Genomic DNA, 56,500 nt, shown 5'->3' with positions numbered 1-56,500 from the left:
CCGGTACGCCGCAGTATTTATCCAGGTTCTGCAGATTAAGGTCGTGGCCGGCGTTGATGCCAAGCCCGACTTCCAGTGCGGTTTCAGCGGCGCGGCAGTGAGCTTGAAAAATGTCTTCCAAATCGGCGCTTTGCTGTTTAAAGGCCCAGGCATAGGGGCCGGTGTAGAGTTCAATGCGATCGGCACCGACTTGCTTGGCGAGTTTAATTTGCTCGACATCCGGGTCCATAAACAAACTGACACGAATGTCTCGGCTTTTCAGTTTAGCGATTAACGGAGCGAGTTTGTCGCCACTCTGACGAAGGTCGAAACCGTGATCCGAGGTGAGCTGCTCATTACTGTCCGGCACCAGGGTGCACTGATCCGGTTTGTGCTGTTCCACCAGAGGAATAAAACCGGGGTAATCGCCCAGGTCTTCAGCGAAGGGATTGCCTTCGATATTAAATTCAATGTCATCAATATCGCGAACAAGGTCACCTAAACGGGCCACGTCATCGGGGCGAATATGGCGCTGATCCGGGCGTGGGTGAACGGTGAGGCCATCGGCGCCGTTTGCCAGGCAGATTTTTCCAAATTCTACCGGGTCTGGATAATTCCCTTCGCGGGAATTTCGAAGCAGGGCGATTTTGTTCAGGTTTACGCTAAGGGCAACGGCCATAATGTTTGTCTCATTGTTCGAGTGCAGGCAGATCATCAATCGCCCAGCTAAAAAATAATGGGAAAATTATGCGCCCAAGTGATTGTGCTCGCAAGTTATGAAAATAATTGTCTCTGTTAAGCCGAGGTTGAGAATTCTTCGTTAGACTCTTAATCTTTGGGGTAACTCATTCGGGTTATACGGCGATTCAGAATCCTATCCGCACAAGGTATGTATGCCAGAAAGAAGCAGCAGAACAAACGGTAGCCGAATTGATGCCAATCAGTTGCCGGAGATGATGCAACAGGAAGTGGAGTTATATCTCGATACCCTATGGATGGAAAAGGGGCTCAGCGAAAACAGTTTAAGTTCCTATCGACGGGACCTGTTAAGCTTTTCTCTGTGGCTGCATAGCGAAAAATCATCCGATAGCTTGTTGAGCGCGACACCGGAATGGGTACAGGGGCATTTGGCCTGGCGCCTGGAGCAGGGTTTGAGTGCCCGCTCGACAGCGCGGTTCATGTCTTGTCTGCGAGGTTTTTACAATCTCCAACAGCGGGAAAATCGGGTTTCCGAAAACCCCATTGCCCTGATTGAGAACCCCAAACTTCCCAAGGGGTTGCCGAAATCCCTGAGCGAAGAAGACGTTGATCATCTGCTGGCTGCTCCCGACGTAGAAGACGCCGTAGGCTTGCGCGATCGGGCCATGCTGGAATTGTTGTATGCCTGTGGTTTGCGGGTCAGCGAGCTGGTGGGCTTAAGCGAAAGCCAGGTCAATCTGCGCCAGGGCGTGATCCGGGTTTTTGGTAAGGGCAGCAAGGAGCGCCTGGTGCCCATGGGCGATGCCGCGATTCACTGGTTGCAGCGTTACATTGATGAAGGGCGTGGCCTGTTGCTGAAAGGCCCTTGCGATGTGCTGTTTCCGAGCAACCGGGGCCAGCAAATGACTCGCCAGACCTTTTGGCATCGAATTAAACATTGGGCCAAAGTGGCCTGTATCGACAAACCTTTGTCACCGCATACTTTACGTCATGCATTCGCCACCCACTTGCTGAATAACGGCGCTGACCTTCGAGTGGTGCAGCTGCTGCTTGGGCACAGCGATCTATCCACCACGCAAATCTACACCCATATTGCCAAGGAGCGTATGAAAGCGCTGCATGAGCAACATCACCCCCGCGCCTGATTTGCTCCCTGGTATCCATCGGGAAATTTGCATCGCCCGGCAATCAAGGGGAACCTTTTGGCGTTAACAGGGTAGAAGCAAATAGGTGTGACGGTTCGCAAGCCGCATAACTTTAGTCTTATGTGAGGGATTTGTGAGACTAGCATGGGTATAATGCCAGCCGTTTAAGGAATTCAGTCAGATGCCGCTGTGTGATTATTGATCACGTTAACGGCGCGGCATTTCAGGAAAAACAGTTAAAAGTGAGTGACACAGTGAGCTTGATGAAATCTTCGATCAAAAAAGTCGGTCAATACGCCTTATTGGCCGCCATGGGTTTTGGATTGGCTATGGGCGCCCAGGGTCAGTCGGCGGAATTGATGGCTGTCGACGAGAAGGTAAAAGCCAAAATTACCGAGAACATGGGTAAGTCGGTTCCAGGTTTTGCCATTCAGCACATCAGTCGCACACCCGCTGAAGGGCTGTATAGCGTGCAGGTTGAGCAGGGCCCGAAAGTGTTTATCAACGCGGACGGTACCTTCATCATTAATGAGCAGGGCCAGGCCATTGTTCCTGAGAATGGCAGTTTTGTTGCCTGGATGGACCCGGTTGAGCGTCGTCTTGAAGAAGAAATTCAGCGCATGGCCAAAACCACCTTGAACAAAATCCCGGAAGACGAAATGATCGTCTACCCGGCAAAGGGTGAGAAAAAAGGCCAGATCTTTGTATTTACCGATGTGGATTGTGGTTTCTGCGTGAAGCTTCATCGCCAGGTACCTCAGATGAATGAGATGGGCATTGAAGTTCGCTATCTGGCCTTCCCGCGTTCTGGCCCTGTTGGTGCCTCTGCCGATAAGCTGGCACGAGCTTTCTGTGCAGAAGACCGAGGTAAAGCCCTCACCGAATTGAAAAATGGTGGTGGCCTGGAGCGTGAAGTCTGCGCCGAGCATCCTATTCAGGAGCATCTGAAACTGGTACGTGCTTTTGGTTTGCGTGGTACCCCGGGTATTTTCCTGCAGGACGGCACCAAGATTTCTGGCTATCGCAGCGCAGAAGAGTTGGCGACACTGCTGAAAATCTAATTGTCTGAAGGCTCCCCGGTTGCCTCCGGGGAGCTTTTCCCTTCTTCCCAGCTGGTTTTTCGCCAGTCTTCAATCGAATTTTTCCTGTCTTTTTCAAGTCGATTGCGAGCCGCACAGTCTGTGGTTTGACAGCCTCCGGTAGGGCAAGTATTGTTCTCATCTTTTGCCCCAAACGCCACTCAAGAGCGTTGTGCAAAGCGCCTTCGGGCAAACCGTAAGCAATCAGCGAGGAAACCATTTTGAAACCGGTAAAAGTTGGACTCTGTGGTCTGGGCACTGTTGGCAGTGGCACTTTTAATGTTTTACAGCGCAATCTGAATGAAATTAGCGCACGCGCCAGCACCCCGATTGAGTTAAGCCATATTGGCGCACGCCGGGATAATCCTGCCTGTGACACCACAAACTATCAGCTCAGTCGCGATATTTTCGCTGTGGTTGATGATCCTGAAGTGGACATTGTTGTTGAATTAATTGGCGGCACTACCGTTGCAAAAGAGCTGGTCGAAAAGGCCATTGCCAATAAAAAGCATGTGGTTACTGCCAACAAAGCTCTGATCGCCGAGTTTGGTAATGAACTGTTTGCCAAAGCTCAGGAGCAGGGCGTATGCATTGCCTATGAAGCGGCCGTTGCTGGCGGTATTCCTATTATTAAAGCCATGCGTGAAGGCTTGGCGGCCAACCATATCGAATGGCTGGCCGGCATTATTAACGGAACCGGTAACTTTATTCTTACCGAAATGCGAGACAAAGGTCGCGACTTTGCGGATGTTCTGAAAGAAGCTCAAGAGCTGGGTTACGCCGAAGCCGATCCGACGTTTGATGTGGAAGGCATCGACGCGGCTCACAAGCTGGTGATTCTGGCTTCCTTGGCGTTTGCTATGCCTTTGCAATACGACAAGGTTTTCTGTGAGGGCATTAGCACTGTTCAGCCCGTTGATGTGAAATACGCAGAAGAGTTGGGTTACCGCATCAAGCATTTGGGAATTGCTCGCCGTCGCGATGAAGGCATTGAGCTGCGCGTACATCCTACTTTGATTCCTCACAAGCGCTTGATTGCCAATGTTGATGGTGTGATGAACTCGGTACTGGTTCAGGGTGAGGCCGTTGGCCCAACCCTCTATTACGGTGCCGGTGCTGGTGCTGAACCAACGGCTTCAGCGGTGATAGCCGACATCGTTGATGTGGCCCGTGCGATCTCCAGCAATGCGGCTACTGTTCCTGCTTTGGGTTTCGCACCTGAGTATTTGCAGGATCATGTGATTCTGCCGATCGATGCTGTTGAAACCGCTTACTACCTGCGCATGTCTGCCCTGGATAAGCCCGGTGTGATGAATCAGATTACTCAGATCCTGAGCAATGCCGGCGCCAGTATCGAGGCTCTGATTCAGAAAGAGCGTGAGTCGGAATCCCAGGATCATGTCGATGTGGCTCTGCTGACCAACAGCGTTCTGGAAGCAGATATGAAATCCGCTATCGAGCAGATTGAAGCACTGGACAGCATCTCCGGCCAGGTCAGCCGCATTCGTATGGAAGCTCTTGGCTGATTGGTCGAGAGCTGGTTTCGTCGATAAGGTCACAGGCAAAGCTGGAGCGCACGAACTCTGGCTTTGTCCAGCCCTTCAAATCCGTTAAACTTGCGGATCTAATTATTACACTAAGGCCTCTTCAAGGGGCTCCAATAGCAATATAAGAGTGGCATGGCCGCTCGCATCACGATAGGAAACATCCCGTGAAATACATCAGTACGCGTGGGCAGGCACCTGCGCTAAGCTTTGAAGAAGCGATCCTGACTGGTTTGGCCAGTGATGGTGGCTTATACGTTCCTGAATCTCTCCCGAGTTTTTCAAAAGAAGAAATTGCCAGCTGGGCCGGCTTAAGCTATCAGGAGCTGGCCTTTAAGATCATCGAACCCTTTGTGGCCGGTGACATTCCTTCCGAAGATCTAAAAGGCATCATTGAGCGTGCCTACAGCAGTTTCCGTCATGAAGCGATTGCTCCGATGGTTCAAACCGCCCATAACGAATGGGTGCTGGAGTTGTTCCAGGGGCCGACCTTGGCCTTTAAAGATTTCGCCCTGCAGTTTCTTGGGCAGTTGCTGGATTACGTTCTGAACAAGCGTCAGCAAAAAGTTGTCGTAATGGGCGCAACCTCCGGCGATACCGGTTCGGCGGCGATCGAAGGTTGCCGTCGCTGCCAGCATATCGATATTTTTATTCTGCATCCGCATCAACGAGTGTCCGACGTTCAGCGCCGTCAGATGACCACTGTGTTATCGGATAATGTGCACAATATTGCACTGAAAGGTAACTTCGATGATTGCCAGAACATGGTGAAAGCCAGTTTTGCGGATCAGAGCTTTCTGCCGGAAGGCCGTCAGTTGGTTGCCGTAAACAGCATCAACTGGGCGCGCATCATGGCCCAGATTGTGTACTATTTTTATGCCGGTCTGGCCTTGGGCGCACCTCATAAAGATGTGGCTTTTTCCGTGCCCACAGGTAACTTCGGCGATATTTTTGCCGGTTACCTGGCCAGTAAAATGGGCTTGCCGGTCGATCAGCTGATTGTTGCGACAAACAGCAACGACATCTTGCATCGCTGTTTGTCAAGCAATGATCACAGTAAAAAAGAGCTGGAGCACACGCTGTCCCCAAGTATGGACATTATGGTGTCCAGTAACTTCGAACGCTTGCTGTTTGATTTGTATGGTCGCGATGGGGCAGCAATTCAGCAGTTAATGGACGATTTTAAATCCGGTTCCATGACCTTAAGCGATGAGGCCTTATCCAAGGCATCCGAATTGTTCAGCAGTTATCGTCTGGATGATGATGGTATGATCGAAACCATCGCCAAGGTATATGACAGCACGGAATATTTGTTGGACCCCCATACCGCCATCGGTTTGGCCGCTGCTCGCTGTGAGCGTCGCCGCCAGGATATTCCTATGGTGTGTTTGGCTACTGCTCATCCGGCGAAATTCCCGGAAGCGGTAGAAAAGGCCATTGCCGGTATGCAGCCACCTTTGCCGCATCATATGAACGATCTCTTCGAGCGCGAAGAACGTTATGAGGTTCTGAGTAACGATATGGGGCTGGTGCAGAGTTTTGTGCAAAAGCACAGCCGTTAACGGGCGCTGCAAACCCATTCTCTTGATACCCATGGTTTTGGTATAAATTATTGTGGTATCCAAAAGGCTCCTTCGGGAGCCTTTTTTGTATTTAAAAAACGATCAAAATTTTCAGGTGTGTGTCTGCGAATTTCGGTAATGAATCGCGTTTCCATAGATACCGTATATGAATCGGATAACGAGTATTGCGGCAAAGAAATCAAACAGGAATCCTCTTCCTGCGGCGAAATCACCCATTGGAATGCCCAGAGAAATTGGGGGTGGCAGCTGTAGCCAGGCCCATTCACCTATTGGGCGAAACACAATGCTTAAGCAGGGTGGTAACCCAAATATATAGGCGGCGGCTTTAGCTCGCCAAAAATGGTAAGCGGCCAGTGAACAGCAGATGGGGAATAGCAGAGTATATATGGCAATGTCGGCTATGGGGCTGCCGGAGCTTTCATTGGTCAAAATAACCACGCTGATAAGCGCACAAGCCAGAAAGTAAAAGGACATTCCGCGATGAAACATAATTTCTCAACTGATCTAGGAATTCAAAATAGTGGTGGCAATTTCCGAACCGGGCAAGCCCGAGCCGGCAATGCTCAAAATGATAAAAATAAACGCGCCCACCGTGAGCAGGTACCAAACCAGTGAAAACAAGACACCGTAGCGGTCCATGGGTGTCACGGTTTGATGTTTAAATTCCTTCCAGCTGAAAACCAGATCCACTGCGCCGATTATCACAAAAAAGCCCAGAAGGGCGAGGCCCAGCTGCAAGCTGAGTGCAAACATCCCGGCCGATATAATCATCAAGCCTAAATAAGGTAAATAAGATCGCCCGGAAAACACCATCGCTTTTACGACTTGTCCGCCATCCAGCGGCAGCACCGGTAATAAATTAAAAATATTGATCAGTGCGCTGATGGACGCGACCAGTCCAATGAAATGATTTTCAGTGATCAGATAAGCAAGGTAAAACACCACGCTCATAAGTAAACCAAAGCAGGGCCCCATCATGGCAATAAATACCTGTTGCCAATGGCTGCTGGCTTTATCACCTACCGCGACACCGCCGACAAATGGAATCAAATACATGCCTTTGGTTTTCATTCCGGTACGCTTCATGGCCCAGAGATGGCCGTACTCATGGAAACAGATAACTGCAATCAGGACGAGAGCGAATTGCCAACTGAACATAATGCTCCAGCCTGCCAGGGCAGAGCCCGCGAGTAGCACTTTGACGGCCTTGGCGCTCTTGAACAACTTAAACGCCAGGCCGATTAAACCGATGGTATGGCCCCGGCTTTGCTCGGGTTGTTCCTCTACGGAATCGACAATATCTTCTGGCAATTTTTGCTCGCCGTCATGAAGTAAGTCGTCGTCACGGAGCAAAAAATATTTGCAGATATTCTGACCGGGAAATATCTGGTAGCGAACCACCAGATTTCCCAATTCCGGATGACCCAGTTGGTATTCTGCGCGGCTTTGGAGAAGGCGCTCACTTTCCAGCGGCTCCCCATTGACGGATAACACTTCCCGGCCGTCTTGCGAGCGTAGCAGCTTGAAACTCAGGGCGTCGTAATCCAATTCAAAGATCAAGTGGGCGTTTAAGGGGTGTTCTTCATTCATCAGGCAGGCTCGGCTTTACTCATTTGTGTCTTTGCTTTTGTGTTGCAGGCTGGCGGCGTTGTCTTCCCAGTTTTGACCATCGAAGGCAACAACTCGCATGTGTGCGGGTGGTTTGTCCAAACAGCGGACATTCACATCAACACCGTCCGGGTTGGAGCGTGGGATATAGAACGGTTTGATCCCACAGTGCTTGCAGAAATAATGTTTGGCGACAGCGGTGTTGAAAGTGTAACAACTTAAATCCTCTTCGCCTTTCAGCAAGCGAAAGCGGCTTTCAGGAACGATCAAATGTAAAAATCCGGTTTTAGTACAGATAGAGCAGTTGCAATCTTCAACTTCCGGAGCATCAATGCTGTCCACTTCGAAGTGAATACGGCCGCAATGACAGCTTCCGGAGTAGGAAAAAAGTTCCATATTATCAGTCGCTTAAGGTTAATTGTTGTTGCCGTGTTCCGAATGGCTTGGATAAGGCAAATATTGATGTTAGTCTGAATATGCTCTCACGTGAGAGTATCTGCTTGAGTGAAAATATACTGAAACCAACAATAATATCCACCTGCGGAACAATCCAGATCCAGTCCGCAGCAGCGGAGGTAAATTATGGCCCATTTGCGCCCTCTAGATCGAGAAGAAATGGATGATGAGCTACAAGCTCTTTATCAACACTATGAAAACACCCGTGGTTTTATGCCCAATAGCATTCGCACGATGGCGCGACGCCCGAATATCGCTAAACGATTTGGTGCTCTCAACCAGGCGGTTCTGTATGAGGGAACCGTCAGCGAAGAATTGAAAATGCTGGTCTCTTTAATTTCGAGTCAGGCTTCCGGTTGCCGCTATTGTCAAAGTCATATGGCCAATCTATCGTCAATTTACAAAGCTTCTGATAAGAAAATTGCGGCCGTGTGGGAATTTGAAAGCAGTGAGTTATTTGACGAGGGTGAACGGGCGGCTTTGCGTTTGGCTTACAAGGCTTCACTTCTGCCCAATGAAGCGTCAAATGAAGATTTCGCCGAGTTGGCAAAACACTTTGATGAAGGGCAGGTGGTAGAAATTGTTGCCTCGGTGGCTTTGTTTGGATTTTTAAATCGCTGGAATGATACTATGTCCACCGAGCTGGAAACCCTGCCCAAGCAAGTGGCTGAGCGCGCATTGCAAGATACCGATTGGGAAGTGGGCAAGCACCAGTAAGCGAATGACGGCTATGCCCGGTGCAACGATTTGTGACCGGATTTGTGAACCATTGCGGTCGCCGTTTTTGTTAAAAACAATAGGACGTTCAATGAGTACCCCGGAAACAAACGAGCAAGAGGCATCGGCAACGATGGAGCAGGAATCCCGGCTGAGTAAAGATCCCAGCCTGATTCTGAATCAGTTCCTGCCTTTTCGTCTGGCGAACCTCGCGAAGCGAGTGAGTGACACCTACTCCTGGGTATACAGCCGTGATTTTGGCCTGACCATTCCTGAATGGCGAATTCTGGCTCGCTTGGGCGAACAGCCTGGCTTGAGTTCAAAGTTTATCGGCGAAATTACCATGATGGATAAATCCAAAGTATCCCGTGGTGTAAAGCAATTGGAAGATAAAGGCCTGTTGCTGAAAAACAAGGATCAGCAAGACAACCGGGTTTATTATTTGTCCCTGACCGAGGAAGGTCAAAAGCTCTATCACGCGATCGTACCTTCCGCTTTGAGTTGGGAGGCCGAGTTGTTGCAATCTCTAGACGTTGCAGAGTACCGGGATCTGTTTCGTATTATGGAAAAATTGGATCAACGCCTGGAAGATATGGCCCGGAATAAATAATCATTCCGGGCTGCTTTTCGAAGGGTTATTTCAAGCTAAAGCGTAAAGCGCTCATTAATAGGACTGGTGCCGTCGCCGCTGGGTCCAGTGGCACCGCCGATGACATAGATATCTTTTCCAAATCGACCTGCGCCCAAGCCGTGTCGAGGCGTCAACATATCGGGCAAGCTTGTCCATCTATCCTGGCTGAGAGAGTAACGCCAAACTTCCTTGAATACCTTGGCTTGCGGAATGAAAATTTCACCACCAAAAACAATCAGGCCATCGTCGACAACCACACTGGCGGTGCCAGCCTGGGGCAGGGGCAATGGTGCGGCTTCACGCCATTGAGCGCTTTTTGAATCGTAAATCTCTGTGTGCGACAAATTACCTTTCGCGGTTCGACCTCCAGTGACGATCAGTTGATCACCCAACCAGGCTCCGGTGGCACTGTTACGCGGGGTTGGAATCGGCGCGAGGGTTTGCCACTCTTGGGAATCCGGCAGCCAGCGGTAATGATCTGTTATCTCCTGGTGATCGCTGCGAGCGCTGTTTGCTTCACTTCTGGGGCTCTGACCGGTCACCCAATGAATGGTGCCATCGGGCGCGCAGCTCAGAACGCCTTCAGCCAGGGGCTTGGGTAAGGTGTCAATCTGTGTCCAACCGTCAGCAAGTAATTCATACACGGCGTCCTGCATGCGCCAGATGTGGCTGTAACCACCATGAAAGCCACCGAACAAAAACAGTCGTTCACCGTTGCTGACCAGGGTGGCGTGATGCATCGCTTTAGGCAGCTTGGCTTCCTCGCGCCATTGATTGCTGGCGGGGTCGAAGCTATAGCAAGCATTACTGAAATAGGGCACGCCAAATTTCGACGCGATCCCGCCAGCGACGTACAAACGGTTTTTGTGAACCGTCGGGTATATTTCCTGGATATTGATGGGAATCGGTGCGGGGCCTGAGGACCATTGTGGGGCGGATTTGGCTGCTGAGCTGATCAATGGGTGAATGCTTAACAGGCTTGCACCTGAGGCGATCAGAAAATTGCGTCGATCCATTCGTGGCTCCAGAGTGTTTGGTGATCATTATTGTTTTGACGGAGACTATCGAGAGAGATTATCCAATAATCACTGACATTGGTCGAGAGATTGCGGTGAGCTGAGGTGGAGGGCACTTAAACGGTGTACAGACAGGCGAAACAAGTGAAGCAACGCAGACAAAGAATGAAAAGGCGAGATCGATAATGTGTGAAAGCTAAATGAATAGAGGCGATCCGGAACGCTCGGAGAAAGTAGCGTTCCGAACCGAAGGGCGAATTAAAAGTTGTAATTGACGCCCAGAGTGCCGTAGTAGATGTTTTTATCTTCGACAATCGGACTGTCGGTGATACCACTGCCCAAGCGTCCGTAACCGGTATTAAAGGTAAAATCCCAGTGCTTGGTAAAGCTATAGCGGCCGCGTACACCAGCGCCGAAGTTCACGCTGTCGTCGCCTTTGTAAAGCGCACGAGTAGCGGTGACTTCATTGCTGCGCACACCAAAGTGGTGGTCAACTTTTTCATCGCTCATCCACTCGACACCCGCGTAAGGATTAATATTCCAGGCGCCAAACTCCATGTCGGCAATGTATTCCAAGCCCACGGTGTGGCCTTTATGTTCGTTGGATACATCGCTTACCGCACTGAAGCGCAGACGACCCATGTCAGTAGTGTGGTTGATGTAAAAGCCACCTTCCAGAGCGTGATCACGTTCGCGCAGACCGGCCAGTTTTGCGTTGCCTCGATAGTCTTTATCGTCGCTCAGGAATGAACCGTCGCCTTTCAAAATGAGACCGCCACTTAAGCTGCCCGTGGTAAACAGATTCAGGCCAAGGCCTTTTTCATTAAAGAACAGGCGATCGCCGTTGTAGCGGATGCGCGGGATAATAATGCCTTCATTATCTTCACCGGCATAAGGGTTGTTAACAGCGCCGCCGGCAATACCAACAACCCAGGTGTTATCTGCCTGACCTGGATCGACGGCATCTTTTGCCTCCAGGTTTCCTGCCAATAAAGCGCAAGTGGCAATGGTTCCAAATTTAGCTAAGTTTTTCATACAGTCCTCACTGTTGGGCTTGTGTTTGTTTATGTGAGGTACTTTACGAGGGCTAGCTAAACCCAAAATTAATTTTTTCTGAATGAAACATTAACCAGAAAAATTATACGTCTTTATCGTTGCTGTTTTCGATTGGCACTTGATAACACTGAATTCGATTGGTTCTCGGCGAATACAAAACCAAATAAGGAATCGCCGGGTTAAGCAGGCTGACTGCCCAGTTACCGAAGCTGGTCTCAGTGGTCACATGGTTCCAGGCTTTGCCACGACAGACCTCCGAAAGATTCAGTGGAGGACTTAACTCCACCAAACCATTCAGGGTAGTGTGATGCCAGCGTTTCTCTTCCTGTTCATTATTTTCCTGTTCGTATTGCACGAAGTGGATACGGCTGCAAGCCGAAAGTGCAACAAGACTGGTCAGGGTGATGACGAGAAAATTAAGCTTCTTCATAGCGGCACCATACCTTGGCTGTTCTCGGGGAGTAGATAAACAGTGTAAGCAAGCTCAAGACATAATCGTTTCCGGAAATCACGGTTTGCATTTGTTCAATTTCCGCGCCGTCGCAGACTTCATTGATATCAACGGTGTGTTCGCCAATCAGACCTGCGAGGTAAAAAGGTTTGCTGTCGATGTAGCTCGGCTCGGTGTGCAACTTTTCGCCGCCATTGGGGCGAATGGTGACACTGGTGCAGGCACACAGGGCAAGTAGACAGAACACGGTCAGTGTCCTTTGCCAGGTTTTGCTATCCATACTTACTCTCCATTATTACGAGGTACTACTATTATGTTTTGGGAAGCGCAGTTGCAGCTTGGCGCCTTGCCATTGGCTGCTCGACAAACTGAGTTCAGCTTGATATGAAGCTAGAATTTCTCTCACCAGAGCCAAACCAAAACCTTGGCCTTCGGCTTGACTGTCGAGACGAACACCGCGTTCAAAAATGCTGTCTTGTTCATTTTCCGGGATGCCGGGGCCATCATCGCTGACGCTGAAATACCAGGCTTTTTTATCCTGCCAGGCATCAACGGCGACCTGGCTTTTGCCATACTTGAAGGCGTTGTCGCAGAGGTTGCCAAATACCTCGGCCATATCTTGCTCATCCGCATAAACTGACAAGCCTTTCTCGATATTGATTTGGCATTGAATGTTCTTGTCGAGATAGACTTTTTGCAGCGCTTTGATGATGGCGCCCACTTCCTGCTCAAGTGACACTGCAACAAAGCTGGCTTGCTGATTACCGGTGACCGCTCTTTGCAATTGATAGTCGACAATATCCCGCATGCGACGCAGCTGTTTGTTCATACTTTGGCTGAGCTGTTTTTTATCGATCAGGTCTTCCTCGGCTTCGTGACTCAAACCGCGTAACACGGACAGTGGTGTTTTCAAACTGTGGGATAAATCCGCCATGCGATCGTGATAACGCTGGCGCTGGCGGCGTTCATTATCGATCATGAGGTTCAGATCCAAAGCCATGGGGTTCAGATCTTTGGAATAGCTCGAAGACAGCTTTTCCTGATCGCCGCTGTTCAGGTTTTGAATATCTCGGCTGAGTTTTTGCAGAGGCTTTAAACTGAGCCGAACAATCAACCATTGCAGCAATAACAGAGCAAGCAAAACCAGGCCGGTGGAGATGGCGATGATCCAGTACACATTGCGTTGACGTTCCTGATAGCCATCGGCCTTTTCCAACACACTGAACACAAAGCGGCTGTGTCGACCAAATTCATCCGGCCAGCTGGTGTTGTAGCTCAGACTGTAGTAGTTCTGACCTTGTTCATCAACCGCAAGGCCAAACAGCCACTGGCCAGCTTCCGGTTGGGGCAGGCTGAGTTGGTGGGTCGTGGCAGATATGCTGCGCCAGGCCAGCCGCCCCTGGTCATCGTAAACTTGAGCGAGCAGGGGTGAATCTTCTTCATTAAAACGCTCATCGTTTACAGTATGGGGCAGATAAATTTCACCACTGAAATTGTCCGCCTGACTCAACAGGCTGTAATTAATCAGCTTGAGTCGTTCACGTATCAAAGTTTCGACGTTCAAACTGTGTGCTTTGCCCAGGCCGACAGCGACCGCCAGGGCGATAAACCCCAGAATAAGGAAGCTGATTAAAAACAGGCGTTGGGCAATGGACATGGTCAGTCGGCCATTTGTTTAAAGCGGTATCCGCGACCACGGAGCGTTTCGATGGGTTTCAGCTCCCCTGCAGGATCAAGCTTTTTACGCAGGCGAGCGATGATCACTTCCAGAACATTGCTGGTGTTTTCGTCCACCGGGTCATCGTAGAGTCGTTCCAGTAGCAGTGGTTTGGTCGCTACCTTGCCCGGGTTCAACATGAAGTGTTCCATCAGGCGATATTCAAAACTGGTCAGCTCCACTTCGTCGTCATTGATAAAAAAGGCATTGGCGGTGATGTCCAGCTGGAAAGGGCCATTGCTCAAACGTTTGCGATTGACACCCGTGGAGCGGCGCAGCAGGGCATTAATACGTGCCTGCAGTTCTTCAGGCTCGAAAGGTTTGGTCAGGTAATCGTCAGCACCGGCATCGAGCCCCTGAACCTTGGTTTTCCAATTGGAGCGCGCTGTCAGAATTAAAATTGGGAAACTTAATTCTTCTTCTCGCAAGCGTTCAATCAGGCTCATGCCGTCCATGCGAGGTAAGCCCAAATCGATAATCGCCAGATCAATGGGGAATTCTTTCGCGAAATACAGGCCCTGGGCGCCATCGTTGGCGACCTGAACCTGAAAGCCGCTGTTGCTGAGTTGTCTGGCCAGTTGGCCTTGTAACTCTTGGTCATCTTCAACAATTAAAATCTGCATAATAGGTACGTTCTCCCTAGCGGGAAATCTCCTGGCCGTTCATGGCACTCAGATAAAGAATTTGAATCACCCCTTGCTGGTTAATGAGCTTGACCCGGTAACGCCGTTGCTGGCCTTGTCCCAGCGCTTTGATATGCAAAACATTGGCCGAGTAGCGTTGTTTTAGCAGACGGCGTATATCCGCTTCGCTCAACGGTTTACCCGAGCTGTTGGGTGCAAAGTTGTTTGCAGGGCGGCGTTGATGGTTTTCCTGGGGGCGAGGTTTTTTTACGGCTTGCTTGTTTCTCTGCTCTTTGGGCTCCAGCTGTACTTGGTCTTCAATCCAGCGGGTCAGGGGTTTGACGGTCTTTTCCAGCCATTGGGTGCTGGGGTTGAGTTTTTCTTCCAGCCAGATGGTGTTGTCGGATTCTTTGCCTTTTTTGTTGCTCTTTTTATCGTTCCTTTTATTGGCACTTTTCTCAGGCTTATTGCGTTTCTCTTTTGCTTCCTGTTTCTTGTCAGCCTGGGCGTTGCCAAGCGCTGGCGCAACCGTAAAGGCCGCCAGTAAACAAAGAGATAAGAAAGAGGTGAGAAGCTTGTTGCTGGTGCGCTTGAGCATGCCGTTTCGTTCAAGGGTTGAGATCATCGTGTCCATCTTGCCGTTTAAAAGCCCGTTTTACCCGAATAGCTGTTGTATCCGGGCGGCAGAGAGATTGCACGACTGTAAGCCAGAGTGACTATAAAAGCGATACATTAATGGTAGATTAATTGGCTGCAGGCGGTATTAAGCCTCATTATTGGTCCAAATCATGGCGTCATCCATTGGTGATAAAAGGGGGCCTCTTTATGATAAATATTTACATATAAATATATTCCATTTCATATTTAATTGGGTTAAGGTGTCTTTAAATAGAAGGCCGTATGCCATAAATCGATGGTTGAGCCGCTCCGCTCGCATCGAGGGCGATAAAGGCCTTAAAAAGAACAATAATGTTGTCTCCGCCTGGCCAGTAGGATCAGGCAAGATTAGATTGATAAGAAAATCAGTAGGAATGCACATGACAAGCGTATATAAGCAGTGGCAGGCCAGTGTAGAGCAGTATTCAAACTGCGAGTTCTTGCATATTCCCGCCAGTGCCGCCAAGGCTTATCACCCGGAAGCCATCACCCTGAGCTATGGGGAGATGGATGCAAAGATTGTTCCCTGGCAGCAGGCTTATGCTGAAGCCGGTTATGGAGTTGGCCATCGAGTGGCCTTACTTTTGGAGAATCGCCCGGATTTCTTTATTCATTGGTTTGCACTCAATGCGCTCGGGGTTTCTGTGGTGCCAATCAATGGCGATATGCAAGATGCGGAAATTGCCTATCTGTTGGACAACAGCGAATCCTGTTTGGCCGTGGCTCTGCCTGAGCGAATCGAACAAATTAAAACCGCTGCTGCCCTGAACGCCCATTCTCTGGCCATTGCCAACGCGCACGATGTGGTCAGCCTGCCGGCTGCACCGGAAAGGGCGCGTGAGCAAGACGGCGATGAGCAAAGCGAATGCGCCTTATTGTATACCTCGGGCAGCACTGGTAAGCCCAAGGGCTGTATTTTAAGTAATGAGTATTTTCTGGAATTCGGGCGCTGGTATCAGACCGTTGGTGGCCATATTCAGCTCGAGCCCGGGAAAGAGCGTTTGCTTACGCCGTTGCCGCTGGTACATATGAATGCCATGGCGGTGTCCACTATGGGTATGGTCATGAGCGGCGGTTGCCTGATTCAACTGGATCGTTTTCATCCGCGCAGCTGGTGGCAATCCGTTGCGGAAAGCCGTGCGAGTGTTGTGCACTACCTGGGGGTATTGCCGGCGATTCTACTCAATATTGAGCCGGGCGAATGGGAATCCCAAATCACAGTGAAGTTCGGCTTTGGTGCCGGAGTGAACCCGGCTCACCACAAAACCTTTGAAGATCGTTTTGGTTTCCCGCTGATTGAAAGTTGGGCGATGAGTGAATCGGGCTCAGGAGGTTGCATTACCGCTGCTGAGGAACCCCGACATGTGGGAACCTGCTGTTTCGGTAAACTGCCCGATGATGTTGAGGTAAAACTGATTGATGAAGAGGGCCAGGAAGTGGCCTTCGGTGAGCCCGGTGAGCTTCTGGTTCGCGCCAAGGGTGATAATCCGCGTAAGGGCTTTTTCTCGGGCTACTACAAAAACCCCGAAGCTACCGCAGAGGCCTGGGAAGGCGGTTATTTGCACACTGGTGATGTGGTGCGACAAAGTGAAGATGGCAGCTTTCATTTTGTGGACCGCCGGAAAAATGTGATTCGCCGCAGCGGTGAAAACATTTCCGCCTTGGAAGTTGAAGCCGCGTTGAGTCAAGACCCGGGTATTGATCAGCTGGCCGTTTGCGCCGTGCCCGACGAGATTCGTGGCGATGAGGTTATGGCTTTGATTATTCTCGAAAATGATGTCGAGAACAGTGAGTCAACGGCAGAGCAAATTGTCGAGCGCGCACGCGAGCGTTTGGTGTATTACAAGCTGCCCGGTTACATCGCTTTTGTGGATGAGTTACCGACAACCGCGTCCAATAAACCCCAGCGCGGTGAAATTAAAAAACTGGGCGCCCGAATTCTTGAAGAAAAGCGCTGTTTTAATTTGTGCCACCTCAAAAAGGGCAGCAAACGATGAGTAGACCTGCAAGCTATCAAGGTGTGGCTTTGGTTTGCCCGGTGAGTGTGGGCTATGCCAAACAAAGTGAAAAAGGTGCGGCCTACTTTATTGGTCGAAGTCTGGGTGAAATGATCCAGCGGGCCGGTATTGCAAAAGACGATGTGGATGGCTTGGCTATTTCCAGTTTTTCATTGGGCCCCGATTCTGTGATCAGTCTGTGTCAGCATTTTGATATCAGTCCCCGTTATCTGGAGCAGTTACCCTTTGGTGGAGCTTCGGGTGTGATCGCTATGCGCCGGGCGGCACGTGCGGTGCAGATGGGTGATGCAGACATTGTGGCCTGCATTGGCGGTGATACCAATCAGGCGGGCAGTTTTGCCGACTTAATTGCGGATTTTTCCACCTTTACCCGTGATGCATCGTATCCCTATGGTGCCGGGGGGCCGAACGCGGCTTTTGCGCTGATTACCCAGCACTATATGGAACAGTATGGCGCAAGCCGTGAAGACTTCGGGCGCATTGCCCTGGCGCAGCGCTATAACGCCAATCACTACCCCGGTGCGCTTCTTGGCCACAAAACATTGAGCATGGAAGATTATCTGAATGCTCGCCCAATCGCAGGCCCGGTGCATATGTTTGATTGTGTTATGCCATGCGCGGGTGGCGAAGGTTTGTTGATGATGAGTATCGAGCGAGCCCAAACTCTGGGTTTGCCCTATGTCACCATTCTTGCCGCTGATGAATTGCACTATGCCCACCGTGATGATCCGGTGCAGTATCGTGCCGGTTGGACGGAATACGCTGCAGATTTGTACGAACAGGCCAATCTTGGGCCTGGCGATATCGATATGCTTCAAACCTACGACGACTACCCGGTCATTTCCATGTTGCAAATGGAAGATCTGGGTTTTTGCAAAAAAGGTGAAGCAAAAGAGTTTGTACGCAAAACCGCATTGACTTTTGATGGCCACAGTTTTGGCGACAAAACCGAATCATGTCTGCCGCACAACACCTCAGGTGGCCAGCTATCGGTAGGGCAGGCAGGTTCTGCTGCAGGCTTCCTGGGGTTGGTGGAAAGCGTTCGCCAGTTGATTGGTCAGGCCGGAAGCAATCAAATTGCCAATGCCCGTCATGCCATGGTCAGTGGTTACGGCATGATTAACTATGATCGAGGCCTCTGTTCCGCCGCGACTATTTTGGCCAAAGGAGAAGCCTGATGAGCACATCTTCTTCCCAATCTCTGCCTCCGCGCAAACGCACAGCTCTGGGTGAGCAGCTTCAGGCCTTTGCTGAAAAAGGTGAGTTGCACCTGCAGCAATGTGCCGCCTGCAATCTTTGGTCGTATCCACCGCGTGAAGTGTGTGGCCATTGCCTGGCCGATGAGCTGAGTTGGCAGCCTTGCCCCGGTGAGGGGCAGGTTCTGAGTCGAGTGGATTTGCACAACAGCTTCGAGGCGTATTTCAGTGAACAACTGCCGTGGCCTTTGCTGTCCGTAAAACTCGATGTTGGCCCCGTATTGTATGTCCACGGCGATGGTCAAAGCGGTCAGCGTGTGAATGTGAAGCTGCAGTTGGATGCCGCATCGGCTCCGGTATTTCGGGCAGAATAAACGGCTGCGGAAAAATTTAAGAAACACATCCTCTAAAGAATAATGGGTGGCTTATGAGTAAAAAAGAATGCGTATTGGTGACCGGTGGCAGTACCGGCATTGGTGCCAGTATTTGTGTGGAATTCCTGGAGCAGGGGATGCAGGTAATCAATCTGGCTCGTCGTCCTCTGGAATTGGAGAACGCCGAGTGGCAATCGCGTCTGCACAATGTTTCGGTGGATCTTACTGATCGCGACGCTACCCGGGCTGTGGCTGAACAAGTCGCCAATGATTTTCACGTGACCCGATTTGTGCACAATGCCGGAGTGATCAAAGCCAATTTGATCGAAGACGTGGCGTTGGATGAATTGGACTATGTGAGCAATATTCATTTGGCGGCAACCATTATTCTGACTCAGGCCGTGTTACCTGCGATGAAAGAATCGGCGTTTGGTCGCATTGTGTTAATTACTTCTCGAGCCGCCTTGGGATTGCAGACGCGCAGTGTGTATTCCGCTACCAAATCCGGAATGATGGGGATGGCCCGCACCTGGGCGCTGGAGCTGGGGCAGTACGGTATTACGGTCAATACGGTGGCGCCGGGACCGATCGCCGCTACCGAAATGTTCCATGACGTAATTCCCGAGGACAGCGAGAAAATGAAGCAGCTGGCCGCCAGCATTCCTGTTCAAAGAACCGGCTTTCCAGGGGATGTGTCTCGAGCCGTGAGTTTCTTTGCGGATGAGAAAAACAGTTTTGTAACCGGGCAAACGTTGTTTGTTTGCGGCGGTTCAAGCCTTGGCTCTTTAAGTTTGTAAGTTAAGCCAAAAAAATAACGATTGTAATTGTGAAGCGAGATAGGGAGTTGCCCCATGAGCTATTCCGTAGAAGACATTGAAAAATTAGTGGAACCCGCGCGAGTTCATCGCAAGGTGTACACCGACGAAGAAATCTTTGACCTTGAGATGGAGCGAGTTTGGGGACGAACCTGGATTTTTGCTGGTCATGCCAGTGAAGTGCCCAATGGCGGTGACTATAAAACCTTTAACATTGGCTCCCAATCGATGTTGATGGTGCGCAATCGTACCAACGACGATATCTCGGTATTCTATAATCGCTGTACACATAAAGGTGCCAAGCTGGTCGGGGATGGTAAAGGCTGCGCGAAAGCATTCCGCTGTCCATATCACGCCTGGACCTTTGCAACCGATGGCCAGCTTCTGGCGACCCCGCCGACCAAAACACTGGAAACGAGCGGTTTCGCGCCCGATGATCCGGAATACAATTTGCGCCCGGCGGCCCAGATTGATATCTATCATGGTTTCGTGTTTGTTAATCTGGATGCAAATGCACCTGGCCTGAAAGAGTATTTTGGCGATTCACTGACGTCCATCGACAATATGGTCGAGCGTTCTCCGGAAGGTGAACTGGAAATAGCGGGCGGTGTTTTACGTTACCGTCACGACTGTAACTGGAAAAGTTTTGTTGAAAACTTGAATGACAACATGCATCCAATGGCAACTCACCAGTCGGCCATTGAGGCTTGTCAAGGTTACGCCAAGGATTTACCCGAGGGCAGTGAAGTGCCGGAAACGGTTCATATTCTCGGACCTTTCGGCAGCTCCTACGACTTCTTTGAAGACATGTCCCATGTGGTCTTCCCTAACGGACACAGCTATTCGGGCAATAAAGTCAGTATTCACAGTGCGTACCCGCCGGTACCGGATTACGTCGACGCCATGGAAAGCGCCTATGGCAAAGAAAAAACCAAGGAGATCTTTTCCTGTGCCCGTCACAATACGGTGTACTACCCATCGTTGACCATCAAAGGTGCGATTCAAGCCATTCGTGTCGTGCGCCCAATCTCTGTAAATTGTACCGACATTGAGACCTATACCTTTCGCCTGAAGGGTGCGCCGGATGAGATGTTGAAGCGTACTTTATTGTATTCGCGCCTGATCAATTCCCCTTCTTCGATTGTTGGTGCTGATGACCTTGAAGTGTACGAACGTGTTCAGGCTGGCCTGCATAGCCAGGGCCATGACTGGGTGAGCATGGAACGCCAGAAGGATCATGATCAACCACAGGCAGATGGTTCCATCGAAGCGACAGGCTCCAGTGAGTTGCCATTCCGAAATCAGTACAAGTATTGGCTGCAACTGATGACCAATACTGAAACCGTTAAAATCAAGGCCTAGGGGAAATTATCATGAGTCAGTATCAACGCCCAGGGCTTAAAAAGATTGAAGAATTTCTGTATCACGAAACCGGCTTGCTGGATCGCATGCAGTTGCGTGAGTGGATTGATTTGTTTACTCAGACGGGCGATTACTGGATGCCCGTTACCCCGGATCAAGAAGACCCTGTAAACCACATCTCCATCTTTTACGATGATCGTGATTTGATGGAGATTCGTTTACGTCACTTTGATAATCCACGTTCTCATTCCAAAGACTTCACCATTCGCAGTTCCCATGTGCTGGGCAATGTGCAAATCAGAGAATTTGATGAGAGCAACGGCGATTGTCATGTGAGCTGTAACTTTCAATGTGTGATGTATTACCGAGACCAACAGCAGTTATACGCGGGCACCTGCGATTATCATCTTGTGCTGTTGGATGGCCGCTACCATATTCAGCGCAAACGTGTAGATTTGATTAATTGCGATGCGCCGCATGGGTCTATCCAAACCTACGTTTAAGGTCTCAGGTAATTAGGGGAATTGGCATGAGTGAGTGTCAACAATGTTATGAATGCGGCTGGGTGTATTACCCGGAGTTCGGCTGGGCGGCGGATGGTATCGCCGCAAATACGCCGTTCAGTCAGTTGGCCGAAGGCTGGAGCTGCCCGGATTGCGGTGCTGAAAAAAGTCGTTTTAATTCGGCTAACCCTGAAGCGCTAGGGCAATCCCATAATCAATTTGCGGGCATGCACAGCAATAGCCAAACTCTGGGGGCCAAAGTTGCCGCTGCGGATGTATCGGCTGCCGCCATGTTCGGACCTGCAGAAAGCGCTCCGAAGGTTTCGGAAAGTGATCAGGAAACTTCCCAAAACCAGGGCTTTCGAGTCTGGGAGTGTATTGTTTGCGGTTGGGTTTACGACGAAGCCAAAGGTTGGCCGCAGGATGGCATTGCGCCGGGCACACGCTGGGAGGATATCCCTGATGATTGGGTGTGTCCTGAGTGTGGTGTCGGCAAAGACGATTTTGAAATGCAACTTGTCGAAGGTGCCGGAGCCGGTGCTGAAGAAAGCCGCAAAACGACAATCGAAACTGCCGACTACGACATCGATTACGGTCGTCAGCCTCTGGTTATTATTGGCACTGGCTTGGCGGCTTATCAACTGGCTCGCGAGTGGCGTCAGTCCGATCAGAAAACACCGTTGATTATGATCAGTCGCGATGACGGAGCTTTCTATTCCAAGCCGTTGTTGTCGACCGGGTTCAGCAAAGGCAAAACCGCCAGTGACTTGCAAAGCAAAAGTGCAGAGCAAATGGCCGCCGAATTGCTGGCGGATATCCGCATATTCAGTAGCGTAGATGCCATCGATACTGAAAATAGACGCTTGAGTATCAATGGTCAGCCACTGAATTACGGTAAGTTGGTGCTGGCATTAGGTGCCCAGTGCATTCAGGCGCCCATGCAAGGCAATGCTTTGGATAGGGTGTATCAGGTCAATGACTTAATTGACTATCAACGCTTCAGAACGGCTCTGGCAGGTTTGGGGCAGCAAGCAAAAGTACTGATTATCGGTGGTGGTTTAATCGGTTCGGAATACGCCAATGACCTGGCGGCCAGCGGTTACGACGTTGAAGCGGTGGAAGCCATGGACAGGGTTCTGGGCACATTGCTGCCGCCCGAGGCTTCCCATGCCGTGCAGCAGGGTTTGAGCGACCTGGGTGTAAAACATCACTTTAATACGGTCGCTGAAACCATTGATCGAGACGCGCAAGGTTTGAAGGTAACCTTGAGCAATGGCGACACGGTGCGTTGTGACCTTATTCTTTCGGCCATCGGAGTGCGCGCCAATATTCAACTAGCCGAACAGGCGGGCTTGAAGGTGGAGCGGGGTATTCTGGTTGATCGACAGTTGCAGAGTTCAGCGCCTGATGTGTACGCCTTGGGTGATTGCGCTCAGGTTGAAGGCCATCTCCTGTATTACATCGAACCGCTCAGTATCTGCGCCAAGGTGCTGGCCAATAATCTGGCAGGTGGGGAAGTGCAATCTGTAAATTATGGCGTTATGCCTGTCACCATTAAAACCCCGGCTTGCCCGACAGTGGTTTGTCCGCCTCCGCGAGATCTCTCCGGTCAGTGGAAAATCATGGGTGAGGGCATCAATGTGAAAGCCGAATATCATGATGAAGATGGTCAACTGAGAGGGTTTGCCTTAACGGGTGCTGCCACAGAACTTAAAGCTCAACTCAGTAAAAAGATGCCGGATTTGATGTCTTAATCTTCAAGGTTTTGCGTAAACATTGAAAACCTGCACTTCAGCTGGCGGTTAAATTGCCACCGGCTGAAGTGCAGGTTTTTTTGTGCGCCATTATTTTTCCCTGTTCTTATAAATTTAACATTCATTTTCCCTAGCTATGTTTAGATATTGCTTGGTCTACAGTTGACTAAGGTCTTTCTGAAAAATAACGAGTCGGCATTTGGTTTGGCAGCTCGTTGATATAAACGTCAAAAGAGGAAAATGAAATGATGAACGATCCTTTTCAGATGCAACGTGAGATGCGCTATGGTGCTCCAGTATGTGATGAAATACTGGCTGGTCGTTATTTTACCATTGGGTATTCTTGGTACTTCAGGCAGGCAAAATGGGTATTAGAGATTGTAAACCCTGAAGCGAGATTCGAATGGGATGTTGAGAGAGCTGATAACTTTCGCGCCGACATCAGGGTTCCTGAGAGGTTTCGAGGGGGATTGACAGCTTATAAAAATAGCGGGTTCGATCGTGGGCATCTTGTCGCCAGCGCTAATCAGGACGAGCTCCATATTCAAAATAGCGAGACATTTCTTTTATCGAATATGTCGCCACAACATCCCGATTTCAATAGAAAAATATGGAGAAAGCTCGAGAAAGCTGTAAGAAAACTAAATGGTAGAAGTAATGTGTTAGAAACCTATGTTTTGACCGCTCCAGTCTTTTATTTCGATCGAGAAGTGGAAACTATAGGGAGCGAACATGAGGAATATGGTATTGATATTCCTGTTCCTCACGCGTTTGTAAAGAGTATCTTGGCTGAAGAGAGCAGTGGAAAATTAAAGCTTTGGACCTTTGAAATGGAGAATAGAGAGCTGAATGGTGATCTTGGCGAATATCTTGTTAATACCTATGATGCGGAGCAAAAAGTTGGAGGAAGATTCTGGGATCGAATATCAGGTAAAGACATGCATAAACAGAAAAGCGAGCCAGGAGAAATGTGGGATCTGCGATAGCCGCGCAGGCCCATGATAGTTTTGAGAAAGTCCTTTCTGCGCCTTGCTTGTTTAGACCATGAAGTGCATATGATAAAGTGAATGGGTAGAACTGTCGTTCTTGATTTGTTGAGTTGTCTTTCTATTTGCCAGAGTTCTGAGGATTATCAATGGCATCCGCCTTTGCCCATGTCGTTGTTCCCGCTGTGGCTTATGTCGCCCTGAAGAGCAATGCGATTCATTTGCGCCTGTTCATCCTTGCCGCTGTTTTATCCATATTACCGGATGCGGATGTGCTGGCGTTTAAGTTGGGTATACCGTACGAGTCCCAGTGGGGACATCGAGGATTCACGCATTCCTTGTTTTTCTCAGCGCTGATCGCGCTATTTTGCACGGCTTTTTGGCGCAGGCTGCATTCCCACCCCGTTGCGGTGTTTTTGATTTCTTTTATTGCTTGTGCATCACATGCCTTGCTTGATGCTATGACGAATGGTGGCTTGGGTGTCGCTTTGTATTGGCCCTTTGATCAGGAGCGTTACTTTCTGCCGCATCGACCTATTCAAGTGTCGCCTATTGGTATCAAAGCGTTTTTTACGGAGCGTGGCTTGAGGGTGCTGTCATCGGAGCTGATTTGGGTGTTTCTTCCCGGTGCAGTGATTGCTTTGCTTGCCTGGGCATTTCGACGTAGACTGCCCAATTCTCGGGTCTAGCGTGTTCTAATCTGCGAGCGTGCTATATACCATCAGAATAAAGCCGTTAATAAGAAAGACGATAAAAAGGAAGCCGATAAAGATGTGGGAATACAAAATTATAGATTCTGAAAAAGCAGAGAAGGGTGGATTCCTAAGTGGGCGGACCATACAGCAAGCCGAAGACTATTTGAATCAACTAGGTGCGCAAGGCTGGGAAATTATTGATCTTGATTTTCGTATGGACCCATCGATGCCAGGTGGGCCCACACATTTTCACGGTGTTGCCAAACGCCCTAAATAAGTAGCGATTGGCGTGGCGAGAACGGCCGCTGTTTAAATCTGAAAATGCGCCACCAGCTTGGTTAAATCCCCGGCCATATGGTTTAGCTGCGCGGTGCAGGCTGATGTCTCCCTGGCCCCCTTGGCGCTTTTTTCGGCCAGGCCATTAATACTGTGCACATTGCTGCTGATCTCCTGAGTTGTGTGTGATTGACTGTCCGTCGCTTCGGCAATTTGGGTGTTCATATTATTAATGCCATCGATGGCCTGGGCGATGGTGCTCAGAGAATCGCTGGTTTTCTGGGATTGCTTCAAATTTTCACTGACCTGCTCAATACTCTTTTCCATGCTTTCAACCGCCTGGCGGGAGCCAGCCTGCAGCTGCTCGATGGTGTCCTGAATATCCTGTGTGGATTTCTGTGTGCGACTGGCCAGGGTGCGCACCTCATCAGCGACGACGGCAAAGCCCCGGCCTTGCTCGCCCGCACGGGCTGCCTCGATAGCGGCGTTTAGAGCGAGTAGATTGGTTTGTTCCGCAATGCCTCGTATGACATCCAGTACACTGCCAATTTCCTGGCTGGATTCATCGAGTTGATTAATGACACGGGCAGAGTGGTTGATATTGCTGGACATCTGTTCGATGGATTCAATCGATTGCTGAACGATTCGTTCACCTTCCAGGGCATCAGTGTTTGCGGTACTGGCATTGTTCGCGGCGGCGTTTGCGTGTTCCGCCACCTGACTAACCGAGGCCGACATTTCGGTGATAGCATCGTTTACCCGGCGGGTTTCCTGAAGCTGTTGCTGAACGCCAAGATCGGTTTCTTCAACAATATCATCCATCGCTCTGATCGCTTCCTGAAGCTGAGTGGCCATGGATCGTACCTGATTAATGATTTCCTTCAGTTGCTTGGCCATCGTGCCAGCGGCGGTAGTCAGTTGACCAATTTCATCATCTTTGCCGGTGTTATTGAGCTGTACATTCAGGTTGCCCTCGGCAATGTTTTGCAAGCTGTTAACGACTTGATTGACAGGCTCAAATGAGCGGCGAATGTACACCATGAATGCAAAAATGATGGCGGCGATCAATATCAGTGAGAGGGTGATGGCCAACATATGGGTGCGATCTTCTATCTGATAGCTGGTGGTTTGATCATTAGCCGTCGCAAGATAGGCAATAAGTTTTTTTTCCGGATTCAAGATAGGATTGAGGCTGACCGCAAGCGCCTTATCTTCCGTATCAATGCGCAGAAATTGGCTCGTCTTATCGTCCGGAACTTTAAGTGTCATCTGTTGATAGAGTTTGGCTGCGGTGCTCAGGGCGAGGCGACTGTCGGTTTGCAGGATTCCCACTTCAGATTTATCCAGCTCTTTGAATTCAGCAATGGCCTGGGACAGCTTTTTGGAATAAATGCCAATACCAATCAGTTTTCCCCGAAAGTTTAATGGGAAGCTCATTTGAATAAACGGTTCATTATTCAGCAGAACGATACCTTTACTGATTTTTCCACTGTCCAGCGCTGCTTGAATGAGAGGGTTGTTTTCCCAGCCCTGAGTACTTTCCGGTGCGCTGAATTTTACAGTACCTTGGGTGTCGGCAATATCAATGCGGTCCAAAACAGTACTGGTGCTTAAACGCCGATAACTGGTCAGAGCCTGTTCCTGAATGGCGTCGTAATTTTCGGCTTTCAAGGCTTTACGTAATTGTCTGTCCCGCGTCAGGCTGGAAATGGATTCCTCCATATATTGTTGTTCACCGGCGATGATTTTATTCCACAATACTTGTTTGGCTTGGGTGCTGGTGTGTTCGAAACGCGTTTGAGCTGAACTTTGAATATTGTAGTTGGCCAAGGCCATGATCATGACGACGGCCAAAATGCCTATGGAGGTGAAGGCAATAATTCGGGTACGCAAAAGCATGCTACATTCCTGCTGCTGACATCCCGGGAGGTGTTTTGTCCGGTGTGTCCTGGTTCCTGGGTAATTACCCTAACAGAGGCAATTAAGTCGACAGTGCCTCTGAATACCTCCAATAGCAGGCGCCTGAATTTTTATCGACTGTTAGGGTGAAAGCTATAGTAAAATTCGCTACAGCTATTCCATTTCAATCAGATTAATTTCTCATCGATGCAAGACTGAGTATTTTACTCAACGGGAAAGCCGGCGGCTTTCCAGGCAGGAAGTCCGTCGCGAAAATAGTACACCTTGCTGTAACCCCAGCTGATGGCTTTCGCTGCACACTTTGCGGAGCGAGAGCATTTTGCACCATTGCAATAAAATACAATAGCCTCGTCTTTAGAGGCTTCGCCAGCGAGACTTTGCTCGTTGAACACCGACTTCATTTCCAAATGCACGGCGTCGGGTATGCGGCCCTCAGCCCAGTCAGAGTCGCGTCTGGGATCTATGAAGAGTGCTCCGGCATCAAACAGCTCCTTGGCTTTATCAGTATTTACTGTTTCCGCGCCAGCGACTTCCAATGGAGCATCTTTCTTTTCGGCTATGGCAGAAAATGCCAGCAGAGAGCCGAGAAATAGACAGGCAGCCTTGCTTAATAACGTCACAAATATTCTCCTTGAATACACTTTTTGTCGATTCAATTAAGATATAATTTAGCCCTGTATACATTGCAAAAAAATGTGGTTATTTGATTGTAAATCTCTTTGGCTTTTCTGACGGTCGGTGGTTTTCCGTGTTTCTTTTTTGGCGGGCGAGTTGGCTGATATAAGATTTTACTTTTTTACCCAACGTTTTTTATTCTTCGGAATACACGGAATTTGTTTAACCGTAGGGGATATATTTTTTTCTTTTCGGTAAAGGCGCTTGACTAAACAAGTAATGGCTCATTAAAAATATTTTGCTTTTTTATTCAGGCTGCGGACTTGTGCTGATTGTGGAAGGGCAATAGGTTGGGGAGCTGCTCTTATGCGGATACATTTTTATACTGATATATAAAAGTCCACAAAATGGAGAGATACAAAATGGATCACTATGACTTTCTTCAAAGAGAGCACTTTAATCAGCTTGAATCAAAGCAAGCGAGAGACAAAAGGGAAGCCGATACTGAGATCGATGCTCTGGCTGAGAGATTTGAGCGTTTGAATCTCTATGTGCTTGCTCTGGGAGAATTGTTGGCCGAGTTGGGCGTCGATAAAAGTGCCATAGAAAAGAAGATAGAGGAAATCGATCTTCGGGATGGAAAGCGTGATGGCAAGTATAGAGAGGTAAGTACCTGCAAACAGTGCAATAGGAAAACCCGTTTGAACAGACCTTATTGCATGTACTGCGGAAGTGCGTTCTGAATCTGTAAAGTGCATTTCGGACGGTTTGTGGCATTCTATACCCATGGTTTTTAACCACAGGGAGTCATTGTGTACACACTTTACTATTATCCTAACAACGCAAGCCTGGCGCCTCATTTCCTGCTCCATCATATGGGTCTGGACTACGAGCTGGTTTTGGTTGATAAGGAATCCAACGCTCAAAAGTCTGATGAGTACCTCAAGCTTAATCCGGCAGGGCGCATCCCGACACTTGTCGACAAGGGCCAGGCCATTTTCGAGAGTTCGGCGATTTGCATTCACTTGTGCGAATCCCATCCCGAGCATGGCTTGATACCTCCAATGGGTGATCCGCTGCGTCCATTATTCTTTCAGTGGTTAGCCTTCCTGAACAATACCCTGCAAGCCGAGTTGATGGTCTACTACTATCCTCACAGGCACACGGATAGGGAGGACACAGTTCCCAGTGTACGCGCTGCGCAACAGCAGTGTATTGCCAATGCCTTGTCGATTATTAATGACCAGTTAGAACTGCAGCCGTATTTGCTGGGTGAGCAGCTGAGTGCTTGTGACTATTTTCTGTTTATGTTGGCAGAGTGGTCACTGCCGATTGAACAGTCGCCATTGAGTTTTAAGAATCTGGCGGCTTATCTGAAGCGAATGGCTGAAAACCCCAGTATTCGTGCTGTTTGCGACATCGAGGGAATGGATATCAGTCCTTTTGCCGAAGGTGTCTGATATGGGCTTGGCCCTTTAACTTTGTACAGAATGACGCGAGATTTGTTATGGTTCTGGTCTCTATGGTGTTTTAACCATTCTCTTGCGCCAACAATAAGGAAATGCCCGTGATCTCTATCGAGTTTTTGATAACCTCTCTGGTGGTGGTTTTGATTCCTGGCACCGGTGTCCTGTATACGGTGGCTTCAGGCTTGTTTATCGGTAAACGTGCCAGTTTATACGCGGCCATTGGTTGTACCTTTGGAATTGTTCCTCCTTTGCTGGCAAGTGTTTTTGGCTTGGCGGCGATTTTCCATACCAGCGCCCTGGCGTTTCAATTCGTGAAGTATTTGGGGGCTGCGTATTTATTGTATCTGGCCTGGTCCATGTGGCGTTCGTCTTCTCCCTTGGCGATTGAGAGTGATCAGACTGAGTTGAGCGCCAGAAGCATTATGTTGAAAGGCTTTCTGATTAATATTCTCAACCCCAAGTTGTCTATTTTCTTCCTGGCTTTTCTGCCTCAGTTTGTGTCTCCCAATGTTGCGCAGCCTCTGGTGAGCATGTTTGCACTGGGTTTGGTCTTTATGCTGATGACGTTTCTGGTGTTTGTGCTTTATGGTTTTATGGCCGGCAGTTTCAGTGCGTTCATTGTGCGCTCACAGAAAGCGAGCATGGCGATCCAAAAGGTGTTTGCTGGGAGCTTTGCTGCACTGGGTTTGAAATTGGCTTTTACTGAGCGCTAGCACCCTCTGTTCCCGAGATCTTTGGGGCTTCCCGCTAGCCCCAGAGGTACGCCGCTCCAATCACGCCTGCTGAATCTCCTTGTTGGGCCGGAACAATGCGGTTCAAAATCTCATCACTGAAGACATAGGGGGTCAGGACATCAGGCAGCTGCTCGTAGAGGGAATCTATTTTCGATAATCCGCCGCCAAGTACGATGACCTCGGGATCGATGATATTGATCACTGTTGCCAGCGCGGACGCCAGAATATGTGTGTAGTGATTGATGGCTTGGCTGGCCTGGGATTCACCTGCTTGGCTGGCTGAGGCTATTTCCCGGGCAGGGCGCTTGTGATGTTTGCCTCCCAGTTCCCAATCACTTTGACTTAGCGCTGGCCCGCTCAGCCAGGTCTCCACACAGTTTGTTTTTCCACAGTAGCAGGGACGCTCCTGTTCATAAGCTGAAAGTGACTCGGGTTTGAAGGCGGCGTTTGGTTGCAATGCATTAAGTGCAACAGGATTGTGCCCCCACTCACCACAGATGTGATTAGGGCCTTGCAGCAGTCGTTTGTTAATCACCAGACCGCCGCCAACACCCGTTCCGAGAATGACACCAAAGACGCTATTGGCTTCCTGAGCGGCGCCGTTATGTGCCTCGGCAAGTGCAAAGCAGTCGGCATCGTTGGCAAGGCGAACAGGGCGTCGCAGTTTTTGTTCCAGATCCGTGAGCAGTGGCTTTCCGTTCAAACAGATACTGTTACAGTTCTTCATGTGGCCATCTATGCTGGAGGGCGAGCCGGGTGTGGCTATGCCCAGAGCCAAGCCATTGAGTGTGTGCCGTGCTTCAAGACGGCCTATTAGTTGCTGGATGGTATTGAGGGTTCCCGGATAGTCGCCTTGTGGTGTCGGCAGGCGTTCTCGCTCAAGAACGAGGCCTTGCTGGTCGAGCAGGGCAACTTCTGTTTTTGTACCGCCGAGATCGATTCCCAGGCGCAGTTTGGGGGCCTTATTCATGCATTGGCTCTGTATTGTTCCTGTTGTTGGGCATGGTATCCGGCGGCCGACTTTCTTGCCACCGCCTGAGCTGTTAAAATCCCGCCTTTTGAACGAAGTGATGGACGATTCCTATGGGCAGAGCCTTCCAAAACCGAAAAGAGTCGATGGCCAAAACATCGAACATGAAAGCCAAGGTTTACAGTAAATATGGTCGCGAAATCTATGTATGTGCGAAATCCGGCGGTGTAGACCCCGATGGCAACCTGGCATTGCGCTCGATGATCGATCGTGCAAAAAAAGATCAGGTGCCTAGCCACGTTATCCAAAAGGCATTGGATAAGGCCAAAGGTGGCGGTGGTGAAGATTACTCTCCGGCACGTTACGAAGGCTTTGGGCCTAGCAATACCATGGTGATCGTCGAGTGTTTGACCGATAACCCGAATCGTACCTTTGGTGACGTTCGCACATGCTTTAACAAAGCCAAGGCGAAAATCGGTTCCCAGGGCACAGTCAGTCATATGTTCGACCACTCGGCCATTTTGGTGTTTGCCGGTGATGATGAAGAGGCGGTGCTGGAAGCCTTGATGATGGCTGATGTTGATGTCACCGATATTGAGCTGGATGATGGCAAAGTCACAGTATTTGCACCTCACACAGAATCCCACAAAGCGAAGCAAGCCGTAATTGAAGCCTTTGGTGAGATTGAATTTGATATTGATGAAATTCAGTTTGTGCCACAGACCACCACTGCGGTAGCGCCTGATGATCAGGAAAACTTCGACAAGTTGCTGGATATGCTCAATGACTTGGACGATGTTCAGCGGGTCTTTCATAACGCTGAATAATGCAACCCAAAAGGCCGCATCATGCGGCCTTTTTTGTATCTGCAAGTGCTCTCTTTAAAACCGTTTGTCTAAATAGAATTCTTTCACATTGCCTTCATAAGTTTCGATTACACTCGGTGGCAAAGACTATAAGGATCATTCTATGCGCGTTGTTATGTTCTCTCTGTGTGTTTCACTCTTTGCGATAGCGGGCTGGTCTCCAATGGCGTTGGCAGCATCGGTTGATAAATCGCCCTCGAAAGCGCTGGTGATTGCACATCGAGGCGCCAGTGGCTATTTGCCTGAGCACAGTCTGGCGGCAAAAGCGCTGGCCTATGGTATGGGCGCTGACTATATCGAGCAGGATATTGTCATGAGCAAAGACGATGCGTTATTGGTTTTGCATGACCCTTTTTTGGATCGAGTGACCAATGTGGCTGAGGTCTTTCCCGGGCGTGCTCGCAGTGACGGGCGTTACTATGCGATTGATTTTACCCTGGCGGAAATCAAGAAGCTGGCGATGACCGAGATTTTTGGAAAAAAAGATGGCAAAGCCGTTCAGCGATACCCCAATCGTTTTCCTATGGGCTCTTCTTCTTTTCAGGTTTCGACTCTGTCTGAGGAACTGGAATTGATTCAGGGCCTGAACAAAAGCACAGGCAAAAACATTGGTATCTACCCGGAGATTAAAGCGCCAGCGTTGCACCGAGCTGCAGGTAAAGATATCAGTGTGGCGGTGCTGAAAGAACTGAAAAAATATGGCTATGTGAATCAAGCTGATAAAGTGTTTTTACAGTGTTTCGATGCCAATGAGCTGGAAAGAATTGATCGAGAATTAATGCCCGGGCTGGAAATGAATCTTAAATTGGTTCAGCTGATCGCTATGACGAGCTGGGGAGAGGGTATGAGTCAAAATGCTCTCGGGCTTGAAATCGAGCCTTATAACTACGATTGGATGATGGCACCGGGGGCAGCCAAGAAAATTGCCGCTTATGCTGAAGGTATCGGCCCCTGGTTCCCCATGCTGCTTGATCGCGAAAGTGGTAAGGCCAATCATATGGTGAGCGAAGCCCATGCTGCGGGTTTGCAGGTGCACCCATATACCTTCCGTGCTGATGAAGGGCAGGTGCCAAAACAGTTTAAAAGTTTTGAAGAGTTTGTGGCCTATTTTATTGGTCAGGTAAAGGTCGATGGCGTGTTTACCGATTTTCCCGATCGAGCCAGGGCGGCCCGGGACCAATTGCTCCCTCAGTAAAAGGCGGCTTTATACCCGACTAATGGTTTTTTGCAGCAGTTCGGTTAGTTGCTGCTTTTCCGCGTCACTCAGGTGGGCAAAGGTTTGTTGTTCGTGGGTGTTTGCCAGGGGAATCAGCTCTTCCATCAGCTTGCGACCTTTTTCGGTCAGGGCGACATAAACGAGGCGTCTATTGTCGTCATCCTTGCGGCGTTCGATCAGCTGATCATTGGCCAGTCGGTCCAATGACTTGCTGACCGTAGGTTGATTGAGTAGAACCATTTCAACCAGTTCGCCCACCGTACGTTTATCGTCCCAGCAGCTCGCCAGAATTCGCCAACTGCTAATGGGGATCTGATATTGCTTCAAACGCAGGTGAAACTCATTGCTGGTGATGTGGCTGGCCTTGGCCAGCAGAAAGCCCAGGTAATTTTGCGCGAAGCCTTTGCTCATCAGACAACCGTGTTTTCGAGATGATGGCGCAGCTTGCCCAGGGTTTCGATCAGCATTTTTTCTTCATCATTGCTGAGTACGCTGAAAACGTGGTCTACCCAGTTTTCGTGGTCGTTCACCATGCGTTGAAACTCTTCCCGACCTTTCTCGGCGAGGAAGACATCACTGATGCGACGATCCTCACGATTGGGTTTGCGGGTAATCAGCTGATCTTCTTCCATGCGATCCAGCAGACGCGTGATATTCCCTTTAGAGGCCAGCAGGCTTTTGGCCAGCTTGGTGGTGCTCACCGTTTCCCCGTCCATGGCGTCCAGATTGGCCAGCACATCGAAGCGGGTGAGTGAGCTTTTAAAGGTCTTGTCCAAATGACTGTTAGTCATCTGCTCCATGCGTTTGGAACATTTCAATAATTGTAACCAAGCGCGCAGGGCGTTTTTGCTGTGACTGTCGTTGTATGGTTTTTCTTGTAGTACTGTGTCCATGAATATGTCTTCATCTTAATTGCGGGTGCTTATCAATGCACCATCGGGCTATTGTACCCTTGATCGGCAGTGTAAAAGAACCTTACACGGCATGTATTTGACGCAGATCGTCAAAACGACCTGAAAAGCCCCCAAAACCACTTTAAGCGAAAGGTTTTTTGCCGTTTTATCGCCTTCCCTGTTTACGTTTCACTGAATTGACAGTTGGACAGGATAGGGTCTGGAAAAATTGTTTACAAGTTAAAGAATTACTCATAATATATATTTCAGCTAAGGCTAGCCTCTGTGGTCATGAAATACTTGGGCAGTAGTGAAGAATATTCCGCGTTTGAAGCGCCGTATTCGATGGGCTGTTGAAGTATGGACATGCTGTGGCACAGTATGGTTTTGCTGGCGGGTGAGCGGTTTAACGAAGCGCCTGGTTTGGCAAGCCTGAATCGAATGAATGATAAGAATAGCGAGAGGATTCCCTATGTCTGCGAATAGTCTGATGCAGTTAGCCGGTCAGTTAAGCTCCGGTGCCGTGAAAGTTGTCGATCTCACCCAGGTTCTGGGTCCTGATACTCCGGTAATTCAGTTGCCAGAGCCTTTTGCCAATTCTCCTGCCTTTAAAAGCGAAGTGATCTCCGAGTTCGACGATGGTGGTCCAGCCTGGTACTGGAACCAGATCAGTTGTGGTGAGCACACCGGTACTCACTTTGACGCTCCGGGTCACTGGATCAGTGGTAAGGAGTACAACGATGGCACCACCGATACCATCGATGTTAACAATCTGGTGGGCCCCGCCTGTGTGATGGATTTCAGTAAAGAATCGGCTGAGAACAACGATTTCCTGCTGGAGCCCGAGCATATTAAGGCCTGGGAAGCTGAGCATGGTTCAATCGAAGCGGGCTCATGGGTGTTGATGCGTACGGATTGGTCCAAGCGCGAGGGCGCGGATTTTCTCAATGCGGATGAAAATGGTCCGCATACTCCAGGGCCGTCTGAAGCAGCGATCAAGTATCTGCTGGAAGAACGTAACATTATGGGTTGGGGTGTGGAAACGGTCGGTACTGATGCGGGGGCTGCGGGTGGTTTTGAAACGCCTTTCCCGGCTCACACCTTGATGCACGGTGCCAATAAATACGGCTTGGCGAGTTTGAATAATTTGGATCAGTTGCCGCCCAAAGGCGCCATTATTATTGCGCCACCATTGAAGATTGAAAATGGTTCGGGCAGCCCATTGCGTGTATTGGCACTGGTTGAATCTTAAGTAAAAGCATTTTAGCCATCGCGTTTGCGGTGGCTGTTTTCCTCTCGAATAGATAGGCGAGGCCTTAACTGTGCCTGGCTGAAGGTAGTTCCCATGGCCGAGCGGTCGTTTAAAAAAGAAGTTCAAATTCTGCGCAAAGGTGCTGGTGAAGAACTCCATGTGGAGGGTATTCTCGGTGTCACCAAAGCCTTGTTGCAATCTGGCGTTGCTTACGTTGGTGGTTATCAGGGCTCGCCCATTTCCCATTTGATGGATGTGCTAAACGATTCCCAGGAAATTCTCAAAGAGTTGGGGGTGCATTTCGAATCCAATGCCAGTGAAGCGACGGCAGCGGCCATGTTAGCAGCTTCGGTTAACTACCCTTTGCGTGGGGCAGTAGCCTGGAAGTCGACAGTGGGTACCAATGTGGCGTCCGATGCGCTGGCGAATCTGGCTTCGGGTGGCGTTAAAGGCGGGGCGCTGGTCATTGTTGGTGAGGATTATGGTGAAGGTTCCAGCATTATGCAGGAGCGTTCCCACGCTTTCGCCATGAAATCGCAGATGTGGTTGCTGGATCCACGCCCCAATCTGACTTCGATTACCGAGTCAGTAGAGTGGGGCTTCCAGCTTTCGGAGGCCAGTAATACCCCGGTAATGTTGGAGTTGCGCATCCGTGCCTGTCATGTGCATGGGCGTTTTACCGCAAAAGACAATGTGCCTCCACCGTTGACCGTCAAGGAAGCGATGGAAAACCCAGAGCGCGATACCAGCCGTATTGTGTTGCCGCCTTCGGTGTTTTTGCATGAGAAAGAGAAAATTGAGGATCGCCTGCCTGCGGCCATCGATTTTATCAAAGCCAATAAGCTGAACGAATTCTTTGAACCTCGCAGCGGTGGCAATGAAAAACTCGGCATTATTTTGCAGGGTGGCTTGTACAACACGCTGATTCGGGCATTGAATATTCTCGGTTTGGCGGATGCGTTTGGGAACAGCGATATTCCATTGTATTGCATGAACGTCACCTATCCCTATGTGGATGAGGAAATTATTGAGTTCTGTCGTGGCAAAGATGCGGTGCTGGTTGTGGAAGAAGGGCAACCGGATTATATCGAGCAGGCAATCAATAAAATGCTGCGCAACGCTGATGTGCCTACGCGTTTACACGGCAAGGGCATGCTGCCGGTTTATGGTGAATATCAAGGTCAGCCTCTGAAAGAAGGTGTGGAAGCGTTCATTCAGACAGAAGCCCCCGAGATGCTGGGTAAGGCTGAAACCCTTGCGGCAAATGACAACGTCTCTTCGGCTGACAATGTGGTGCAAAGTTTTGACCCCAAGCTTGCTGCGCAAAATGTCATTGCCAACGCGACCGCACAGCCAAATACTCAAGCCGATAATTTAATTCCCCTTCAGGATCTGGATGAGCTGGTGCCACCGCGTCCGGCGGGTTTCTGTGTGGGTTGTCCCGAGCGCCCAATCTTCTCGGCTATTAAGCAGCTTCAGTTTGAAAAGGGTGAGTTCCATGTCAGTGCGGATATTGGCTGCCACCTGTTTTCCATCTTGCCGCCTTTCAATCTGGGTAATACCACGATGGGTTATGGTCTGGGTGGCGCTGCGGGTTCTGCTTTTAACGTTGATGGCGTGCGTCGCACCATCAATGTAATGGGTGATGGTGGTTTCTGGCACAACGGTTTGACCAGCAGTATCGGCAGTGCGGTTTTTAATGAAAACGATAACGTCTTTTTGATCGTCGATAATAACTATTCGGCGGCAACGGGTGGCCAGGATATCTTGTCTTCCAAGTTTTATGTGGATCACCGCAGTACCCAAAACCCGATTAAGAAAGCCGTACAGGGTGTCGGCGCAAAGTGGGTGCGTGTGGTGGACACCTATGATGTGGAAACGGTGAAGGCTACGTTTAAAGAAGCCATGGAAACGCCGATTAAAGGCCCCAAAATCATCATCGCCCAGAACGAGTGTATGCTGAACAAGCAACGGCGTGTGAAGCCACAAACCCGCGCGGCGATTAAGGAAGGTAAGCGCGTTGTGCGTGAACGCTTTTTTGTGGACGATGAAACGTGTACCGGCGATCACGCCTGTATTCGCTTGTCGGGCTGCCCATCTTTGACGGTTAAAGAAAATCCGAACCCGTTAAAATCCGATCCGGTTGCGTATGTTGACAACGATTGTCTGGGTTGTGGTTTGTGCGGTGCCAATGCTCATTCGGCGGTGTTGTGTCCTTCCTTTGTGCGTGCGGAAGTGATTTCCAATCCCAGTAAAATGGATTCCTTTTTACACGGTATCCGACAAAAAGTAATCGGCTTTTTACAAAACCGATTGCAAGCCAAGCTAGATAAACACGCCTTTTAATGAGTGACCCTATGAGTGAACAAGCTGTAAAACCGATCACGATTGCGATTTCTGCCATGGGTGGACAGGGTGGCGGTGTGTTGTCGAACTGGATTCGTGATCTGGCGGAAAGTAATGGTTACGTTGCCCAATCGACGTCGGTGCCAGGGGTGGCCCAGCGTACGGGCGCGACGATTTATTATCTGGAGTTGTTTTCCCAGGCGGCGATGGCCCAAAGTGATCAAGAGCCGGTACTGGCAATGACCCCGGTGCCGGGCGATGTGGATGTCTTGATTGCAGCTGAATTGGTAGAAGCCGGGCGTGCGCTTCAGCGAGGTTTTGTCAGTGCTGACAGAACCACTTTGATTGCGACCACTCACCGTTCTTACACGGTGTCCGAGCGTCAGCAGAAAGGCAATGGCTTGGTCGACAGCGATAAAATTGTGGCGATTGCCGAGCAGCAAGCTAAGCGATTGATCGCCTTTGATATGAATCAGGTGGCCATTGAAAATCATTCGGTGATCAGTTCAGCTTTGTTTGGTGCCTTGGCGGCATCAGAAGCGTTGCCGTTCAGTAAGGCGCAGTTTGAGTCGGCCATTGAAGCCGGCGGCGTAGCGGTCGCCAGCAGTTTGGCCGCCTTTAACGCGGCGTATGAAAAAGGGCAGGCCGAAAAACCAGAGGCAGTCTCTGAGCCTGATGATGGTTCGGTTTTTTCCGAGCTGCCGGAGCAGGCCAGGACGGATTCGGCCAGGCGATTATTGCAGCGTGTGAGAGATGAAATTCCTGAAGGCAGCCAAACTCTGGTCTTTGAGGCGGTAAAGCAGCTTGTTGACTATCAGGACCCGGAATACGCCCACCAGTATCTCGACCGTTTGAACCGCGTAGTTAAGCAGGATTCCGAGGCTCAGTCCTTTGCCTTGGGTCATGAGCTGGCCAAGCAATTGGCTTTGTGGATGGCCTTTCAGGATACCATTCGTGTGGCTGAGCAAAAGATTCGCGCTGATCGTTTCGAGAAAATTCGCCGTGAAGTAAAAGCCAGCGACGAGCAAATGGTGTACCCGGTGGAATTTTTGCATCCGCGCGTAGAAGAGATTTGTGACAGCATGCCGAAATCCCTCGGGGAGTGGGCGCTGAATAATCGCTTTGCCCGTGGCTGTATTTCTGCTTTGTTTTCCCATGGCCGAAAATTACAAAGTGCAAAACTCAGCGGGTTTCTTCAGCTGTATATGTTGGCCAGTATGAAGTCTGGGCGTCGCAAAACCTTGCGTTATTTCCACGAAAACAATCATATTGAGGCCTGGTTGGGGCGTATCGAGAAAGCCGTGACACGCGATTATGACAGCGCACTGGAAATCGCGAAATGCCAAAACCTGATCAAGGGCTATAGCGATACCCATGCCCGTGGTTATGAAAACTTTAATGCGATCATGGCTGAGGTGGATGCTTGGTTGGTTTCGAGTGAAAACAGCTGTGCAGCGCGAATTGCCAAGCTTCATAAAGCGGCCTTAACTGGTGAAGACCGCAGTGCGTTTGAGGCTGAGTTGGCTCTGGCCAGCTAGGTCTGCTCGAAATAGGGTTTTAATTCCTCTCTCAGAGGCATGGGTTTGATGGCGCTGACACCAGCGCCGCCGGTGTTTCCGAGAGGTACCCATATGGGGGTGATGATTGGGCTCGCCACCATCCGGAAAAGTTGCCCCCAAATTTCCTTCCAGTTTCTCTGCTTCCAGCCGACCCTGAGCATCCAGTAGTGACTCAGAGTGTGAGCGCCGATATTTTTCTGCCCTAATACGTGGGCATTTTCCAGTAGATAAAAACACGCTTGCCAATCCTGCTGGTCGAATAGACGCTGGGCTTCCTGCATGCATTGTTCAAAAGCTGCCATTTTCTCTTCAGTTGCCATATAGGGGCTCCTTGCTTGATGGGACATCGCTTGTTGTGCGAGTGTTTCATTGTGTGAACCTTCAGCAGGGAGTGTCAGGCTTCCAGTGGCTAAAAGGTCAAGGGCTTTGTGTTATGATCGGCGCCCGTTTTTGAGTCCAGCAGTTTGTGCATGTCTAGCGATAAATCTCAGGAGAGCGATGCGTCTTCAGGCCGTGGGCAGTTTTTTCTCCCGGCTGAGCCTTTTGAGCATTGTTACGAAATTAAAAAGAGCGAGTTTATCTGCCAGTTGCATGAGGTGCTGGATCGAGCGGCGGCCATGGCGGTTCTCGCCCAGGCTCGCGAGCAATACCCGGATGCGCGCCATCATTGTTGGGCCTACATCCTGGGTGCGCCTGCGCAGGCGCTATCCCAAGCCTTTAACGACGATGGTGAACCTTCGGGCACCGCGGGCAAACCGATCCTCAATGTGTTGCAGCACCGGAACATGGGGAACACCATGGCCATTGTGGTGCGTTACTTCGGTGGCATTAAATTAGGGGCCGGTGGCCTTGTGCGTGCTTATTCCCAGGCAACTCAGCAGGCCATTGAGCTCTGCCCGCTAAGGCGTTTTGTACCTCGACAGATTGCGTCGCTGGATTGCCCCTATGATCTGGAGCCCGTCTTGAGACGTTTTCTGGATCAACACCAGGGCAATGTGATTGAGCAGCAGTACAGCAGTTCCGCGCAGTTTAAGATCTCCCTCCCAAAACCCGAAATTCCTGCCTTTAAAACCTGGCTCAGTCATCATTTTCAGATTAATTGCGCTTTCGAGGATTAATTCGCCGCTACACTTTATGAACCCTGTGAGACCGTTGGGGTCTTCAATGGGCGCACGAGCCACAATCTGTGGCTATGCTATTGGGAACACGGCCTGTTGTCTGTGTGCCACTGGCGTGCGGCGGCTTTTGGGAAATTCACATCGAGTTAAGTTGAAGTCCTTAAGCTGAATGCGGGATTTAAGAGGTATGTTGTTGTATGAAGAAGTTATTGTCGCTGTCTGAGTTCAGACGTTATGCGATGTGTGTGTCGATATTGCCCCTGCTGATGTCTGCAGCATCTGTATCGGCCAGGTGTCAGTATTATTCCTTTTTGGATTTTGGCGTTGATCCGACGGCTGGCAAGGTCTTCCGAAGTTCGGGTGTGCGCATGTATCAGCCCGGCTTTGAAGCGGCTTACAGTCCCTATGGTCATGTTGAGAAAGACGGTTTTTCAATTCAACGTTTGGGGCCGTTTAATACTCAGGCAGAAGCCAAACAGCGTTTGAATCTGGCTTTGCAAAAACTGAAAAAAGACGGCTATCGCAAGGTTCAAAAAGCCGGTTTCCCACGAGTCTTGCTGTTAAACAAAAAACTCTGCCGCAGCTCAGGTTAAAAGTATTCCGGGGTCAGGCTAAAACTATTACAGGAAAGCTGCTAAAATCGGCGCCGCAATTACAGTCTAATAGACTGGTTTAATCGACCTGTGTAGAGCCTGATTTCAATATGAGTCAATCCCCGATTGTTGTCGCACTCGATTACGACAATGCCAGTGATGCCATTGCCTTGGCTGATCGCTTGAACCCCTCCCAGTGCCGTTTGAAGGTGGGCAAGGAACTCTTCACCAGTGCTGGCCCTGCGGTGGTCGAAGCACTGATGAAGCGTGATTTCGAGATTTTTCTCGATCTTAAATTTCACGATATTCCCAACACCTGCGCAAAAGCCGTGAAAGCCGCCGCCGAACTGGGTGTGTGGATGGTCAATGTTCATGCAAGTGGTGGCCAGCGCATGATGGAAGCGGCTCGCAATGAATTACAGAAGTTTAGTACGCCACCGATGTTGATTGGGGTTACTGTATTGACCAGCATGGACGCCGACGATCTGGCGGGATTAGGTGTAACGGTTTCTCCCCAGGAGCAGGTGTTGAAGCTGGCCAAACTGGCTCAGAAGTCTGGTATGGACGGTGTTGTGTGTTCTGCTCAGGAAGCGTCGGCATTACGCGAGCAAGCCGGCCAGGATTTTTGTCTGGTAACTCCGGGCATTCGGCCTGCGGGCAGCGCTGCCAACGATCAGCGTCGTATTGTTACGCCACAGCAGGCGTTGGAGTGGGGCAGCCACTACTTGGTGATTGGTCGTCCTATCACCCAGGCTGACAATCCAGCTGAAGCCTGTGCGCAGATATTGAACGATATTTCCTCCGCGCAAGCGGTTTAGGTTTGGGCGTGGTTCAGCAGATGGCATTTATTATTACTATTGATGGCCCCAGTGGCGCTGGCAAAGGCACGGTTTCTGCCAAGCTCGCCCATGAATTGGGTTTTGCTCTACTTGATAGTGGCGCCCTGTATCGTCTGACCGGTCTCGCGGCTCGTCTAAACCAATGTAATTTTTCCGATTCTGCAGCCTTGGGAGAGGTGGCGAGATCGCTGGATGTTGAATTTTGTTCTACTGAAGCCGGCGTGACGATTTATCTCTCTGGCCAGGATGTGAGTCAGGCGATTCGCACCGAGCAGGCTGGAATGGATGCCTCGGCCGTGGCGGCTGTGCCGGTGGTGCGAGAAGCGTTGCTTCAGCGTCAGCGGGATTTTGCCAAGGCTCCAGGGGTAGTGGCTGATGGTCGCGATATGGGCAGTACGGTTTTTCCTGATGCTCAGCTCAAGGTGTTTTTGACCGCGAGCGCGGAAGAAAGAGCCCGCCGCCGACTGGCGCAATTACAGGATGCCAATACCGGTGAGAGCTTCGATTACGACAAAATTTTGCAAGATATTGAGGCCAGAGATAAGCAAGACAGTGAACGCAGCAGCTCGCCTTTGCAGGCCGCAAGCGATGCCGTAATGCTGGATAGTAGCGATAAGAGTATTGCGGAAGTCCTTGCCGACATTTTATCGCTGTATCGCAGTCGCTGTTAAATTGATTGCCGATGCTGGCGCTCTATAAACAATACCGATGATTTGAGCTTGCCCACGATAAGGATGCAAGAAAAGAATGGATTACTGGCTTCTGCCTATACTACTGCTGTTATTGCTGGCCGGGTATTTAATCGGCCGGCGTGTGCAGCGTAAAAAGTCCCGTCTCCGTCGACAGGATCGCCATGTGCTTTTCGACAGTAAGGCGCAGCAGTATATTTCCGGTTTAAACTTTTTGTTGAACGAAGAGGGCGATGCGGCAGCTGAAGCCTTTATCGATGCCTTGCCTGTCAGCCGCCAAACCCTGCAGACCCATCTTTCCCTGGGGCGTATGCTGCGCAAGAATGGCGAAATTTCCTCTGCTATCCGCACCCACCAAAGCCTACTGGCTTCGCCCTATCTCGAAGCGGATGATGTTGATCTTGTTCAGCTGGAACTTGCCATTAACTATGTGGTTGCCGGCCTGCTGGACCGGGCTGAGGCCTTGTTGAAGGATTCTTTGAAGGCCCAGGACCCTTATATTCGTCAGCAGGCGCTGGAGCATCTGGTTGCCTTGTACCGTGAGGAGAAGGAGTGGCAAAAGGCCATTGAGGTCATTAATCGCCATGCCGAGCGTCGCTTCGGGCGAGCGACAGAAGAGTGGGTTAACCAACAAAGTCATTTCAGTTGTGAGTTGGCCGAGCTGTCCATCAAGCGAGGGGCTTATCAAGAAGCCCAGCGTCAGCTGCGCGCGGCCCTTGCGTTCGACAAGCGTTCCTTGCGTGCCCAGCTGTTGCAGGTGAAATTGCAGTTATTGAGTGGCGACCATGCTGCGGCTCGAAAGAAAATCAAAAAGCTGATTTTGGCCGGTTGCGACATCTGGGAGCCTATGGCGGAATTGCTGTTGCAGATCTATGAGCAGTCCGGGCGATCTGAGCAGGTGTTGCAGGAATTGAGAGAAATCAGCGTCAGTCATGGCGTTGAGCCCCTGTTGGAAACGGTATACGGCGAGTTGCAAAAGCAGTCGCCCGAGCAGGCAAGAGAGTATCTCCAGGAGATGTTCGAGGCCTCAGGTTCAGACGGGGCTCTGGCGAACATTCTGGGCGATAACGATCAGAAGATCACGCCTCTGCGTCCTCTGTTGCGTAACTATGTACTGCAACAGCAGGCAATTCATATGCCGCATATCTGCTCTGGCTGCGGTTACAGTTCCCAGCAGCACTATTGGCTTTGCCCAACCTGCAAGTCCTGGGGGATGGGGCGCCGTAATCTGCGGGCAAAACCGGGCAAAGCCCAGGAGAAGTCTTCCTGAGGGATGCCTATCTTCACGACAATTCTCCCGTTTGGGCCTAAACCCCCGCCACTGCTGGGTTTTCGTTGAAATTAACCCTGCTTTCTGATAGTCTCCGCCCCTCGCAATTTTGTGCCAAGTGAATTTGGCCGATGCGAAGGGGGTAATGCCAGCCATGTTTACCCTCAATTTCATTAACAGACCCATGCGACTGGCCGTGTGGCAGAGTGGTTTTCAGGCATTTATCGATACGCGCCGAAACCACCTTTATCTATAGGTATTGTAATGAGCGAAAGCTTTGCAGAATTATTTGAAGAAAGTTTAAAGTCCGTTGATATGGTTCCCGGTTCGATCGTAACCGGTGTTGTTATCGATGTAGACAAAGATTGGGTAACTGTACACGCTGGCCTGAAATCTGAAGGCGTGATCCCTGCGGCCCAATTCCTGAACGAGAGCGGTGAGCTGACCCTGTCTGTTGGCGACGAAGTTCAGGTTGCACTGGAAAGTGTTGAAGACGGTTTCGGTGAGACTCGTCTGTCCCGCGAAAAAGCCAAGCGTGCTGAAGCTTGGACTGTTCTGGAAGCGGCTCATGAAGCCGATGAAGTGGTTACCGGTGTTATCAATGGTAAGGTTAAGGGTGGTTTCACCGTTGACGTTTCCAGCATCCGTGCCTTCTTGCCTGGTTCTCTGGTAGACGTTCGCCCTGTTCGCGAAACGGCTCACCTGGAAGGCAAAGAGTTAGAATTCAAAGTTATCAAGCTGGACCAGAAGCGCAACAACGTTGTTGTTTCTCGTCGTGCGGTTCTGGAGCACGCCAACTCTGCTGAGCGTGAAGAGCTGCTGGCCAACCTGCAAGAAGGTATGGCGGTTAAAGGTATCGTTAAGAACCTGACCGACTACGGTGCCTTCGTTGACCTGGGTGGCGTTGACGGCTTGCTGCACATCACTGACATGGCTTGGAAGCGCATCAAGCACCCAAGCGAGATCGTAAATGTTGGTGACGAGATCGACGTTAAAGTATTGAAGTTCGACCGTGAGCGTAACCGCGTATCTCTGGGTCTGAAGCAGTTGGGTGAAGATCCATGGATCCAGATCACCAACCGTTACCCTGAAGGTGCTCGCATCAAGGCTGTTGTGACTAACTTGACTGACTACGGTTGTTTCGCCGAGTTGGAAGAGGGTGTTGAAGGTCTGGTTCACGTTTCTGAAATGGATTGGACCAACAAGAACATCCACCCATCCAAAGTCGTTAATGTTGGCGACGAGCTGGAAGTAATGGTTCTGGATATCGACGAAGAGCGTCGTCGTATTTCTCTGGGTATCAAGCAGTGTCAAGAAAACCCATGGGATGCCTTCGCGCGCACCAGTGCCAAGGGCGACAAAGTTACCGGTAAGATCAAGTCTATTACTGATTTCGGTATCTTCATCGGTCTGGAAGGTGGTATCGATGGTCTGGTTCACTTGTCTGACATCTCCTGGCACGAAGCTGGCGAAGAAGCCGTTCGCAACTACAAGAAAGGCGATGAGCTGGAAACCGTAATCCTGGCGATCGACCCTGAGCGTGAGCGTATCTCTCTGGGTATCAAGCAGTTGGATGCGGATCCGTTCTCTGACTACGTTGCTCAGAACGACAAGGGCGCCATCGTTGTTGGTACTGTGAAAGAAGTTGATGCTAAAGCAGCCGTTGTTGTTTTGGCTGACGACGTTGAAGCCGTACTGAAAGCCTCTGAAATCAGCCGTGACAAGGTAGAAGATGCCCGTAACGTGCTGAAAGAAGGCGAAGAAGTTGAAGCTAAGATCGTTAGCGTTGACCGCAAGAATCGTGCGATCAACCTGTCTATCAAGGCGAAGGACTACGACGACGAGAAGAGTGCAATCAAAGAGCACTCTGCGAAGTCTGCTGAGCAGGTCGCTCCTGCAACCATTGGTGACCTGATCAAGGCGCAAATGGCGAGCCAAGACAAGCAGTAATTGCTTGATTTTGACTGAAAAAGGCGGGTTTTAACCCGCCTTTTTTCGTTTTTAGGGATCGATTTTATGGAAGCGTGCGTTAATTTCACATAACTTGTTGATTTTTAATGTTTTATCGGGTTATTGTTGTTGGGCGGTAGATATTTCAGGTTAACTGAAGGTGTGCCATGACCAAATCAGAATTGATCGACAAAATAGCCATACATCAAGACCAGCTGTCCCAGAAGGACGTGGAGTTGGCGGTAAAATTGATGCTGGAATATATTTCCAAGATGTTGGCGACCGGTGAACGCATCGAAATTCGAGGCTTTGGCAGCTTTTCACTGCATTACCGGGCATCACGTGTAGGGCGAAATCCGAAGACAGGTGACTCGGTTGAGTTGGAGGGTAAACATGTCCCTCATTTCAAACCGGGTAAAGAATTACGCGACCGAGTTAACGAAGGCTTGCATCGCTCTTAGCGCCTCACTGCTGTAAAATCACGCCTATAGTTTTATTAGGGCATTTCTGCCCGTCATCGTCTTATTTTCCGGCCACCGCTTAGCTCGGTGGGCGGACTTATTATTGGGATGTACATACATGACAGAATCCATTAACCCGAATGGCCGCAAAGGGATTATTTTGGCTGGCGGTTCGGGCACTCGCCTTTACCCAATCACCCGTTCAATCAGCAAGCAGATGGTCCCCATCTACGATAAACCCATGGTTTATTATCCCCTTAGTACTCTGATGCTGGCAGGCATTCGAGATATCCTGCTGATCTCCACACCGCGTGATTTGCCCGCTTATGAAGAACTGTTGGGTGATGGCAAAGAGTGGGGCTTGAATATCCAATATGAAGTTCAGCCTTCTCCGGATGGCCTTGCCCAAGCCTTCATCATCGGCGAAAAGTTTATTGGTGACAGCGATTGCGCTTTGGTTCTGGGTGACAATATCTTCTATTCTCAGGACTTCCAGAGCATTTTGCAGCGTGCCTGTGCCCAAGAGGGTGGTGCGACTGTTTTTGGTTACCATGTTGATGATCCGCGCGCTTATGGTGTGGTGGAGTTCAGCCCGGAAGGCAAGGTGCTTTCCATCGAAGAGAAGCCAACCCAGCCGAAGTCCAAATATGCCGTTACCGGACTTTATTTTTACGATAATCGCGTGATCGATATCGCTAAATCCATTAAGCCATCTGATCGCGGCGAGCTGGAAATCACCGATGTGAACAAAGCTTACCTGGACGATGGCAGTTTGACGGTTGAGCTGTTGGGTCGCGGTGCTGCCTGGCTTGATACCGGTACCCATGACAATCTGCTGGAAGCTGGTTACTTTATTCGCACTCTTGAAAAGCGCCAGGGTCTGAAAGTTGCCTGTCCGGAAGAGATTGCTTACCGTATGGGCTACATTGATGCCGAACAACTGAAAGCTCTGGCCAAGCCGCTGGAGAAAAGCGGTTATGGCAAATACCTGTTGGATGTACTAGAAGACCAGGTATTTTAATGGATTGCCAAGAAACAACGATTGCGGATGTACTGCTGTTTAAACCTCGGGTTTTTGGTGATGAGCGCGGCTTTTTTCTAGAGACCTTTCGTGAGTCCTGGTTTTCCGAGCGTGGTTTGGAATATAACTTTGTTCAAGATAACCACAGCTCCTCTTCGAAGGGCGTATTGCGCGGTTTGCACTATCAAATGGAACAAACCCAGGGCAAGCTCGTGAGAGTGGTTCGTGGCGATGTGTTTGATGTCGCTGTGGATATGCGTCGCGATTCTCCAACCTTCGGCAAATACGCTGCCGCCAGACTGTCAGAAGAGAACAAGCATCTGTTCTGGGTGCCACCGGGTTTCGCCCACGGTTTTTTGGTGCTGAGTGACATGGCGGAATTCGTATACAAATGCACGGATTACTATCACCCTGAAAGTGAAGTTTCGCTGCGTTGGGATGACCCCACTGTGGGCATTGATTGGCCCTTGTCCGAAGCTGGACTGGAAGAACCCAGTTTGTCAGCCAAGGATAAAGAAGGCTTCCTGCTTGATCAGGCCCCCAGCTTTTTGAGCCGTGAGCTGAGCGGCGGATTGATAGGTTGATTTGACAGGTTACAGGCAGGATGAAAATTCTTATTACCGGTGCCACAGGGCAGTTGGGCTACCACCTTCAGGAAATTGCCTCGCAGGAAAATCAGGGTGAAGAAATTCTGTGCCCTGGCCGCGATGAATTGAATATGGCCGACACAGAATCGGTAGACCACTATCTGTGCAAACATCAACCGGGCTACATCATCAATGCTGCTGCCTATACCGCAGTAGACAAATCAGAATCCGAAGCTGAGCTTGCATTGGCGATTAACCGAGACGCTGTTGAGCAAATGGCGCGCTACAGCATTGAGCAGCAGTGCCCGTTGATTCAGGTATCGACTGATTTTGTGTTTTCCGGCGAGCAGGGCAAGCCCTATGCGCCTGATTCGAAATGTCAGCCACTCGGTGTTTACGGTAGCAGTAAGCATGAGGGTGAACTGGCGGCATTAAAATCTCCCCATGCGCGCGTTGTTCGCACCGCCTGGGTATACAGTGAACATGGTGCCAACTTTGTAAAAACCATGTTGCGATTGGCACGTGAGCGCGATCAGCTAACGGTGGTGGCCGATCAAATTGGTAGTCCAACATACGCTCGTAATCTGGCGGCGTTTATCTGGAAGTTACGAGACTCATCCAGCGAGCAGAACATTTTCCATTGTTGCGATGCCGGTGTTTGCAGTTGGTATGATTTTGCCAACGGCATTTTTGAGTTGGCTGTAGATCAAGGCTTGTTAAGTCAGGCGCCGAGGGTAAAACCGATTCGTTCTGAACAGTATCCAACACCGGCTCAGCGACCGCACTACAGCGTTCTCGATTGCAGCGCCAGCTATGAGGCTGTGAATGCCGAGCCCGAGCATTGGCGTTTGGCACTGACACAGATGTTGAACACACTTGGCGAGCAAGAAAAGCACTAGAGACTGAATTATGAAAACACTTTTGGTAACCGGCGGCGCTGGTTTTATTGGCTCTAACTTTTGTCACTATTGGGCCAAGCAATATCCTGAGGACAAGGTTGTTGTTCTGGATGCATTGACCTATGCCGGTCATCAGGAATATTTGAGTGAGCTGCAAGCGCAGGCCGGCCTGGAATTTGTGCACGGCGATATTCGCGATTATGCCCTTCTGGAAGAGTTGTTTGCGAAATACCCGTTTGATCATATCGTACACTTCGCGGCTGAATCCCACGTGGATCGTTCCATTACCGGACCAGATGCATTTATCGAAACCAACATCATCGGCACACACAATCTGCTGAAGCTGGCGAAGCAATACTGGATTGACCAGGAAAAGCCCGGCCATCGCTTTCATCATGTGTCGACCGATGAGGTTTACGGAAGCTTGGAAGCTGATGATCCAGCATTCAGCGAAACCACGGCTTTCGCACCCAATTCACCTTACTCGGCCAGTAAGGCGGCATCGGATCATCTGGTTCGAGCTTACCACCATACCTATGGTCTGAACGTGAGCACCAGCAACTGCTCCAACAATTACGGCCCGAGACAGGATAAAGAAAAACTGATTCCGCTGATTATTCATAACATCCTGCATGGTAAGCAATTGCCCATTTACGGCGATGGCATGAATATTCGCGACTGGTTGTATGTCGATGATCATTGTTACGCTATCGATTTGATTCTGCAGAAAGGCAACGCTGGCGAGGTGTACAACGTAGGCGGTGAAAACGAATGGGCCAACCTGCACATTGTTGAATTGATCTGCGATTTGATCGATAAAAAGCTGCAAGACAATCCCGAATACCTTGCACGCTTCAACAGCTCGCCCGTTGCCAATGGCTCCAAGGCCCGAGATCTGATCAGTTTTGTAAAAGATCGAGCCGGCCACGACCGTCGTTATGCCATTGATCCTGGCAAATGTCACGCGGAGCTGAACTATCACCCGAAGGAAACTTTTGAAACCGGAATTGCCAAAACCCTGGATTGGTATCTAACAGAAGCCCTGAAGGCTTGATCCTGTGACTGACGTGCAACTGACGGCATCGGTGGTTTTGTATCACAGCCCCGCTGATATGGTTGCGCGTCATCTTCAGAGTGTGGCGAAATCGTTCGCACATTTTTCCAATGTATATCCGACCGCAAGTCTGCGGTTTTTCTTTGTCGACAACAGTGTGGATGAACATTATCTGCGCACCATCGAAACGCTGATCTCCCAGTGCCATTTACCCGAAGGGATGCGCCTTGAGCTGATTAAGAGTTCTGAGAATAAAGGCTATGGTGATGCACACAATCAAGCATTGGAAAAAGTACCTTCTGAACAATATGTTGGGAAGGAAGACCGAGCGAAGGACACGCGCTTTCACGTGGTGCTAAACCCCGATGTTTATCTGGCTGAAGATACCTTACTGCTTAGCTACAAATGCATCAGCAAACAGCAGGATATTGCGCTGATCAGCCCCAGAATTCTCGACAATTACGAGGCTGTCCCCCATGTGGCAAAGCGCTATCCGGGCTTGCGAATTCTTATGGGACGATACCTGAAGAGCACTTTGTGGGCGGAGCAACAGCAGCGCTACGTTTACGCAGAGCAAGACCCGGAATCGGCTTTTGATGTGGAAATGGCCGGCGGTTGTTTTTACTTTTGCCGTTTGTCGGCCTTGCAAGACATTAACGGTTTTGATCGAGCTTACTTTTTGTATTTTGAGGACTTTGACCTCTGCGAGCGTTTGCGGGCCAATTCCTGGCGACTACGCTATGAGCCCACAGTGTGTATTCAGCATGAAGGAGGCGGGGTCAGCGGAAAAACCTTACGGCATCAATGGTATTTTATCTGTTCGGCAGCGCGCTTTTATAGCCGCTATGGTTGGCGCTTTTAGGGCAGAAAGTCTGTTCTTGCACGACCTGAAGTGTGGCATCAAAAACCCTCCAAATAAAAAGTGTGAAGCAGGTCTCAAAACTGTGAAGGGCTGCTTATATTTGCTGAGTAGGGCACCTTGAGCTTCGTTAGACCTACATAGCTATGTAGGTGACACCCATGGGATTCAAAATTCTTTTTGGTGCCGTTATCGGCGCCCTAACTCTCTCATTTAACACGGTTCTGGAAGCGGCAGATTTGTCGGTAGAGCGTGATGTTTTGTTACGTTTGCAGCAAGTGTCTGAAAACCAGCAGTTGTCCTTGCAGGATAAGGAGCAATCCTTACTGGATTTCGAGCGTAAGCTGCAAACTGCCCAAAACGACTTGGCTGATGCTGAGCGCGAACTTCAGGAAAAAGAGCAGGAACTGGCCACGGCGACAGCAGGTGGAGAGGCGATGGCTCGCCAGCGCAAGCTTGCGGAACATGGCGTTTCCATGGCCAAACGCGGCGTAAAAAACCGCCACAAGCGCATCCAGAGAATTGAAGGCAAGCTCACCCAGGAACAGGACGCGTTGGCTAAAGCACGTGCCCAGTTGACTAAAAGTCGTAGCAATATCGCCAAGCAGGAAGCCAAAATTGCTCGCCTGCGCGATGAAGCAAAGAACAAGGCTGCGCAGCTTGCCAAAGCTGAGCAGCAACGACGTCAGTCCATACCTGAACCAAAGCCTCAGGTTCAGCAAACCTTAGCGAAAACCCCGGCTCCCGTATCCAAACCTGCCGTCGAAACACCGAAATTGGCGCAAGCTGATATTCCCAAACAGGAACAGCCGAAGGTAGAAGACCCTAAAATTGAAGAGCCTAAACCAGCGTCTCCTGGCAATGACCAGGAAACTAAAGATCAAATGGCGGCTTTGGATGAACTGGCTCGACAACAGGCGCAAGCTGAAGAAAAGCGCCTTACGGAAGCCTTGTCTGGGCCTGAGCGCTCTGGTCGTCAGTTGTACCGAAATCTGCGCATTAAAAGCGATACTGTGGATGCGGGCTTTGAATTTTTGGGCAATCATCAATATCGCGCTGAATCCGCGGTGACGGGTGGTCGTCACATGTTTAAGGTGGGTTCTCACCATTACCGTGGCACGATTCCTTCTTCAGATGAAGGCCAGGTGTATGTGTTTCTCTACGATACCAGCCGCAAGGGTAAGCCTCGCCTAAGTATGTATCGTAAGTCCTTGTTGCAATAATTCTCCGCGATAGGCTCTTTACTGGGCTCAGCTTTCCTGTTGAGCCCAGCCATTCCCAAAAAGTTTTCCCCAAGCCTTGATATCTTCAAGCGAAGCCCCATATTGATATTAGACCCGCCTGATGGGGGTCAAAAACCGGCACACGCTGTGCCACTCAGCCAGGACCAAGAGGTCTGGCAAACATCAATATTGCTTAATCTTAAGGATATTTCTTATGCGTAATTTCGATTTATCACCACTGTACCGTTCGTCGATTGGCTTTGATCGTATGGCCAATATTCTCGACAGCCTGACAGCGACCGAACAGAACCAACCCAGCTACCCACCTTACAATATAGAGCTTACTGGCGAAGACAAATACCGCATTACTATGGCGGTGGCCGGTTTCGCTGAAGCGGAGTTGGGAATAGAGGTTGAAGAGAACAAATTAACCATTGCCGGCAAGAAAGAAGCCGCCAAGGAAGAAAAGACCTATCTGCATCAAGGTATTGCGGCCCGTAACTTTGAGCGCCGTTTCCAACTTGCAGATCACGTTCGTGTAGAACATGCCCATATGGAAAATGGTCTTTTACATATCGATTTGCGCAGGGAAATTCCTGAGGCGATGAAGCCAAGAAGCATTGCCATTTCGAATTCAGGATTGCTCGAATCCTAAGCCCCGCTGCTCATTGGCCCTGACAGCGAAAAGGCTCGCATAATCCATGCGGGCCTTTTTTTGTGAAGTCCGTCTCATAGGGTGATTGTTTTTGCCATAGAGCTTGGTGATTTTCGCCTATTATAATTTGTCACTTAAGACGTTAGGGTACTGCCCAGGTTTTTAACTCTTAAAATATACAGTGACATGTTATGAATGCCACAGCCATAGCCGCTATTTTGATAGCTTTGTGTGCTTTTTGCACAAACACCTTCGCCCAATCCACCCAAGAGCAGCTTAAGCAAGCGCAGGACACGCTTAAGCAAGCCCAGCGACGGCTGCCTCAACTTGAAACCTTGAGTGAAGAACTCAAAGTTGAATTGGAAAGCTTTACACGCAAACTGGAGACCGCCGAGCAGGATTTGGCCCAATCCAACCGTGATGCCGCGAAAGCCCAGGCTTTGTTACAAGAAAGTAAAGTGGCCCACGAAGCGAATCCCAATCAGGATACCGATCGCGCCTTACGAAAAGCCGAGCACGGTTACGCTATGGCGGAACGCGGCGTAAAAAACCGCAATAAGCGTGTTGAGCGAATTCAGGGTAAGCATCAGCAGTTGCTGTTGAGCAGCGAACGCAATGCTCAGCAACAGAAAACTCTGGGTACCCAGATTAAAAACCAGCGAGTGCAGATTCAGCAATTAGAAGCCAGGTTGCACGAAGAAAAACAAAAAGCGACCCAATTGGCTGCCAGTGCGGCCTCAGCAAAAGTTGAGCAGCAGGCTCAGCTTGAGAGACAGCAGCGTGAGCAGGCAGAAAAGCTTGCGCAGCAGCGCCAGGCCGAAGCGAAGAAAGCCGAGCTGACGCAAACCATGGCAAAGAAAGATCCGGTGACTCAGGAGATTAAGTTGAGCGCCGAAGATCAATCGGCACAACGTAAAGCGCAGAAATTATTGGCGGAAGTCAATCAACAGATTGCTGATAAGCCGGGCCGACGTCCTTTGTATAAGCGTCTTACCTTAAAAGGGCAGCAGTTACCGACCGTACCGTTTACTTTTATTGGTGCCAATTATTACCGTGCGGAAACTCGGGTGAGCTCCGGACAACAATTTTTCGAGATTGCGAAAAATCGTTTCAAGCGCGATTTGCCGGAGTCGGATGATGGCCAGGTGTATGTCTTTATCTACCAAGCCAAGTCCGCTTCACGCGGTGTCTTGCAGTACTATAAAAAATCTCTGCTGGACAACTAAAGCAGAAAGGCCAGAGCTTAGCCTCAAGCTCTGGTCTTTTATTGATTGACCGAAAATAATTTCGCTCGCACTGTGGTGCGATATTCGCTGGGTGTGGTTGCCAGTAGTTTTTTAAACAACCCGGTAAAATGCCCCATATCCTGATAGCCCACCCGAAATGCAATTTCATTGATTGAGAGATTGCTGGTTTTCAATAGATCCTTGGCCGTTTCAATACGCACTTCTTGCAGGTATTGCAAAGGAGACTTGCCGGTGGCGCTTTTAAAGCGGCGATTAAAAGTTCGCACGCTCATATCAAATTTTTCAGCAACGTCGCTGAGTTTGACTTCTTTACCGTAATTATCCTGCAGCCAGATCTGGGCTTGAACAATATCTTCATCGGGATGGTTATTCGAGCAGCCTTCAAAAAAGCCACTTTCTTCATAGGAGCGGCGAATTTCATGGGAGAAGTGACGTTCAACGTGATTTGCAGTCGGGCGGTCATACAGGCGCTGAATAAAATGCACGGTCAAATCTGCCAGGGCGTTTACACTGGCCGCGCAATAGAGGTTCGATGCCTGGGTGATAAAGTACTGACGCTTCAATTGAACTTGCGGGTAGTCGCGTTGAAATTGATCAAAGTAATGCCAGTGAGTGGTCGCGGGTTTTCCGTCCAGAAGACCGGCTTCTGCCAACAAGCAGCAACCTGTACCAACGGCACTAATGGTCGCACCGTTTTCATAATGTTGTCTGAGCCAGCTTAGAAGCTGGGGTTGGCTCTTCATTAAGGGTCTGGGATTGCGCCACAGGGCCGGCAAGTAAATCATATCGCTTTGATCAACTTCCGGCAGGCTCAGATCAGGTTGGAAGGCAAATCCGGCGCGGGTCATCACGGATTTACGCTCGATGGCAGCGGTCTGTATGTTCAGCCGCTCGGCGCGACGATTCTGGGCGAGGGCAGCAGACTCGGCGGCTTTCAGCATCTCAATCGGCAGCGTGGTGCCGGTGGCGAGCATGTGATCGCATAAAACAAAGGTGATAGTAGGCACTGTGAATTCCCGGCTCTTCCAATTCCCAAAACGTTAACATCAGGGGCCTTAAAGGCGCTAAATCAAGCCTTGGCCACTATGCCTGTAATATTGGCTAAAGTTGCACGTGGGTGGTTATGGTTATACTGGTCTTAATTGTTGCCATATTGGCCAAAAGGGGTCGTTTTAGCATCTGATGGCCTGTTTCCCGGCGGGGCTGGCTGAAATCACAAAAATAATCGCTCTATAGATTCATAGAATAAACCCATAGCTTGTAACAGTAATTTTTATGGGGTTCTCTATGTCAAAGCTGCGCTTACCTGTCATTGTTTCGCTGGGAGGAATCAATGCCGCTGGCCGCAGTTCTGGTCACCATGCCTATCGCCGAATGGTGTTGGATAAGTTGAGTGCCAGCCAGCAACATGAAACTCTCCAGTCCCTGGCCGCCATGTGCGGTATCGACAGTCAAACTGAGTTCAGCGCTCAGGAGCGCGAACGCATTTTGGCCAGCACCTTGATTCGCCAGGTTGAAGGCAATCATTTCGACGTTCAAAACTTGCCCTGGATGACTCCCCTGGATACCCATGATCGGGCCGGTCAGCCAATAGAGTTCGAGTGCCGACGTAAACAACTGCCTCGTGACTTGCCTGAAAACTGGGAAGTAAGCGATCTGGGAGATGATCGTGTCTGCGTGAGAATGGCCGGGCAGGGGCGTTTGTTCGTCCCCAATACTCGTGTCGCACCCGTGCAATCTGCCGGTCAGTTGCCAACGGGCTTTGACCCGGGCAGTTTGTATCAGTCCCGTTTCCACCCGAGGGGTTTGCAAATGTCGGTTGTCGCCGCTTCCGATGCTCTGAACAATATGGGGCTGGCTTGGGAATCCCTCTGTGCAACCTTGCCGGCCGATCAGATTGCAGTGTATTCCGGCAGTGTCATGGCGCAGCTTGATGACAACGGTTATGGCGGATTAATGCAATCACGTATGCGCGGTGGTCGAGTTAGCTCCAAGCAGTTGCCGCTTGGTCTGAATACCATGCCGGCGGATTTTGTGAACGCTTATGTGTTGGGCAGTCTGGGGGCTACAGGCAGTGTGACCGGCGCCTGTGCAACCTTCCTCTACAATCTGCGTATGGGGGTTGAAGATATCCAGTCTGGCCGCCGTCGCGTGGTATTCGTGGGCAATTCTGAGGCGCCATTAACGCCAGAGGTGTTTGAAGGTTACGGCGCGATGAGTGCGCTGGCCACCGATGACGGTTTGCGTAAGCTCGATGGCAGTGATCAAGCGAATCACCGTCGCGCCAGTCGCCCCTTTGGTGACAACTGTGGCTTTACCCTGGCCGAATCCGCTCAGTATTTTGTGTTGATGGATGATGAATTGGCTATTGAGCTGGGCGCTGAAATCTACGGTGCCGTTAGCGATGTCTTTATTAATGCCGATGGTTACAAGAAATCGATCTCTGCGCCTGGACCGGGTAACTACATCACCCTGGCGAAATCCATGGCGGCGAGTGCGGCCTTGTTGGGCGAGCGCAGTTTGCGCGAGCGCAGCTATATTCAGGCTCATGGTTCCAGCACACCCCAAAATCGTGTGACAGAGTCTCGAATCCTTGATGCCATGGCGAAAAATTTCGGCATCGAATCCTGGCCTGTGTCAGCCGTAAAAGCCTATGTGGGCCACTCACTGGCACCGGCCAGTGCGGATCAAATGCTGGCTGTACTGGGTCAGTTTGCCCACGGCTGGTTGCCGGGGTTGAAAACTTCCGGTGCGATTGCAGATGACGTGTACCAGGACAACTTGAATTTGCCTTTGGATGACATCGAACTGCCTGAAACCGATGTCGCCTTTATTAACTCCAAGGGTTTCGGTGGCAACAATGCCACAGCAGCGGTTATTCATCCGAATAAAGTTTCCGAGATGCTGAGTAAGCGTTATGGCCACGCGTCTATGTCTGCGTACCAGTCAAAGCTCGAAGCCACACGTCAGCAGCGAGCAGAATATGAAGCGGCAGTCAGCCAGGGGGATTGGCAGGTGCGATACCGTTTTGGTGAAGGCATGATTGATGAGGCCGAGCTGGAAATGGATCGCGAAAAGCTGCGTTTACCAGGTTGGGAGCAGTTGGTGGAACTTCCCCAAAATACGCCATACGACGATCTTCGACTGGACTGAATTCGGGTTTCTGAATTCAAGCTGACTTCTTAGCCTGGGTGCATTCGAGCCCGGGCTTTCTCTTTCTCAATACCTACTTTGCCCTGCCAGCGTTATGGGTTG

58 protein-coding genes (1 of these 58 running past the window's edge) are annotated in these 56,500 nt (G+C 50.1%); 41 read left to right on the top strand and 17 right to left on the bottom strand.

Annotated features, from left to right (window positions below):
* Positions 1–658, bottom strand: the 5' portion of a protein-coding gene (locus tag G8768_RS11535; protein WP_184679375.1) for a pyridoxine 5'-phosphate synthase. It extends 110 nt beyond the left edge of the window; only the first 658 of its 768 coding nucleotides appear in the window; it begins with the start codon at positions 656–658; its stop codon lies off the left edge, out of view.
* Positions 659–932: 274 nt separating this feature from the next.
* On the opposite strand from G8768_RS11535, the gene xerD reads away from it, so the two are divergent.
* The 5 genes from xerD to G8768_RS21165 all read left to right on the top strand — a co-directional run bounded on the left by xerD (position 933) and on the right by G8768_RS21165 (position 6,281).
* The gene (xerD, locus tag G8768_RS11530; RefSeq protein ID WP_166847576.1) at positions 933–1,823 is read left to right on the top strand and encodes a site-specific tyrosine recombinase XerD; all 891 of its coding nucleotides are present in this window, start codon (positions 933–935) and stop codon (positions 1,821–1,823) included.
* Between the two features lie 191 nt (positions 1,824–2,014).
* Positions 2,015–2,884: a thioredoxin fold domain-containing protein gene (locus G8768_RS11525; RefSeq protein WP_166846915.1), complete on the top strand. Its 870-nt coding sequence runs from the start codon at positions 2,015–2,017 to the stop codon at positions 2,882–2,884.
* A gap of 239 nt (positions 2,885–3,123) precedes the next feature.
* Positions 3,124–4,428 carry a homoserine dehydrogenase gene (locus G8768_RS11520; protein ID WP_166846916.1) on the top strand — a complete coding sequence of 435 codons (1,305 nt, stop codon included), beginning with the start codon at positions 3,124–3,126 and terminating at the stop codon, positions 4,426–4,428.
* A 185-nt stretch (positions 4,429–4,613) separates the two neighbouring features.
* Complete coding sequence (thrC, locus tag G8768_RS11515) at positions 4,614–6,008, top strand: threonine synthase (RefSeq protein ID WP_166846917.1); 1,395 nt, start codon at positions 4,614–4,616, stop codon at positions 6,006–6,008.
* A gap of 138 nt (positions 6,009–6,146) precedes the next feature.
* Positions 6,147–6,281, top strand: a complete 135-nt coding sequence (locus G8768_RS21165) for a hypothetical protein (RefSeq protein WP_279545720.1) — start codon at positions 6,147–6,149, stop codon at positions 6,279–6,281.
* A 252-nt stretch (positions 6,282–6,533) separates the two neighbouring features.
* Here G8768_RS21165 and G8768_RS11510 read toward each other — a convergent pair whose 3' ends face one another.
* Both G8768_RS11510 and G8768_RS11505 read right to left on the bottom strand, forming a co-directional pair.
* Positions 6,534–7,619, bottom strand: coding sequence for a metalloprotease (locus tag G8768_RS11510; RefSeq protein ID WP_166846918.1), 1,086 nt, complete (start codon positions 7,617–7,619; stop codon positions 6,534–6,536).
* 15 nt (positions 7,620–7,634) lie between these two features.
* The gene (locus tag G8768_RS11505; protein WP_166846920.1) at positions 7,635–8,033 is read right to left on the bottom strand and encodes a GFA family protein; all 399 of its coding nucleotides are present in this window, start codon (positions 8,031–8,033) and stop codon (positions 7,635–7,637) included.
* A 186-nt stretch (positions 8,034–8,219) separates the two neighbouring features.
* Here G8768_RS11505 and G8768_RS11500 point away from each other — a divergent pair, with 186 nt between their 5' ends.
* The gene (locus G8768_RS11500) at positions 8,220–8,810 is read left to right on the top strand and encodes a carboxymuconolactone decarboxylase family protein (RefSeq protein ID WP_166846921.1); all 591 of its coding nucleotides are present in this window, start codon (positions 8,220–8,222) and stop codon (positions 8,808–8,810) included.
* Positions 8,811–8,901: 91 nt separating this feature from the next.
* Complete coding sequence (locus G8768_RS11495) at positions 8,902–9,420, top strand: MarR family winged helix-turn-helix transcriptional regulator (protein ID WP_208020161.1); 519 nt, start codon at positions 8,902–8,904, stop codon at positions 9,418–9,420.
* A gap of 35 nt (positions 9,421–9,455) precedes the next feature.
* Here the strand turns inward: G8768_RS11495 and G8768_RS11490 are convergent, their stop codons facing one another.
* The 7 genes from G8768_RS11490 to G8768_RS11460 all read right to left on the bottom strand — a co-directional run bounded on the left by G8768_RS11490 (position 9,456) and on the right by G8768_RS11460 (position 14,929).
* Positions 9,456–10,457 carry a Kelch repeat-containing protein gene (locus tag G8768_RS11490; protein ID WP_166846922.1) on the bottom strand — a complete coding sequence of 334 codons (1,002 nt, stop codon included), beginning with the start codon at positions 10,455–10,457 and terminating at the stop codon, positions 9,456–9,458.
* 258 nt (positions 10,458–10,715) lie between these two features.
* The gene (locus tag G8768_RS11485) at positions 10,716–11,492 is read right to left on the bottom strand and encodes a MipA/OmpV family protein (protein ID WP_166846923.1); all 777 of its coding nucleotides are present in this window, start codon (positions 11,490–11,492) and stop codon (positions 10,716–10,718) included.
* 103 nt (positions 11,493–11,595) lie between these two features.
* Positions 11,596–11,943, bottom strand: a complete 348-nt coding sequence (locus G8768_RS11480; RefSeq protein ID WP_166846924.1) for a Bor/Iss family lipoprotein — start codon at positions 11,941–11,943, stop codon at positions 11,596–11,598.
* The gene (locus tag G8768_RS11475) at positions 11,930–12,244 is read right to left on the bottom strand and encodes a Bor family protein (protein ID WP_166846925.1); all 315 of its coding nucleotides are present in this window, start codon (positions 12,242–12,244) and stop codon (positions 11,930–11,932) included. The genes G8768_RS11480 and G8768_RS11475 overlap by 14 nt, the downstream gene beginning before the upstream one ends.
* A 15-nt stretch (positions 12,245–12,259) precedes the next feature.
* The gene (locus G8768_RS11470; protein ID WP_166846926.1) at positions 12,260–13,621 is read right to left on the bottom strand and encodes an ATP-binding protein; all 1,362 of its coding nucleotides are present in this window, start codon (positions 13,619–13,621) and stop codon (positions 12,260–12,262) included.
* 2 nt (positions 13,622–13,623) lie between these two features.
* On the bottom strand, positions 13,624–14,304 hold the full coding sequence (locus tag G8768_RS11465) for a response regulator transcription factor (RefSeq protein ID WP_166846927.1): 681 nt from the start codon (positions 14,302–14,304) through the stop codon (positions 13,624–13,626).
* Between the two features lie 16 nt (positions 14,305–14,320).
* Positions 14,321–14,929, bottom strand: coding sequence for a hypothetical protein (locus tag G8768_RS11460; protein ID WP_166846928.1), 609 nt, complete (start codon positions 14,927–14,929; stop codon positions 14,321–14,323).
* Positions 14,930–15,341: 412 nt separating this feature from the next.
* Here G8768_RS11460 and G8768_RS11455 point away from each other — a divergent pair, with 412 nt between their 5' ends.
* The 10 genes from G8768_RS11455 to G8768_RS11410 all read left to right on the top strand — a co-directional run bounded on the left by G8768_RS11455 (position 15,342) and on the right by G8768_RS11410 (position 24,941).
* Positions 15,342–16,958: an AMP-binding protein gene (locus G8768_RS11455; protein ID WP_166846930.1), complete on the top strand. Its 1,617-nt coding sequence runs from the start codon at positions 15,342–15,344 to the stop codon at positions 16,956–16,958.
* Positions 16,955–18,157, top strand: coding sequence for a thiolase family protein (locus tag G8768_RS11450; protein WP_166846931.1), 1,203 nt, complete (start codon positions 16,955–16,957; stop codon positions 18,155–18,157). Before G8768_RS11455 ends, G8768_RS11450 begins: the two co-directional genes overlap by 4 nt.
* Positions 18,157–18,549, top strand: coding sequence for a Zn-ribbon domain-containing OB-fold protein (locus tag G8768_RS11445; RefSeq protein ID WP_166846934.1), 393 nt, complete (start codon positions 18,157–18,159; stop codon positions 18,547–18,549). The genes G8768_RS11450 and G8768_RS11445 overlap by 1 nt, the downstream gene beginning before the upstream one ends.
* A 53-nt stretch (positions 18,550–18,602) precedes the next feature.
* On the top strand, positions 18,603–19,346 hold the full coding sequence (locus tag G8768_RS11440) for an SDR family NAD(P)-dependent oxidoreductase (RefSeq protein WP_166846937.1): 744 nt from the start codon (positions 18,603–18,605) through the stop codon (positions 19,344–19,346).
* A gap of 54 nt (positions 19,347–19,400) precedes the next feature.
* Positions 19,401–20,726 carry an aromatic ring-hydroxylating oxygenase subunit alpha gene (locus tag G8768_RS11435; RefSeq protein ID WP_166846940.1) on the top strand — a complete coding sequence of 442 codons (1,326 nt, stop codon included), beginning with the start codon at positions 19,401–19,403 and terminating at the stop codon, positions 20,724–20,726.
* An 11-nt stretch (positions 20,727–20,737) separates the two neighbouring features.
* Entirely contained in the window at positions 20,738–21,229 is a 492-nt protein-coding gene (locus G8768_RS11430; RefSeq protein ID WP_166846943.1) for an aromatic-ring-hydroxylating dioxygenase subunit beta, read from the top strand.
* A gap of 26 nt (positions 21,230–21,255) precedes the next feature.
* On the top strand, positions 21,256–22,983 hold the full coding sequence (locus G8768_RS11425; RefSeq protein WP_166846946.1) for an FAD-dependent oxidoreductase: 1,728 nt from the start codon (positions 21,256–21,258) through the stop codon (positions 22,981–22,983).
* A gap of 245 nt (positions 22,984–23,228) precedes the next feature.
* Positions 23,229–23,969, top strand: coding sequence for a DNA/RNA non-specific endonuclease (locus G8768_RS11420; protein ID WP_208020160.1), 741 nt, complete (start codon positions 23,229–23,231; stop codon positions 23,967–23,969).
* Positions 23,970–24,118: 149 nt separating this feature from the next.
* On the top strand, positions 24,119–24,658 hold the full coding sequence (locus G8768_RS11415) for a metal-dependent hydrolase (protein WP_166846949.1): 540 nt from the start codon (positions 24,119–24,121) through the stop codon (positions 24,656–24,658).
* A gap of 82 nt (positions 24,659–24,740) precedes the next feature.
* Positions 24,741–24,941 carry a DUF4177 domain-containing protein gene (locus G8768_RS11410; protein ID WP_166846952.1) on the top strand — a complete coding sequence of 67 codons (201 nt, stop codon included), beginning with the start codon at positions 24,741–24,743 and terminating at the stop codon, positions 24,939–24,941.
* 32 nt (positions 24,942–24,973) lie between these two features.
* Here G8768_RS11410 and G8768_RS11405 read toward each other — a convergent pair whose 3' ends face one another.
* Complete coding sequence (locus G8768_RS11405; protein WP_166846955.1) at positions 24,974–26,839, bottom strand: methyl-accepting chemotaxis protein; 1,866 nt, start codon at positions 26,837–26,839, stop codon at positions 24,974–24,976.
* Positions 26,840–27,063: 224 nt separating this feature from the next.
* Positions 27,064–27,480 (bottom strand): rhodanese-like domain-containing protein, encoded by a 417-nt coding sequence (locus tag G8768_RS11400; RefSeq protein WP_166846958.1) that lies wholly within the window; start codon positions 27,478–27,480, stop codon positions 27,064–27,066.
* 417 nt (positions 27,481–27,897) lie between these two features.
* Here G8768_RS11400 and G8768_RS11395 point away from each other — a divergent pair, with 417 nt between their 5' ends.
* The 3 genes from G8768_RS11395 (at position 27,898) to G8768_RS11385 (ending at position 29,657) form a co-directional block, all read left to right on the top strand.
* Positions 27,898–28,218 (top strand): hypothetical protein, encoded by a 321-nt coding sequence (locus G8768_RS11395; RefSeq protein ID WP_167202768.1) that lies wholly within the window; start codon positions 27,898–27,900, stop codon positions 28,216–28,218.
* Positions 28,219–28,287: 69 nt separating this feature from the next.
* Positions 28,288–28,935 (top strand): glutathione S-transferase N-terminal domain-containing protein, encoded by a 648-nt coding sequence (locus tag G8768_RS21285; RefSeq protein ID WP_166846964.1) that lies wholly within the window; start codon positions 28,288–28,290, stop codon positions 28,933–28,935.
* A 107-nt stretch (positions 28,936–29,042) separates the two neighbouring features.
* A complete protein-coding gene (locus tag G8768_RS11385) occupies positions 29,043–29,657 on the top strand; it encodes a LysE family transporter (protein WP_166846967.1) in 615 nt (204 codons plus the stop codon).
* A gap of 34 nt (positions 29,658–29,691) precedes the next feature.
* Here the strand turns inward: G8768_RS11385 and G8768_RS11380 are convergent, their stop codons facing one another.
* On the bottom strand, positions 29,692–30,648 hold the full coding sequence (locus tag G8768_RS11380) for an ROK family protein (protein ID WP_166846970.1): 957 nt from the start codon (positions 30,646–30,648) through the stop codon (positions 29,692–29,694).
* A 113-nt stretch (positions 30,649–30,761) separates the two neighbouring features.
* Between G8768_RS11380 and G8768_RS11375 the strand changes: the two genes are divergently transcribed.
* Entirely contained in the window at positions 30,762–31,475 is a 714-nt protein-coding gene (locus G8768_RS11375) for a YebC/PmpR family DNA-binding transcriptional regulator (protein ID WP_166846973.1), read from the top strand.
* A gap of 142 nt (positions 31,476–31,617) precedes the next feature.
* Complete coding sequence (gene glpQ, locus G8768_RS11370; RefSeq protein WP_243749488.1) at positions 31,618–32,709, top strand: glycerophosphodiester phosphodiesterase; 1,092 nt, start codon at positions 31,618–31,620, stop codon at positions 32,707–32,709.
* 9 nt (positions 32,710–32,718) lie between these two features.
* Here the strand turns inward: glpQ and G8768_RS11365 are convergent, their stop codons facing one another.
* Together G8768_RS11365 and G8768_RS11360 are read right to left on the bottom strand one after the other, a co-directional pair.
* Positions 32,719–33,141, bottom strand: a complete 423-nt coding sequence (locus G8768_RS11365) for a MarR family winged helix-turn-helix transcriptional regulator (protein ID WP_166846976.1) — start codon at positions 33,139–33,141, stop codon at positions 32,719–32,721.
* On the bottom strand, positions 33,141–33,623 hold the full coding sequence (locus tag G8768_RS11360; protein ID WP_166846979.1) for a MarR family winged helix-turn-helix transcriptional regulator: 483 nt from the start codon (positions 33,621–33,623) through the stop codon (positions 33,141–33,143). Before G8768_RS11360 ends, G8768_RS11365 begins: the two co-directional genes overlap by 1 nt.
* 472 nt (positions 33,624–34,095) lie before the next feature.
* Here G8768_RS11360 and G8768_RS11355 point away from each other — a divergent pair, with 472 nt between their 5' ends.
* The 3 genes from G8768_RS11355 (at position 34,096) to G8768_RS11345 (ending at position 38,759) form a co-directional block, all read left to right on the top strand.
* A complete protein-coding gene (locus G8768_RS11355) occupies positions 34,096–34,875 on the top strand; it encodes a cyclase family protein (protein ID WP_166846981.1) in 780 nt (259 codons plus the stop codon).
* Between the two features lie 93 nt (positions 34,876–34,968).
* Positions 34,969–37,221 carry an indolepyruvate ferredoxin oxidoreductase subunit alpha gene (locus G8768_RS11350; protein ID WP_166846984.1) on the top strand — a complete coding sequence of 751 codons (2,253 nt, stop codon included), beginning with the start codon at positions 34,969–34,971 and terminating at the stop codon, positions 37,219–37,221.
* An 11-nt stretch (positions 37,222–37,232) separates the two neighbouring features.
* Positions 37,233–38,759, top strand: a complete 1,527-nt coding sequence (locus G8768_RS11345; protein WP_166846987.1) for an indolepyruvate oxidoreductase subunit beta family protein — start codon at positions 37,233–37,235, stop codon at positions 38,757–38,759.
* Here G8768_RS11345 and G8768_RS11340 read toward each other — a convergent pair.
* Positions 38,756–39,100 carry a DUF3703 domain-containing protein gene (locus tag G8768_RS11340; protein WP_166846990.1) on the bottom strand — a complete coding sequence of 115 codons (345 nt, stop codon included), beginning with the start codon at positions 39,098–39,100 and terminating at the stop codon, positions 38,756–38,758. The two genes, G8768_RS11345 and G8768_RS11340, sit on opposite strands and share 4 nt — an antisense overlap.
* A 150-nt stretch (positions 39,101–39,250) precedes the next feature.
* On the opposite strand from G8768_RS11340, the gene G8768_RS11335 reads away from it, so the two are divergent.
* The 15 genes from G8768_RS11335 (at position 39,251) to G8768_RS11265 (ending at position 53,224) form a co-directional block, all read left to right on the top strand.
* Positions 39,251–39,898, top strand: coding sequence for a YigZ family protein (locus tag G8768_RS11335; protein WP_166846994.1), 648 nt, complete (start codon positions 39,251–39,253; stop codon positions 39,896–39,898).
* A 197-nt stretch (positions 39,899–40,095) separates the two neighbouring features.
* Positions 40,096–40,491, top strand: a complete 396-nt coding sequence (locus G8768_RS11330; protein ID WP_166846997.1) for a hypothetical protein — start codon at positions 40,096–40,098, stop codon at positions 40,489–40,491.
* 110 nt (positions 40,492–40,601) lie between these two features.
* Positions 40,602–41,309 carry an orotidine-5'-phosphate decarboxylase gene (gene pyrF / locus G8768_RS11325; RefSeq protein WP_166846999.1) on the top strand — a complete coding sequence of 236 codons (708 nt, stop codon included), beginning with the start codon at positions 40,602–40,604 and terminating at the stop codon, positions 41,307–41,309.
* 20 nt (positions 41,310–41,329) lie between these two features.
* Positions 41,330–42,001, top strand: coding sequence for a (d)CMP kinase (gene cmk / locus G8768_RS11320; protein ID WP_166847001.1), 672 nt, complete (start codon positions 41,330–41,332; stop codon positions 41,999–42,001).
* 76 nt (positions 42,002–42,077) lie between these two features.
* A complete protein-coding gene (locus G8768_RS11315; protein ID WP_166847003.1) occupies positions 42,078–43,289 on the top strand; it encodes a hypothetical protein in 1,212 nt (403 codons plus the stop codon).
* Positions 43,290–43,553: 264 nt separating this feature from the next.
* Positions 43,554–45,239, top strand: a complete 1,686-nt coding sequence (rpsA, locus tag G8768_RS11310; RefSeq protein ID WP_166847005.1) for a 30S ribosomal protein S1 — start codon at positions 43,554–43,556, stop codon at positions 45,237–45,239.
* Positions 45,240–45,406: 167 nt separating this feature from the next.
* The gene (ihfB, locus tag G8768_RS11305; RefSeq protein ID WP_166847007.1) at positions 45,407–45,700 is read left to right on the top strand and encodes an integration host factor subunit beta; all 294 of its coding nucleotides are present in this window, start codon (positions 45,407–45,409) and stop codon (positions 45,698–45,700) included.
* Positions 45,701–45,818: 118 nt separating this feature from the next.
* A complete protein-coding gene (gene rfbA / locus G8768_RS11300; RefSeq protein ID WP_166847009.1) occupies positions 45,819–46,721 on the top strand; it encodes a glucose-1-phosphate thymidylyltransferase RfbA in 903 nt (300 codons plus the stop codon).
* Positions 46,721–47,305: a dTDP-4-dehydrorhamnose 3,5-epimerase gene (rfbC, locus tag G8768_RS11295; protein WP_166847011.1), complete on the top strand. Its 585-nt coding sequence runs from the start codon at positions 46,721–46,723 to the stop codon at positions 47,303–47,305. Before rfbA ends, rfbC begins: the two co-directional genes overlap by 1 nt.
* 20 nt (positions 47,306–47,325) lie before the next feature.
* Positions 47,326–48,207 (top strand): dTDP-4-dehydrorhamnose reductase, encoded by an 882-nt coding sequence (rfbD, locus tag G8768_RS11290; protein WP_166847013.1) that lies wholly within the window; start codon positions 47,326–47,328, stop codon positions 48,205–48,207.
* A gap of 7 nt (positions 48,208–48,214) precedes the next feature.
* A complete protein-coding gene (rfbB, locus tag G8768_RS11285) occupies positions 48,215–49,261 on the top strand; it encodes a dTDP-glucose 4,6-dehydratase (protein ID WP_341801017.1) in 1,047 nt (348 codons plus the stop codon).
* Positions 49,262–49,265: 4 nt separating this feature from the next.
* Positions 49,266–50,123, top strand: coding sequence for a glycosyltransferase family 2 protein (locus G8768_RS11280; RefSeq protein ID WP_166847018.1), 858 nt, complete (start codon positions 49,266–49,268; stop codon positions 50,121–50,123).
* 158 nt (positions 50,124–50,281) lie between these two features.
* Positions 50,282–51,343 carry a hypothetical protein gene (locus G8768_RS11275; protein ID WP_166847021.1) on the top strand — a complete coding sequence of 354 codons (1,062 nt, stop codon included), beginning with the start codon at positions 50,282–50,284 and terminating at the stop codon, positions 51,341–51,343.
* A gap of 214 nt (positions 51,344–51,557) precedes the next feature.
* Positions 51,558–51,998, top strand: coding sequence for an Hsp20 family protein (locus G8768_RS11270; protein WP_166847024.1), 441 nt, complete (start codon positions 51,558–51,560; stop codon positions 51,996–51,998).
* A 191-nt stretch (positions 51,999–52,189) separates the two neighbouring features.
* Complete coding sequence (locus G8768_RS11265) at positions 52,190–53,224, top strand: coiled-coil domain-containing protein (protein WP_166847026.1); 1,035 nt, start codon at positions 52,190–52,192, stop codon at positions 53,222–53,224.
* 38 nt (positions 53,225–53,262) lie between these two features.
* Here G8768_RS11265 and G8768_RS11260 read toward each other — a convergent pair whose 3' ends face one another.
* On the bottom strand, positions 53,263–54,252 hold the full coding sequence (locus G8768_RS11260; protein ID WP_166847028.1) for a helix-turn-helix domain-containing protein: 990 nt from the start codon (positions 54,250–54,252) through the stop codon (positions 53,263–53,265).
* A 280-nt stretch (positions 54,253–54,532) separates the two neighbouring features.
* On the opposite strand from G8768_RS11260, the gene G8768_RS11255 reads away from it, so the two are divergent.
* Positions 54,533–56,398 carry a beta-ketoacyl synthase gene (locus tag G8768_RS11255; protein WP_166847030.1) on the top strand — a complete coding sequence of 622 codons (1,866 nt, stop codon included), beginning with the start codon at positions 54,533–54,535 and terminating at the stop codon, positions 56,396–56,398.
* Positions 56,399–56,500: the final 102 nt, after the last annotated feature.

The organism is Pseudoteredinibacter isoporae (assembly GCF_011602085.1).
Taxonomy (GTDB): Bacteria; Pseudomonadota; Gammaproteobacteria; order Pseudomonadales; family Cellvibrionaceae; genus Pseudoteredinibacter; species Pseudoteredinibacter isoporae.
This window is presented reverse-complemented; position numbering and strand designations above follow the sequence as displayed.

Bases quoted from the DNA above. Each gene is read 5' to 3' on its own strand.
- xerD (WP_166847576.1), top strand. From the start codon at position 933: ATGATGCAACAGGAAGTGGAGTTATATCTCGATACCCTATGGATGGAA.
- G8768_RS21165 (WP_279545720.1), top strand. From the start codon at position 6,147: ATGAATCGCGTTTCCATAGATACCGTATATGAATCGGATAACGAGTAT.
- G8768_RS11510 (WP_166846918.1), bottom strand. From the start codon at position 7,619: ATGAATGAAGAACACCCCTTAAACGCCCACTTGATCTTTGAATTGGAT.
- G8768_RS11505 (WP_166846920.1), bottom strand. From the start codon at position 8,033: ATGGAACTTTTTTCCTACTCCGGAAGCTGTCATTGCGGCCGTATTCAC.
- G8768_RS11500 (WP_166846921.1), top strand. From the start codon at position 8,220: ATGGCCCATTTGCGCCCTCTAGATCGAGAAGAAATGGATGATGAGCTA.
- G8768_RS11495 (WP_208020161.1), top strand. From the start codon at position 8,902: ATGAGTACCCCGGAAACAAACGAGCAAGAGGCATCGGCAACGATGGAG.
- G8768_RS11490 (WP_166846922.1), bottom strand. From the start codon at position 10,457: ATGGATCGACGCAATTTTCTGATCGCCTCAGGTGCAAGCCTGTTAAGC.
- G8768_RS11485 (WP_166846923.1), bottom strand. From the start codon at position 11,492: ATGAAAAACTTAGCTAAATTTGGAACCATTGCCACTTGCGCTTTATTG.
- G8768_RS11480 (WP_166846924.1), bottom strand. From the start codon at position 11,943: ATGAAGAAGCTTAATTTTCTCGTCATCACCCTGACCAGTCTTGTTGCA.
- G8768_RS11475 (WP_166846925.1), bottom strand. From the start codon at position 12,244: ATGGATAGCAAAACCTGGCAAAGGACACTGACCGTGTTCTGTCTACTT.
- G8768_RS11470 (WP_166846926.1), bottom strand. From the start codon at position 13,621: ATGTCCATTGCCCAACGCCTGTTTTTAATCAGCTTCCTTATTCTGGGG.
- G8768_RS11465 (WP_166846927.1), bottom strand. From the start codon at position 14,304: ATGCAGATTTTAATTGTTGAAGATGACCAAGAGTTACAAGGCCAACTG.
- G8768_RS11460 (WP_166846928.1), bottom strand. From the start codon at position 14,929: ATGATCTCAACCCTTGAACGAAACGGCATGCTCAAGCGCACCAGCAAC.
- G8768_RS11455 (WP_166846930.1), top strand. From the start codon at position 15,342: ATGACAAGCGTATATAAGCAGTGGCAGGCCAGTGTAGAGCAGTATTCA.
- G8768_RS11450 (WP_166846931.1), top strand. From the start codon at position 16,955: ATGAGTAGACCTGCAAGCTATCAAGGTGTGGCTTTGGTTTGCCCGGTG.
- G8768_RS11445 (WP_166846934.1), top strand. From the start codon at position 18,157: ATGAGCACATCTTCTTCCCAATCTCTGCCTCCGCGCAAACGCACAGCT.
- G8768_RS11440 (WP_166846937.1), top strand. From the start codon at position 18,603: ATGAGTAAAAAAGAATGCGTATTGGTGACCGGTGGCAGTACCGGCATT.
- G8768_RS11435 (WP_166846940.1), top strand. From the start codon at position 19,401: ATGAGCTATTCCGTAGAAGACATTGAAAAATTAGTGGAACCCGCGCGA.
- G8768_RS11430 (WP_166846943.1), top strand. From the start codon at position 20,738: ATGAGTCAGTATCAACGCCCAGGGCTTAAAAAGATTGAAGAATTTCTG.
- G8768_RS11425 (WP_166846946.1), top strand. From the start codon at position 21,256: ATGAGTGAGTGTCAACAATGTTATGAATGCGGCTGGGTGTATTACCCG.
- G8768_RS11420 (WP_208020160.1), top strand. From the start codon at position 23,229: ATGATGAACGATCCTTTTCAGATGCAACGTGAGATGCGCTATGGTGCT.
- G8768_RS11415 (WP_166846949.1), top strand. From the start codon at position 24,119: ATGGCATCCGCCTTTGCCCATGTCGTTGTTCCCGCTGTGGCTTATGTC.
- G8768_RS11410 (WP_166846952.1), top strand. From the start codon at position 24,741: ATGTGGGAATACAAAATTATAGATTCTGAAAAAGCAGAGAAGGGTGGA.
- G8768_RS11405 (WP_166846955.1), bottom strand. From the start codon at position 26,839: ATGCTTTTGCGTACCCGAATTATTGCCTTCACCTCCATAGGCATTTTG.
- G8768_RS11395 (WP_167202768.1), top strand. From the start codon at position 27,898: ATGGATCACTATGACTTTCTTCAAAGAGAGCACTTTAATCAGCTTGAA.
- G8768_RS11380 (WP_166846970.1), bottom strand. From the start codon at position 30,648: ATGAATAAGGCCCCCAAACTGCGCCTGGGAATCGATCTCGGCGGTACA.
- G8768_RS11375 (WP_166846973.1), top strand. From the start codon at position 30,762: ATGGGCAGAGCCTTCCAAAACCGAAAAGAGTCGATGGCCAAAACATCG.
- glpQ (WP_243749488.1), top strand. From the start codon at position 31,618: ATGCGCGTTGTTATGTTCTCTCTGTGTGTTTCACTCTTTGCGATAGCG.
- G8768_RS11365 (WP_166846976.1), bottom strand. From the start codon at position 33,141: ATGAGCAAAGGCTTCGCGCAAAATTACCTGGGCTTTCTGCTGGCCAAG.
- G8768_RS11360 (WP_166846979.1), bottom strand. From the start codon at position 33,623: ATGGACACAGTACTACAAGAAAAACCATACAACGACAGTCACAGCAAA.
- G8768_RS11355 (WP_166846981.1), top strand. From the start codon at position 34,096: ATGTCTGCGAATAGTCTGATGCAGTTAGCCGGTCAGTTAAGCTCCGGT.
- G8768_RS11350 (WP_166846984.1), top strand. From the start codon at position 34,969: ATGGCCGAGCGGTCGTTTAAAAAAGAAGTTCAAATTCTGCGCAAAGGT.
- G8768_RS11345 (WP_166846987.1), top strand. From the start codon at position 37,233: ATGAGTGAACAAGCTGTAAAACCGATCACGATTGCGATTTCTGCCATG.
- G8768_RS11340 (WP_166846990.1), bottom strand. From the start codon at position 39,100: ATGGCAACTGAAGAGAAAATGGCAGCTTTTGAACAATGCATGCAGGAA.
- G8768_RS11335 (WP_166846994.1), top strand. From the start codon at position 39,251: ATGTCTAGCGATAAATCTCAGGAGAGCGATGCGTCTTCAGGCCGTGGG.
- G8768_RS11330 (WP_166846997.1), top strand. From the start codon at position 40,096: ATGAAGAAGTTATTGTCGCTGTCTGAGTTCAGACGTTATGCGATGTGT.
- pyrF (WP_166846999.1), top strand. From the start codon at position 40,602: ATGAGTCAATCCCCGATTGTTGTCGCACTCGATTACGACAATGCCAGT.
- cmk (WP_166847001.1), top strand. From the start codon at position 41,330: ATGGCATTTATTATTACTATTGATGGCCCCAGTGGCGCTGGCAAAGGC.
- G8768_RS11315 (WP_166847003.1), top strand. From the start codon at position 42,078: ATGGATTACTGGCTTCTGCCTATACTACTGCTGTTATTGCTGGCCGGG.
- rpsA (WP_166847005.1), top strand. From the start codon at position 43,554: ATGAGCGAAAGCTTTGCAGAATTATTTGAAGAAAGTTTAAAGTCCGTT.
- ihfB (WP_166847007.1), top strand. From the start codon at position 45,407: ATGACCAAATCAGAATTGATCGACAAAATAGCCATACATCAAGACCAG.
- rfbA (WP_166847009.1), top strand. From the start codon at position 45,819: ATGACAGAATCCATTAACCCGAATGGCCGCAAAGGGATTATTTTGGCT.
- rfbC (WP_166847011.1), top strand. From the start codon at position 46,721: ATGGATTGCCAAGAAACAACGATTGCGGATGTACTGCTGTTTAAACCT.
- rfbD (WP_166847013.1), top strand. From the start codon at position 47,326: ATGAAAATTCTTATTACCGGTGCCACAGGGCAGTTGGGCTACCACCTT.
- G8768_RS11275 (WP_166847021.1), top strand. From the start codon at position 50,282: ATGGGATTCAAAATTCTTTTTGGTGCCGTTATCGGCGCCCTAACTCTC.
- G8768_RS11270 (WP_166847024.1), top strand. From the start codon at position 51,558: ATGCGTAATTTCGATTTATCACCACTGTACCGTTCGTCGATTGGCTTT.
- G8768_RS11265 (WP_166847026.1), top strand. From the start codon at position 52,190: ATGAATGCCACAGCCATAGCCGCTATTTTGATAGCTTTGTGTGCTTTT.
- G8768_RS11255 (WP_166847030.1), top strand. From the start codon at position 54,533: ATGTCAAAGCTGCGCTTACCTGTCATTGTTTCGCTGGGAGGAATCAAT.